This window comes from Labrenzia sp. THAF82 (genome assembly GCF_009363435.1).
GTDB classification, from domain to species: Bacteria; Pseudomonadota; Alphaproteobacteria; order Rhizobiales; family Stappiaceae; genus Roseibium; species Roseibium porphyridii.
The window spans coordinates 2,581,962-2,637,991 of the sequence record NZ_CP045354.1 but is presented as its reverse complement, the minus strand read 5'-3'; the positions used below and the strand labels follow the sequence as shown (position 1 = coordinate 2,637,991).

At 55.2% G+C, this 56,030-nt stretch carries 58 protein-coding genes (2 of these 58 cut by a window edge); 31 read left to right on the top strand and 27 right to left on the bottom strand.

Annotated features, from left to right (window positions below; translation table 11 throughout):
• From FIV00_RS12385 to FIV00_RS12360, 7 genes are all read right to left on the bottom strand, one after another.
• Positions 1-351: the 5' end (the start) of a DMT family transporter gene (locus tag FIV00_RS12385; protein ID WP_209006912.1), read on the bottom strand. Its footprint begins 543 nt before the window's first position; 351 of the gene's 894 nt are visible here — the first part of the coding sequence; it begins with the start codon at positions 349-351; the stop codon falls past the left edge of the window.
• 2 nt (positions 352-353) lie between these two features.
• Positions 354-920: an ABC transporter permease gene (locus tag FIV00_RS30080; RefSeq protein ID WP_209006911.1), complete on the bottom strand. Its 567-nt coding sequence runs from the start codon at positions 918-920 to the stop codon at positions 354-356.
• Between the two features lie 132 nt (positions 921-1,052).
• Positions 1,053-1,232: a hypothetical protein gene (locus FIV00_RS30075; protein ID WP_209006910.1), complete on the bottom strand. Its 180-nt coding sequence runs from the start codon at positions 1,230-1,232 to the stop codon at positions 1,053-1,055.
• On the bottom strand, positions 1,229-2,236 hold the full coding sequence (locus tag FIV00_RS12375) for an ABC transporter permease (protein WP_152501029.1): 1,008 nt from the start codon (positions 2,234-2,236) through the stop codon (positions 1,229-1,231). Before FIV00_RS12375 ends, FIV00_RS30075 begins: the two co-directional genes overlap by 4 nt.
• Positions 2,230-3,036 (bottom strand): ABC transporter ATP-binding protein, encoded by an 807-nt coding sequence (locus tag FIV00_RS12370; RefSeq protein WP_152501028.1) that lies wholly within the window; start codon positions 3,034-3,036, stop codon positions 2,230-2,232. The genes FIV00_RS12375 and FIV00_RS12370 overlap by 7 nt, the downstream gene beginning before the upstream one ends.
• Positions 3,037-3,045: 9 nt before the next feature.
• Entirely contained in the window at positions 3,046-3,849 is an 804-nt protein-coding gene (locus tag FIV00_RS12365; RefSeq protein ID WP_209006909.1) for a dipeptide/oligopeptide/nickel ABC transporter ATP-binding protein, read from the bottom strand.
• Complete coding sequence (locus tag FIV00_RS12360) at positions 3,839-5,407, bottom strand: ABC transporter substrate-binding protein (RefSeq protein ID WP_209006908.1); 1,569 nt, start codon at positions 5,405-5,407, stop codon at positions 3,839-3,841. The genes FIV00_RS12365 and FIV00_RS12360 overlap by 11 nt, the downstream gene beginning before the upstream one ends.
• A gap of 194 nt (positions 5,408-5,601) precedes the next feature.
• Between FIV00_RS12360 and FIV00_RS12355 the strand changes: the two genes are divergently transcribed.
• On the top strand, positions 5,602-6,066 hold the full coding sequence (locus FIV00_RS12355; RefSeq protein WP_152501027.1) for a GNAT family N-acetyltransferase: 465 nt from the start codon (positions 5,602-5,604) through the stop codon (positions 6,064-6,066).
• Positions 6,067-6,230: 164 nt separating this feature from the next.
• Here the strand turns inward: FIV00_RS12355 and FIV00_RS12350 are convergent, their stop codons facing one another.
• Positions 6,231-7,241, bottom strand: a complete 1,011-nt coding sequence (locus FIV00_RS12350; protein ID WP_173005966.1) for a class 1 fructose-bisphosphatase — start codon at positions 7,239-7,241, stop codon at positions 6,231-6,233.
• Between the two features lie 249 nt (positions 7,242-7,490).
• Between FIV00_RS12350 and FIV00_RS12345 the strand changes: the two genes are divergently transcribed.
• Genes FIV00_RS12345 through FIV00_RS12335 form a run of 3 tightly spaced genes read left to right on the top strand, consistent with a single transcriptional unit; the run spans position 7,491 to position 9,537 of the window.
• Positions 7,491-8,099 (top strand): ATP-binding cassette domain-containing protein, encoded by a 609-nt coding sequence (locus FIV00_RS12345; protein ID WP_152501026.1) that lies wholly within the window; start codon positions 7,491-7,493, stop codon positions 8,097-8,099.
• Positions 8,096-8,902, top strand: coding sequence for an ABC transporter permease (locus FIV00_RS12340; RefSeq protein WP_152501025.1), 807 nt, complete (start codon positions 8,096-8,098; stop codon positions 8,900-8,902). Before FIV00_RS12345 ends, FIV00_RS12340 begins: the two co-directional genes overlap by 4 nt.
• Complete coding sequence (locus FIV00_RS12335; RefSeq protein WP_152501024.1) at positions 8,899-9,537, top strand: glutathione S-transferase family protein; 639 nt, start codon at positions 8,899-8,901, stop codon at positions 9,535-9,537. The genes FIV00_RS12340 and FIV00_RS12335 overlap by 4 nt, the downstream gene beginning before the upstream one ends.
• 54 nt (positions 9,538-9,591) lie before the next feature.
• Here FIV00_RS12335 and FIV00_RS12330 read toward each other — a convergent pair whose 3' ends face one another.
• Positions 9,592-10,293, bottom strand: a complete 702-nt coding sequence (locus FIV00_RS12330) for an aspartate/glutamate racemase family protein (RefSeq protein ID WP_152501023.1) — start codon at positions 10,291-10,293, stop codon at positions 9,592-9,594.
• Positions 10,294-10,341: 48 nt separating this feature from the next.
• Here FIV00_RS12330 and FIV00_RS12325 point away from each other — a divergent pair, with 48 nt between their 5' ends.
• On the top strand, positions 10,342-10,815 hold the full coding sequence (locus tag FIV00_RS12325) for a hypothetical protein (protein WP_209006907.1): 474 nt from the start codon (positions 10,342-10,344) through the stop codon (positions 10,813-10,815).
• On the opposite strand, the gene FIV00_RS12320 is transcribed toward FIV00_RS12325, so the two are convergent.
• Complete coding sequence (locus tag FIV00_RS12320; RefSeq protein WP_152501022.1) at positions 10,812-12,101, bottom strand: cyclic nucleotide-gated ion channel; 1,290 nt, start codon at positions 12,099-12,101, stop codon at positions 10,812-10,814. The two genes, FIV00_RS12325 and FIV00_RS12320, sit on opposite strands and share 4 nt — an antisense overlap.
• A gap of 214 nt (positions 12,102-12,315) precedes the next feature.
• Between FIV00_RS12320 and FIV00_RS30430 the strand changes: the two genes are divergently transcribed.
• Entirely contained in the window at positions 12,316-12,441 is a 126-nt protein-coding gene (locus FIV00_RS30430) for a hypothetical protein (protein ID WP_256366685.1), read from the top strand.
• Between the two features lie 86 nt (positions 12,442-12,527).
• Here the strand turns inward: FIV00_RS30430 and alaS are convergent, their stop codons facing one another.
• Both alaS and recA read right to left on the bottom strand, forming a co-directional pair.
• Positions 12,528-15,185, bottom strand: coding sequence for an alanine--tRNA ligase (alaS, locus tag FIV00_RS12315; RefSeq protein ID WP_152501021.1), 2,658 nt, complete (start codon positions 15,183-15,185; stop codon positions 12,528-12,530).
• A 318-nt stretch (positions 15,186-15,503) separates the two neighbouring features.
• Positions 15,504-16,574, bottom strand: coding sequence for a recombinase RecA (gene recA, locus FIV00_RS12310; RefSeq protein ID WP_152501020.1), 1,071 nt, complete (start codon positions 16,572-16,574; stop codon positions 15,504-15,506).
• 316 nt (positions 16,575-16,890) lie between these two features.
• Between recA and FIV00_RS12305 the strand changes: the two genes are divergently transcribed.
• Positions 16,891-17,814, top strand: a complete 924-nt coding sequence (locus FIV00_RS12305) for a PfkB family carbohydrate kinase (RefSeq protein WP_152501019.1) — start codon at positions 16,891-16,893, stop codon at positions 17,812-17,814.
• Positions 17,815-17,920: 106 nt separating this feature from the next.
• The gene (locus FIV00_RS12300; RefSeq protein WP_152501018.1) at positions 17,921-18,853 is read left to right on the top strand and encodes a pseudouridine-5'-phosphate glycosidase; all 933 of its coding nucleotides are present in this window, start codon (positions 17,921-17,923) and stop codon (positions 18,851-18,853) included.
• Positions 18,854-18,857: 4 nt separating this feature from the next.
• On the opposite strand, the gene FIV00_RS12295 is transcribed toward FIV00_RS12300, so the two are convergent.
• A complete protein-coding gene (locus FIV00_RS12295; RefSeq protein ID WP_209006906.1) occupies positions 18,858-21,368 on the bottom strand; it encodes a DUF3772 domain-containing protein in 2,511 nt (836 codons plus the stop codon).
• A 248-nt stretch (positions 21,369-21,616) separates the two neighbouring features.
• Here FIV00_RS12295 and FIV00_RS12290 point away from each other — a divergent pair, with 248 nt between their 5' ends.
• The 4 genes from FIV00_RS12290 to FIV00_RS12275 all read left to right on the top strand — a co-directional run bounded on the left by FIV00_RS12290 (position 21,617) and on the right by FIV00_RS12275 (position 25,968).
• Positions 21,617-22,822, top strand: a complete 1,206-nt coding sequence (locus FIV00_RS12290; RefSeq protein ID WP_152501017.1) for a cell surface protein — start codon at positions 21,617-21,619, stop codon at positions 22,820-22,822.
• Positions 22,823-22,881: 59 nt separating this feature from the next.
• The gene (locus FIV00_RS12285) at positions 22,882-23,808 is read left to right on the top strand and encodes a DUF6384 family protein (RefSeq protein ID WP_152501016.1); all 927 of its coding nucleotides are present in this window, start codon (positions 22,882-22,884) and stop codon (positions 23,806-23,808) included.
• A 31-nt stretch (positions 23,809-23,839) separates the two neighbouring features.
• Positions 23,840-25,291 carry a hypothetical protein gene (locus FIV00_RS12280; RefSeq protein ID WP_152501015.1) on the top strand — a complete coding sequence of 484 codons (1,452 nt, stop codon included), beginning with the start codon at positions 23,840-23,842 and terminating at the stop codon, positions 25,289-25,291.
• A 182-nt stretch (positions 25,292-25,473) separates the two neighbouring features.
• On the top strand, positions 25,474-25,968 hold the full coding sequence (locus tag FIV00_RS12275; protein WP_152501014.1) for a hypothetical protein: 495 nt from the start codon (positions 25,474-25,476) through the stop codon (positions 25,966-25,968).
• 121 nt (positions 25,969-26,089) lie between these two features.
• Here the strand turns inward: FIV00_RS12275 and FIV00_RS12270 are convergent, their stop codons facing one another.
• Positions 26,090-26,518, bottom strand: a complete 429-nt coding sequence (locus FIV00_RS12270; protein WP_152501013.1) for a VOC family protein — start codon at positions 26,516-26,518, stop codon at positions 26,090-26,092.
• Positions 26,519-26,667: 149 nt separating this feature from the next.
• Between FIV00_RS12270 and FIV00_RS12265 the strand changes: the two genes are divergently transcribed.
• The gene (locus FIV00_RS12265; RefSeq protein WP_152501012.1) at positions 26,668-27,261 is read left to right on the top strand and encodes a TetR/AcrR family transcriptional regulator; all 594 of its coding nucleotides are present in this window, start codon (positions 26,668-26,670) and stop codon (positions 27,259-27,261) included.
• Between the two features lie 186 nt (positions 27,262-27,447).
• A complete protein-coding gene (locus FIV00_RS12260) occupies positions 27,448-28,107 on the top strand; it encodes a L,D-transpeptidase (protein ID WP_152501011.1) in 660 nt (219 codons plus the stop codon).
• Positions 28,108-28,129: 22 nt separating this feature from the next.
• On the opposite strand, the gene FIV00_RS12255 is transcribed toward FIV00_RS12260, so the two are convergent.
• Complete coding sequence (locus FIV00_RS12255; protein ID WP_152501010.1) at positions 28,130-28,933, bottom strand: SDR family oxidoreductase; 804 nt, start codon at positions 28,931-28,933, stop codon at positions 28,130-28,132.
• A complete protein-coding gene (locus FIV00_RS12250; RefSeq protein WP_152501009.1) occupies positions 28,930-30,459 on the bottom strand; it encodes an AMP-binding protein in 1,530 nt (509 codons plus the stop codon). The genes FIV00_RS12255 and FIV00_RS12250 overlap by 4 nt, the downstream gene beginning before the upstream one ends.
• An 80-nt stretch (positions 30,460-30,539) precedes the next feature.
• Here FIV00_RS12250 and FIV00_RS12245 point away from each other — a divergent pair, with 80 nt between their 5' ends.
• The 4 genes from FIV00_RS12245 (at position 30,540) to FIV00_RS12230 (ending at position 34,081) form a co-directional block, all read left to right on the top strand.
• Positions 30,540-31,085, top strand: a complete 546-nt coding sequence (locus FIV00_RS12245; RefSeq protein WP_152501008.1) for a helix-turn-helix transcriptional regulator — start codon at positions 30,540-30,542, stop codon at positions 31,083-31,085.
• 130 nt (positions 31,086-31,215) lie between these two features.
• A complete protein-coding gene (locus tag FIV00_RS12240; protein WP_152501007.1) occupies positions 31,216-31,527 on the top strand; it encodes a multidrug efflux SMR transporter in 312 nt (103 codons plus the stop codon).
• A 198-nt stretch (positions 31,528-31,725) separates the two neighbouring features.
• Positions 31,726-32,991: an MFS transporter gene (locus FIV00_RS12235; RefSeq protein ID WP_152501006.1), complete on the top strand. Its 1,266-nt coding sequence runs from the start codon at positions 31,726-31,728 to the stop codon at positions 32,989-32,991.
• Positions 32,992-33,040: 49 nt separating this feature from the next.
• Positions 33,041-34,081 carry a PLP-dependent cysteine synthase family protein gene (locus FIV00_RS12230; protein ID WP_209006905.1) on the top strand — a complete coding sequence of 347 codons (1,041 nt, stop codon included), beginning with the start codon at positions 33,041-33,043 and terminating at the stop codon, positions 34,079-34,081.
• Between the two features lie 66 nt (positions 34,082-34,147).
• Here FIV00_RS12230 and FIV00_RS12225 read toward each other — a convergent pair whose 3' ends face one another.
• On the bottom strand, positions 34,148-34,522 hold the full coding sequence (locus FIV00_RS12225) for a tautomerase family protein (RefSeq protein ID WP_152501004.1): 375 nt from the start codon (positions 34,520-34,522) through the stop codon (positions 34,148-34,150).
• A 91-nt stretch (positions 34,523-34,613) separates the two neighbouring features.
• On the opposite strand from FIV00_RS12225, the gene FIV00_RS12220 reads away from it, so the two are divergent.
• Positions 34,614-35,465: a LysR family transcriptional regulator gene (locus FIV00_RS12220; protein ID WP_152501003.1), complete on the top strand. Its 852-nt coding sequence runs from the start codon at positions 34,614-34,616 to the stop codon at positions 35,463-35,465.
• Positions 35,466-35,514: 49 nt separating this feature from the next.
• Here FIV00_RS12220 and FIV00_RS12215 read toward each other — a convergent pair whose 3' ends face one another.
• A complete protein-coding gene (locus FIV00_RS12215) occupies positions 35,515-36,417 on the bottom strand; it encodes an NUDIX domain-containing protein (RefSeq protein ID WP_173005965.1) in 903 nt (300 codons plus the stop codon).
• Positions 36,418-36,837: 420 nt separating this feature from the next.
• On the opposite strand from FIV00_RS12215, the gene FIV00_RS12210 reads away from it, so the two are divergent.
• From FIV00_RS12210 to FIV00_RS12180, 7 genes are all read left to right on the top strand, one after another.
• The gene (locus FIV00_RS12210) at positions 36,838-37,233 is read left to right on the top strand and encodes a YbaN family protein (RefSeq protein WP_152501001.1); all 396 of its coding nucleotides are present in this window, start codon (positions 36,838-36,840) and stop codon (positions 37,231-37,233) included.
• A gap of 69 nt (positions 37,234-37,302) precedes the next feature.
• Positions 37,303-37,734 carry a hypothetical protein gene (locus FIV00_RS12205; protein ID WP_152501000.1) on the top strand — a complete coding sequence of 144 codons (432 nt, stop codon included), beginning with the start codon at positions 37,303-37,305 and terminating at the stop codon, positions 37,732-37,734.
• Positions 37,731-38,726: an ABC transporter substrate-binding protein gene (locus FIV00_RS12200; protein WP_152500999.1), complete on the top strand. Its 996-nt coding sequence runs from the start codon at positions 37,731-37,733 to the stop codon at positions 38,724-38,726. Before FIV00_RS12205 ends, FIV00_RS12200 begins: the two co-directional genes overlap by 4 nt.
• Positions 38,727-38,795: 69 nt before the next feature.
• Complete coding sequence (locus tag FIV00_RS12195) at positions 38,796-39,620, top strand: ABC transporter permease (protein WP_152500998.1); 825 nt, start codon at positions 38,796-38,798, stop codon at positions 39,618-39,620.
• Complete coding sequence (locus FIV00_RS12190; RefSeq protein ID WP_152500997.1) at positions 39,617-40,366, top strand: ABC transporter ATP-binding protein; 750 nt, start codon at positions 39,617-39,619, stop codon at positions 40,364-40,366. The genes FIV00_RS12195 and FIV00_RS12190 overlap by 4 nt, the downstream gene beginning before the upstream one ends.
• A complete protein-coding gene (locus FIV00_RS12185; RefSeq protein ID WP_152500996.1) occupies positions 40,363-41,586 on the top strand; it encodes an NnrS family protein in 1,224 nt (407 codons plus the stop codon). Before FIV00_RS12190 ends, FIV00_RS12185 begins: the two co-directional genes overlap by 4 nt.
• 115 nt (positions 41,587-41,701) lie before the next feature.
• Entirely contained in the window at positions 41,702-42,400 is a 699-nt protein-coding gene (locus FIV00_RS12180; protein WP_152500995.1) for a DUF1287 domain-containing protein, read from the top strand.
• A 3-nt stretch (positions 42,401-42,403) separates the two neighbouring features.
• Here FIV00_RS12180 and FIV00_RS12175 read toward each other — a convergent pair whose 3' ends face one another.
• Entirely contained in the window at positions 42,404-44,299 is a 1,896-nt protein-coding gene (locus FIV00_RS12175; RefSeq protein ID WP_209006904.1) for a S8 family peptidase, read from the bottom strand.
• A 670-nt stretch (positions 44,300-44,969) separates the two neighbouring features.
• Between FIV00_RS12175 and FIV00_RS12170 the strand changes: the two genes are divergently transcribed.
• From FIV00_RS12170 to FIV00_RS12155, 4 genes are read left to right on the top strand one after another with little or no spacing between them, the layout of a single operon-like run.
• A complete protein-coding gene (locus tag FIV00_RS12170) occupies positions 44,970-45,581 on the top strand; it encodes a CDP-alcohol phosphatidyltransferase family protein (RefSeq protein WP_152500994.1) in 612 nt (203 codons plus the stop codon).
• Positions 45,578-46,504, top strand: coding sequence for a phosphatidate cytidylyltransferase (locus FIV00_RS12165; RefSeq protein ID WP_152500993.1), 927 nt, complete (start codon positions 45,578-45,580; stop codon positions 46,502-46,504). Before FIV00_RS12170 ends, FIV00_RS12165 begins: the two co-directional genes overlap by 4 nt.
• A gap of 7 nt (positions 46,505-46,511) precedes the next feature.
• Positions 46,512-47,141 (top strand): lysophospholipid acyltransferase family protein, encoded by a 630-nt coding sequence (locus FIV00_RS12160; protein ID WP_152500992.1) that lies wholly within the window; start codon positions 46,512-46,514, stop codon positions 47,139-47,141.
• Complete coding sequence (locus FIV00_RS12155; protein WP_152500991.1) at positions 47,125-47,670, top strand: hypothetical protein; 546 nt, start codon at positions 47,125-47,127, stop codon at positions 47,668-47,670. Before FIV00_RS12160 ends, FIV00_RS12155 begins: the two co-directional genes overlap by 17 nt.
• Before the next feature lie 84 nt (positions 47,671-47,754).
• Here FIV00_RS12155 and FIV00_RS12150 read toward each other — a convergent pair whose 3' ends face one another.
• The 8 genes from FIV00_RS12150 to flgB all read right to left on the bottom strand — a co-directional run bounded on the left by FIV00_RS12150 (position 47,755) and on the right by flgB (position 54,257).
• A complete protein-coding gene (locus tag FIV00_RS12150; protein WP_152500990.1) occupies positions 47,755-48,090 on the bottom strand; it encodes a cupin domain-containing protein in 336 nt (111 codons plus the stop codon).
• Positions 48,091-48,199: 109 nt separating this feature from the next.
• Positions 48,200-50,752: a cell cycle histidine kinase CckA gene (gene cckA / locus FIV00_RS12145; RefSeq protein WP_152500989.1), complete on the bottom strand. Its 2,553-nt coding sequence runs from the start codon at positions 50,750-50,752 to the stop codon at positions 48,200-48,202.
• 150 nt (positions 50,753-50,902) lie between these two features.
• On the bottom strand, positions 50,903-51,982 hold the full coding sequence (gene flhB / locus FIV00_RS12140) for a flagellar biosynthesis protein FlhB (protein WP_152500988.1): 1,080 nt from the start codon (positions 51,980-51,982) through the stop codon (positions 50,903-50,905).
• Between the two features lie 9 nt (positions 51,983-51,991).
• Positions 51,992-52,765, bottom strand: coding sequence for a flagellar biosynthetic protein FliR (gene fliR, locus FIV00_RS12135; protein WP_152500987.1), 774 nt, complete (start codon positions 52,763-52,765; stop codon positions 51,992-51,994).
• Positions 52,766-52,778: 13 nt separating this feature from the next.
• Positions 52,779-53,045 carry a flagellar biosynthesis protein FliQ gene (gene fliQ / locus FIV00_RS12130; RefSeq protein WP_152500986.1) on the bottom strand — a complete coding sequence of 89 codons (267 nt, stop codon included), beginning with the start codon at positions 53,043-53,045 and terminating at the stop codon, positions 52,779-52,781.
• Between the two features lie 24 nt (positions 53,046-53,069).
• Entirely contained in the window at positions 53,070-53,387 is a 318-nt protein-coding gene (fliE, locus tag FIV00_RS12125) for a flagellar hook-basal body complex protein FliE (RefSeq protein WP_152500985.1), read from the bottom strand.
• 37 nt (positions 53,388-53,424) lie between these two features.
• Positions 53,425-53,835: a flagellar basal body rod protein FlgC gene (gene flgC / locus FIV00_RS12120; protein ID WP_152500984.1), complete on the bottom strand. Its 411-nt coding sequence runs from the start codon at positions 53,833-53,835 to the stop codon at positions 53,425-53,427.
• A 17-nt stretch (positions 53,836-53,852) separates the two neighbouring features.
• Positions 53,853-54,257 carry a flagellar basal body rod protein FlgB gene (gene flgB / locus FIV00_RS12115; protein ID WP_152500983.1) on the bottom strand — a complete coding sequence of 135 codons (405 nt, stop codon included), beginning with the start codon at positions 54,255-54,257 and terminating at the stop codon, positions 53,853-53,855.
• Positions 54,258-54,679: 422 nt separating this feature from the next.
• On the opposite strand from flgB, the gene FIV00_RS12110 reads away from it, so the two are divergent.
• Positions 54,680-56,030, top strand: the 5' portion of a protein-coding gene (locus tag FIV00_RS12110) for a flagellar biosynthetic protein FliO (protein ID WP_152500982.1). 209 nt of this gene lie beyond the right edge of the window; only the first 1,351 of its 1,560 coding nucleotides appear in the window; the start codon lies at positions 54,680-54,682; its stop codon lies off the right edge, out of view.

Sequence of the window (56,030 nt, the reverse complement as noted above, 5' to 3'; positions counted from 1 at the left end):
GCGAAGGAAAATTGCAGCCAGAACTACCGCGAGGACAGGTGCCAGATAGCCGATGATCGAAGCGTGGGACAAAGGCAGATATTTCAGACTGGCAAAGCTTGCGAACATCGCAAGACAGCCCAGAACGCAACGTGCGACATGGCTTCCCGGACGCCTGGTTTTAAGGCCTGACGGGAATTCCCGTGTCCACATCAAAAACAGGACCAAAGGGATCAACGCAAATGCACTGCGGAAAAAAACGACCTGACCAACCGGAACAGCGTCAGAAAGCCATTTGATGAAGAGCACCATAAGCGTGAAAAACACGGTTGCTCCAACCCGCAGGCCAATTCCCTTGAAATCCATGGTCATGGCTAGTCCGCTGCGACCCCGTTGCTGCCCAGGAGGTCACGCAACCGGTCCCCGGTTAAATTGATGGAAAGAACGGCGACGAGGATCGCAAGTCCCGGAAAGATCATCAGAAATGGAGCCGTTTGCATGTAGGCCTTGCCATCCAGCAACATTGCCCCCCATTCCGCATTCGGGGGCTGAACTCCAAATCCCAGGAAACTCAGTCCGGAAATGGACAAAATGGTTCTGGACCAGGCATTGGTCCAAAGCACCAGCAGACTTGGCCCGATATTCGGCAAGATGTGACGCCATAGAATTCGGTAGGAAGGCAGTCCGTTCAGCCTGGCCTGCACAACGAAATCTCGGTGCGCCAGATCAACACTAAGACTGCGTACCAAACGGGTAAACTTCATCCAGCCAACCAATATCAGCGCCAACACCATATTTGTGGTGCTTGGTCCCAGAACACCTGCGATCGTGACCGCTGCTATCAATTCCGGAAACGCAAAAAAACTGTCGGTGACCCGCATCAGTGTCACATCGGCAGCCCGCCCGAAATGACCCGCAACTAGACCGATTGCTGTTCCCACAATCGCGCCGACAATCGTAATGAGAAATGCCAGTCCTATCGACCAGACACCACCATAAAGCAGTCTTGTCGCAACATCTCTTCCAAGCTGATCCGTGCCTAGCCAATGGCTTGTGGACGGTGGTGACAGCCGTTACAGAAAATTGGGTTCATTCGGAGCGTAAGGCGACAGCAAGAAGCCTGCGGCAACGGCAAACAGAAAGATCAGAAGTGAAAGTCCAAGCCGGATGAGAAACCGTTTCAGATCCAGTTCCTGTTTCGACTTTAGAGTGTCCACTGCTTCCAGAAAACCCACATCCGCCTGCACCGTCATGATCGTGCCTCACCGGAAGAAACAGCCTGTTGATGGGACCAGATGGAAACTCGCGGGTCCATGATTTCTTGAAGGATTTCAATCATTGAATTGATGAAGACATAAACCAGCGCCGAAAACAGCACCAGGAACAGAACCATAGGGTAGTCGCGAGACAAAACGGATCCCGCCAGAAGCGATCCGATGCCTCCGCGCGCGAATGTCAACTCAACAATGACCGTCCCCTCAAGGAGACTGGCAATATCCAAGCCGATCATGGTGAGCGCCGGAACCGACGCGTGACGAAGAATGTGTCGCCAGAAGATTTCGGCTTCGCTGACGCCGCGCAGTCGAAGCGTTTCGATGTATGGAGCAGCTTTTGCTTCAAGAAAAAACGCACGCAGAAGCCGTGTCTGTGATGCAGTGATCCAGAATGCAAGCGTGAGAGCCGGCAGAACCAAATGCGATGGCGATCCGGTTCCGTATGCTGGAAGCCAGTTCAGATGCGCGGCAAACAGCAAGATCAACAACAGACCGAGCCAATAATTCGGCATGGCCGCGCCGATCGATGCCAAAGCAACAGATGCCCTGTCAAACATGCTGCCAGGTCGCCAGACTGCGATCGAACTCAGTGCGAACGCGAAAAACAGCCCAATAACAAGAGCTGTTGCCGTCAGCGAAAGTGTTTCAGCTGCATTGCCGACAAATATGTCCCACACCGGCGTATTTGAAGCAAAGGAGTTCCCGAAGTCCCCCTGGATAAAACGATAAAGCCATTGAAAGAACTGGACAAAAAAAGGTTCGTTCAGCGAGAATTCTTCGCGGATTCCATCCAGAATTTCTGGCGGAAACCCTTGCACATCCGGGTAGCGAGCATGTGCAATCGCTGAGGCTTTATCACCGGGCGCAAAATACGTCATGGTAAAAGTGATGAGGCTGACGCCAAACAGAACACACAGCAGCCCTGCAAGACGACGGCCCAGCGCAAGAATGAAGGCGACTACCTTCGATCTGGTATTCAGCATGATATTGCGGCCTTTGATCCAGACACTTTCGCAACGGTTTCCGGCAAACCTCCCAATTCGTGGGCAGCCGCAATCAATTCTCGGCAATAGTCGCTTTCGGGAGCTTGGAAAAACATCTCGGCAGACTGATTGGCCTCAACCTTGCCGCCACGCAAAACAAGCATGTGATCTGCATAAGCTGCAGCGAACCCGAGATCGTGAGTCACAATCACAAAGGTGATGTCAAACCGTGTCTGTATCCGCTTCATTGTCGCGGCGATCTGCTTTTGTACAATGGCATCAAGCGCGCTCAGTGGTTCATCGAAAAAAATCAGGTCCGGGCGAGCAATCAGCGCGCGTGCGAGACACGCCCGCTGTGCCTGACCCATGGAAACCTGTGCAGGACGTCGCTTTGCCATTTCCGCAGGCAGTTCAACATCGGCAAGTGCCGCCGATATGGCCGCCTTGAGTTCCAGGGGCTTCAGCTTTTGAGCAAAAACGCTCTCGCCGATCGAGAGGCCAAGCGGCAACTTCGGATTAAGGGCGGAGAGCGGGTCCTGCATCACCCACCGACTGCCGGGCAATCCCACACGCCCCTTCCAATATTCCTTAAGCGAAATGGCAGGACCATTTTTCGGCCGGAACATAAGGCTGTCGAACGTCGCAGGCATCAGTCCGTTCACGGCACGCAGTAGGCTGCTCTTTCCTGAGCCGCTTTCGCCGACAATACAAAGTGTTTGTCCCCGCGGCAGATCGAAGGAGACTTCCTCCAAAATCGATTTACCGTGCAGTTGCAATTGCAGTTTTTCGACACGAAGCATTTGACTAAATTATTCGGCGGCGACGGAATCTGCCGCTTTTTGGTGTACGGAAAAGTTCCAGTCGCGATGATTTACCAGCAATTGCCCATACGTTGTTTCTGGTGCGCGTAGCAATTCTCGGGTTTCACCGAATTCCACAACCTGACCAGACGTCATGATCGCTGTGCGGTTTGCATGTTGCGCTGCCAACGCCAGATCATGTGTGACAATCAAAAGCGCAACTTCATGCTTGTGGGCATAAGCCATGACTGACCTCAGAACCTGGGCGGCAATCAATGGATCCAATGCCGAAGTAGGCTCATCGAGGATCAGCAAACTCGGTTCACCGAGAAGTGCCATTCCCACCAGCAGACGCTGCTGCATGCCACGGCTCCATTGATGAGGAAACCGGCCATGGAAGGAGCCAAGTCCAAGTTCTCTCAGGAGCTCTTGTTGCAAGGCGGAAAATTCCTTGCTTCCGGTAACGGCACGGGCAGTCTGGCGCCATTGCCACTGGAGGCGTTTGAGCGGGTCAAAACCATGGTCCGGGTTCTGAGGGACATAGGCGATGCCCTTCGGCTTTCCGGTGCGGCCTGCGGATCCGAATTCCCTCGTCACTCCATCAAAGGTCAAAAACCCACCAACTGGTTCCGCCGGGCGTCGCAACCCCATCAGGCAACGCAAAAGTGTTGATTTACCGGCTCCCGAACCTCCGACAATTGCGACGCATTCGCCCTTTTCGACATCGAAACTCACATCATCAAGCACCACCTGCCGACCGATATGGGCCGACAGGTTCTGCACTTTCAGAAGGTTTTTTGCTTCAGTCTGCAAGTGTGAGATCCGGAGTAACGAGGTAAGTCTCGGCTGGGTGGATCTTGTGTCCTTCCACTTTTCCGTTTCCGACCGAAACCTGAGTTTTATGAAACACCGGGATCAACGGCAGGTCTTCGTTGATGATTTCCTGAATGCGGTCGTAATACCCTTTGCGCACTTCGTCGTCGAAGCTCTCCCGGCCCTTTTTTAGAAGCTCATCAAGCTCTGAGTTGGAGTAGCCGGAAAAATTGTATCCAACCCCTGATTCAACAAGCGTACTTGGGAAATAGTTAGGATCGCCGAGCGGTGCGGTCCCCCAGGCTTGAAGGTGCATTTGAATTTCACCTGCCTTGAGTGCCTCGTTGTTGGCGTCATATTCAGCCATGGAAATCTCGGACTTGATCCCGATCTGCTGTAACAGGGCCTGGGCAATTTCCAGCGTCGGACGCAGGGCAGCACGGCCCTCGTAGGAGCGAATTTTCAGGGAAATCTCGGCACCATCCAATTCGCGGTTTCCGTCGCCATTGGTATCCTTGATGCCAGCTTCGTCCAGCAGGGCCGCAGCTTCTTCAGGGGCATAGGGCAGTGAAAGATTGGTGTTTGCCCAAGATGCCATGGACGCAGGAAAAATACTGTTGGCCACTTCTCCACCGACACCGCTCAACGAAGCTGCAACGATCGTATCGCGGTCGAGACCAAGTGAAATCGCCTTGCGAAGGGCATCATTGGAAAGTGGACCATCGGCGGTCCGGACCTGAAAGAAGAACAGCCGGGTGGTCGGGTTGGAAAATAGCTGCCCCTCCCCCTTCTCCTTCAATTTGGCAAAGTCAGGCTCAGGGTAATTGGTTACAAGATCCACGTCTCCGGCTTGCAGGGCGAGTGCTGCAACAGAGGGATCAGACAGAGCGTCCATAACAATGGTGTCGAGCTTAGGCTCTCCGCCCCAATAGTCTGTAAATTTCCTGGTCTGATAGGATTTTTCCGTTTCGGCAGAAACAAAAACAAATGGACCGGTGCCAATCAACGGCAACTCATCAGTGCCTTCTTTCATCACGGCAGCTGAAGGTTCAGTCAGCGACCACAGGAATGCGGAATTTGGAGACTTGGTCTTGAACACCAATGTGTTCTCGTTCTCCACCGTAATGGTTTCCAGCCCAAGCAACTTTGACAAGCGCGGATTGTGGCCCGGGTGACCCTCCACATCCATTTTTTCAAACGACGCTTTGACATCGCTTGCTGTCATAGGCGTGCCATCGTGAAACTTCACGTCGGTTCGAAGTGTCAGTTTCCACTCTGTTGGGGAAACGTTTTCGAAGCTCTCGGCAAGCCTTGGCTGCATGGTCATGTCATGCGCCAGGCCAATCAGCGTTTCGGAAACACCAGCGCGATTGCTGAGCCATCCGTTTTGACGGGCTCTGGGGTCCGGCACGGTGCTCTTTGGGCCGAAAGGCACAGCAATACGCAGGTTTTTGTCGGCCGCAAGAGCTGTTTGAGCAGGTGTTGCAACGGCCATCGCTGCGACGGCTCCCATGCCCACAAAGGCTGCAATTGCAAGTTTGTTTTTCCGCTTTGGCAAGATCGACTCCAGAATAAAACATGACTGACGGATGCCACAATGCGTATCCGTTATAACATTACATTGCAAAGAAAAATTTCGGGAAATTTTGATCTCTTCGGGTTATCAAAAGTACGAGCATTCTAGCCGTGCATCTCGGCCCGGAACCAGTTCCTCCAAATGAACAGAACACCATTCGCGAGAGATCACGCACAATGACAAAACCATCGATCAGCTCAACCACAAAAGACGACGTTCCGGCGCTGCAATTGGTGCTGGACCAGACCGAGCTGTTTCCAAGTGAAATGCTCCCGGAGATGCTTGGCCCTTCACTGGCGGGAGACACAGAAGCCTTTTGGCTCACATGTCACCTTGACGGAAAGCCTGTGGGTTTTTGCTTCACGGTTCCAGAAGAACTGGCAGTTGGAACCTGGAACATGCTGGCACTCGCTGTTCGTCCGGACCTGCAGGGCAAGGGATTGGGAACAGCCCTTGTCAGGGCCGCTGAAAATCATCTCAAAGACAAAGGTCAACGCATCCTGGTGGTCGAAACGTCAGGGACAGATGACTTCGCAGCCACCCGGAAATTTTATGTTCAAAATGGCTACGACGAAGAAGCACGCATCCGCGACTTCTGGGCACCGGGAGACGACAAGGTGGTATTCAGGAAAGCGCTCTGACACAGGCTGGCCGTTTCGTCACACACTTCTTAGAGGGCTTTTGGCGTTCCCTCTGCCGAAGGTGCATGATCCAGAGGCGTTATCACTTGCCAAAGCCATGTGACGCCGAACTTGAAGCAACTGCCTTGGTTGTCTTCAGTTCGGACGCCAGCTTGGAACAGGCCTCAGGTCTGTTCCGCGTAGTAGCTTTCAATCAATTCGACTTCGTTTCGACAGCCCATGATCACCGAAATGCGCTGATGATGGGATTGAGGCTGAACACCCAGAATACGTTCTCTGCCGGTAGATGCGCGTCCCCCGGCCTGCTCGACAATGAAACTCATGGGATTGGCTTCATACAATAGCCTGAGCTTGCCGCCTGTTTGTTCATTTTCAGCGTCAACGGGATAAAGAAAGACTCCGCCCCGGGTAAGAATCCTGTGGATCTCAGCCACCATCGAGGCTGTCCAACGCATGTTGAACGACTTTTGTCTCGGGCCTTTTTCACCCTTGATACATTCCTCGACATATCGCCGGATTGTCTCGTCCCAATAACGCCAACGGGATGCATTGATGGCAAATTCCTCGGTCGAGTCTGGCAGACACATATCCGGGAAGGTCAAGAGGAACTCACCCGTGCCCATCTTGTGCGTGAAGCCCTGGACACCCTTGCCGGTCGAAAACACGAGCGATGTGGAAGGGCCGTAGAGCGAGTATCCGGCAAAGACCTGTTTTGTACCCTTCAGCAGAACCACTTCGTTCGTCAGCGTTTCTATGTCCTGCTCAAGCTCGACAACCGAAAATATGGAACCGACGGAGAGGTTCACATTCAGGTTCGAGGAACCGTCAAGCGGGTCGAAATAAACCAGATAGTCTCCGGCCTTGGGAGTTTCCTTCAGCCAGATTACATCGTCCATTTCTTCTGACACGAGGGCCGCAACACGCTGACAATTCGAGCAATGACTGAGGAACACGTCATTTGCGATGACATCCAGCTGTTTCTGGGTTTCGCCTTGAATGTTGGATGTTTCGGTTGCGCCCAGGATGTCGAGAAACGGACCATTGCGGATTTGGTGCGAAATTATCCGGCACGACGTTGCAATATCCTCGACAAGTAGCGTCAGGTCCTGATCGAGCCCATGTTCCTTCTGCATTTGAAGAAGATATTTGCGAAGTGTCGTGTGTTCCAATGTCATGGACTGCCCAGTTCTGAACTGCAATTTTCATCGAACGGCCACCATTTGAAAGGGCGGTCCGGTCCTCTCGGGCGGAGCATAGCAGCAGCGTCCCTTCGCACCAGCCGGAATTGCTTCAAACAACGGTCGCCAATCTCAGGATCAACAGGTCTCCCACACCTGCCTTGAAGATCTGTCAAAACGCAACGTGTCCGATTGCTCCTGCCCACCACCCGGGATAGGCTGCGCGCTCGAGAGAGGACGTAGCTGGTGCTAATCATTGACGAGCTGAAGACATCTCTGATTGGCCCAATCAACCTCGTGCTGGAAGATGGGAGCTGCACCGCCATTTCCGGTCCTTCCGGTGCCGGAAAGTCTCTGTTTTTGAGGGCACTGGCCGATCTGGATGAAAGCAGCGGAACAATCACGCTGAATGGCAGAGATCGTGAACGCTTCTCTGCACCCGATTGGCGACGCAAAGTGGCGTATGTACCCGCGGAGAGCGGCTGGTGGTCGGAACGCGTAGCAGATCATTTTCAACCCACCCCAGATCTTGTCAAACAACTTGCTTCCGTCGGCCTGGAAGAAGCTTCAGGCTGGGAGGTCTCCAGGCTGTCGACGGGTGAACGTCAACGTCTGGCACTCGTTCGCGCCTTGCAGATTGACCCGGAAATCCTCCTGCTTGACGAACCAACATCCGCCCTCGATCCGCCGTCGGTTGCCAAGGTGGAACTGCTCCTAAAAGAGAGGGTCGCAGCTGGACGCACCATCTTGCTCGTCACGCACGACCCCGAGCAATCGATCCGTCTAAAGGCTGACTGCGTTCATATGGAGGGCGGAAGAGTGTTGAAACGTGACCTCCACGAGGAGGCCTCATGAACACTTATCAGGTTCTATCCTATTGGGATCTCGTGGCCGCCTCGGTGTTCCTGCTGCTGAATGCCATCCTTTCCATACTCCTCGACCTGGGTCTGACCCGGACCCTGCTGGTCTCGGCGCTGCGCATGACCGTTCAGCTGATTCTGGTCGGGCTGGTATTGAAGCTGATCTTCTTTGCCGGGTCGTTGTACTGGACAATGCTGGTGGCGGCTGTCATGGGCGTCTTTGCAGGGCGCGAGATATGGGTCCGTCAGGATCGTCGCCTCAAGGGTCTTTGGGGCCCAGGCCTTGGGGCCGGTGCAATGCTGATATCCGGAGCACTTGTTACACTTTACGGTCTTGCCGGGCAGATCCGTCCTGACCCCGTCTGGCAACCCCAATATGCGCTCCCTCTTTTCGGAATGATCCTCGGAAACACGATGACAGGCGTCAGCCTTGGTCTTGATACGCTTCATACAGCACTGGCCAAAGGCAAGCGTGAAGTTGAGGCGCAGCTTCTCCTCGGTCGCAGCCGCTGGGAAGCGACACGCCCTTTCGCCAGGCAGGCACTTCGGTCAGGTTTCACGCCGATTATCAACGCCATGGCGGCGACGGGCGTTGTGTCCCTTCCCGGAATGATGACAGGTCAGATCCTTTCGGGTGTCGATCCGCAAGAAGCGGTAAAGTACCAGCTCCTGATCATGTTCTTGTTGGGAGGGGCAACCGGTCTCGGCGTACTCGGGGCTACATATGGCAGTATTTGGCGGCTGACCGACACACGGCACAGGCTTAGGCTCGACCGACTAAGCGGAGGAACATCATGATTGAACTCTTCGGAGCAGACTATTCCGTTTATGTCCGTTCTGCACGGTTGGCGCTGGAGGAAAAGGGCCTGTCCTACGACCTGACACCCATCGATATCTTTGCCTCCGAGGGGCCATCGTCGGAGTATCAGTCACTGCACCCGTTCGGTAAAATCCCGTTGTTGAAGGACGGTGATTTTCATCTCTATGAGACAACGGCCATCCTGCGTTATGTGGACGAGGCTTTCGATGGCCCTACCCTTCAGCCTGCGACCCCGAAGCTCCGCGCCAGGATGACACAGATCCTGTCTATCCTGGATGCATATGCTTATCGGACGCTGGTCTGGGACATTTACGTGGAACGGGTGGTCAAGACACGCGATGGAGCCCCTGCCGACGAGGTCAAAATCGCGTCGGCGCTTGGTCCGGCCAGAACCGTGCTGGCCGCCCTTGAAACGCTTATTGAGGGCGAACCGTTCCTTCTTGGTGAGCTCCCCAGTCTCGCCGATTGTCATGCAGCGCCAATGCTATCCCTGTTCGAGATCGCAGAAGAAGGAGACTTGCTGCTCAAAAGCACTCCTCGACTGGCGGCCTGGCTATCCTTCTTCAAATCCAGAGCGAGTTTTCAGGCAACAGCTCCTGTTCGGACAGATTGACCAAGGCGGTTGCAAGCACTGTTCCCGGTCTTTCTGCTGCCCGAACCATTGATCTCAAGTCGATTGAGACAGAGCGAAATCAAGGGCGGCCCTGACATGAAGCACGGTCGTATCAAAGGCCGGAATGGAGAAGTCTTCTGGTCTTACGAGTAGTCCGATTTCCGTGCAGCCGAATATGACCGCGTCAGCTCCGCCGCCGACCTCCTTTTCAACAATATCCAAAAAGGTTTGTTTGGAATCGGCCCAGACTTCTCCCCGGCAAAGTTCCTCATAGATAATACGGTGAACCTCGGCCCTGTCGTTCGGTTCGGGAATGCGCACCTCGATGCCGTGGCGCTCTCGCAGATGGCCCTTGTAAAAGTCTTGTTCCATCGTGTAACCGGTTGCCAGTAGAAGCGGTGTCCGGCACTCCGCTTCAGTTATGGCCGGGGCTGTTGCATCTGCAATGTGAATAAGCGGCACAGCGCTCGCGGCCTGAACATCATCAGCCATTTTGTGCATTGTGTTGGTGCAGATCACCAGGCACTCCGCGCCACCTCTTTCAAGCCGTTCCGCCGCCGCGATCATCATTTGTGTCGCCAGCTGCCAATCGCCCCTCGCTTGTGCGGCTTCAATCTCTGCAAAATCGAACGACCACAGCAGGCACTCCGCAGAATGCAGGCCACCCAGCCGTTCTCGCGTCAGGCGATTGAGCAACTGATAATAGATGGATGTGCTTTCCCAGCTCATTCCACCGAGCAAACCGATGGTTTTCATGGTAGCGTCTCGCCTGCTTTCTAATCTTCTGGATAGACGGAGACTGCCGTGCTTGAATCAATTTCTCAAGAAATCTCTTTTTTCAAACTAAAGCAATTGGTTACGAAGACTTCTGCAAGTCTTGTTCTTCTCGTTTGCCTTGGTATCCAAGCAGGAGCCCAGTCCGTCTATGAGCCTGCCCGGGGCACTCCGGAACGCGGCGATATTCTCAATGCGGTACGCCCGATGCTGGAGGCCCGGGTCGGGCCACCTGTCGAGTTTGTGGTCGACTGGATGCGCGCCGGCAACGGATGGGCATTTGTCCAGGTCAGCCCGCAAAGACCGGGTGGAGGCACCATTGATCTGAGAAGCACCACATATGCGCAGCAGGCCGAATATATGGACGGGCTTGCCACATTCGCGCTACTCCGTTTTCAGTACAATCGTTGGAATCTGATTGACTTTGTCGTCGGCCCAACTGACGTGTTCTGGCACGGCGATCCACTCTATGGCCGCCTCCCCCAAGGGCTGGTTCCCTACTAAGCAGGATCCTTGTCCTGCCCGGCTTCATCTTTTGAAAAAAGCTCAGGCTCCGGTTCTGTACGCGCGTCCTTGCCTGCCGCAAAGACGCCTGCTTGCTGGAGCTCTTCTTCGGCAAGTTCTCCCAGAACCTTTTTGCCCGCCAGTGCCCGTTCCCGCGCTTCGTCCATGATCTTCTTGGCAAGCGCTTCATCCCGGTCCATGAGCTGCCTCAGCGCTTCAGCTTCCAGTACAAGAAGCTGACAGTCGCTGTAGGCTGATACCGTTGCCGTCCGCCGGGTCTGATTGATAAGAGCGAGTTCGCCGAAGAAGCTGCCTTCACCGAGGTAAACCGTATCGTGGGGCAGCTTGATTTCAACCTCTCCATCAGAAATGAAATACATCCTGTCGGCAACGTCGCCCCGATCAGCAATTGTCATGCCCTTGCGCACGCTTTGTGCCTGAAGAAGCTTGGAAACTTCCGCAATTTCCGTCGCCTTGAGGTCTTCAAACAGGGGCACACGCGCCACCATGGACCAGGTGACGACGAAATCCCGGCTGTGTATTTCCCTCGCAAATGCTGAGGCGATGATGCCCACCGGCAAGGCAATGAGACCATAACCAAGCAGCATGACGAAGCTGCCAACCATCTTTCCAAGATTGCTGACAGGCACAACATCGCCATAGCCAACCGTGGTGACGGTGGTGATGGCCCAATACATTCCATGAAGGATGCTGCGAAACTTCTCTGGCTGATCATCGTGTTCGATTAGGTACATGGTGGTCGCCGCAAGCAGGATAACCCCCATGATGATCATGGTCGAACCAAGCAAAGCACGACGCTCATTGGCCACAGCAGAGATTAGCGATCTGAGTGCGGGCGAATAGCGGGCCAGTTTCAGGAACCGGAGCAGGCGCAAAATGATGACAACCACCACCGCCTGGTTGGGCAAGAACAGCACAAACAAAAGCGGCAGTGCACCAATCAGATCAACCAGCGCATCGGGGTGAACCGCATAGCGAAGGCGCGCACGGATTGGCCCGTAACGGCGCAGCGGCGGATGCAGATCGGCAACATAGAGACGCAAGATATATTCGACCAGGAAGATAAAGCCGCTTCCGAGTTGGAGAAACCGCAGATGTTCCCCGAAACCGAGCCTTACCTGCGGCACGGTTTCGAACACGGCCAAGACGATATTGAAGATGATCAGAAAAACGAGAAAATGGCGCAAGAAACGAGCCGCAAGCTTTCGTTTGCCTGTGTCTTCAAGCACTTCATAGAGCGCTCGCTTGAATTCTTGGCGCGTCACCCGCGTACTCCGGTGTCTTTTGCGATCCTGAAAAAGGAATAGCCGAAGAATGGTTTCAGACAAAGCGCTCTTGCTTGCGCAGCTGTTTGCTCACCGACCACTTCACGAAGACTACGCGAAGCCGTGAGCCAAAATGGTATCAACGTGATTGGGCAAATTTGTCGCAGCCCCCATCTTTAGAAGGGTAAGCAAAACACTCAATAAGGAGACGAACATGACTATCGAAACTGACAAGGCTAGAGCTGCGGAGACTTCGCCGCACCATGTCGTACTGAAAATGCTTTTGGTATCCACCTTGCTGGCAGCCGCCTCTCTTGCAGCTGTTGCAATGGTTCACTGACTAAAACCCATCACAAGACTTTTTCTCATGAAAAAAGCGTGCCCATTGGCACGCTTTTTCATTTTCAGCAGTCGTTCCGGCAAGACCTACAAAGCCGACAAATGGCTTTCAATCGCACCAATTGCGCTTTCCGCCTTGGAACCATCCGGCCCACCGGCCTGTGCCATGTCGGGCCGTCCGCCGCCTCCGCGTCCGCCAAGGGCTTCTGATCCGAGCCTCACCAGATCAACAGCACTGACCTTGTCGGTCAGGTCTTTTGTAACCGCTGTGACAATTGCAGCCTTGCCATCGTCGGCCACATTGATCAGAACAACGACCCCCGAACCCAGCTGAGCCTTGGCATCATCAGCCATGCCCTTCAGATCCTTGGGGTTGATGCCTTCGACCGTGCGCGCCATCAGTTTGTAGGCACCGGCGTCCTTGACCGGCGTGCCTTCCGAGCCACCACCACCCATGGCAAGTTTCTTCTTGGCATCGGCCAGTTCTTTTTCCAGGCGCCGACGCTCTTCCACCAGCTGCGCTACGCGGCCGGGCACGTCATCGGCAGACGTCTTCAGGATACCGGCAACCTCGCGCATGCGCTTGTCCTGTGCATCCAGGTAGGTTCTTGCCTCAGCACCGGTCAGTGCCTCTATCCGACGCACGCCTGCCGCAACCGCTCCTTCGGAGACGAGCGTGACCAGCCCGATATCACCAGTACGTTTCACATGGGTGCCACCGCACAATTCAAGCGAATAGGGTTTGCCTTCCTTGGCACCGTGCAGCGCTGTCCCCATCGAAACAACGCGCACTTCTTCGCCGTATTTCTCACCAAACAGGGCCATGGCGCCGGCCTCGATCGCATCGTCGACTGCCATCAGCCTCGTGTCGACCGACGCGTTTTGAAGCACGATTTCGTTGGCATAGGTCTCAACAGTCGACAGTTCCTCATCACTCATGGGCTTAGGATGAGAAAAATCAAACCGAAGCCGCTCCGGTGTGACCAGCGAACCTTTCTGTGCAACGTGATTTCCCAGGACTTCGCGCAGTGCTTCATGGACAAGGTGCGTTGCCGAGTGGTTGGCGCGGATCCCCGTGCGCCGGCCGTGATCCACCTTCAGCTCAAGCGCAAGACCGGGTACCAACGTCCCCTCTTCCACCGTAACGGAGTGAACGAACAGGCCGTCGGCTTTTTTCTGGGTGTTCGTGACGGTTGCTCTGACACCATTTGTCAGAACCACGCCGGTGTCGCCGACCTGTCCACCGCTTTCGCCGTAGAACGGCGTCTGGTTCAGCACCATGAAACCATTCTGGCCAGCTGTCAGTTCAGCCACCTCAGCGTCCTCAGACGCAAGGCCCGCAACGACCCCTTCGGCAATCTCGGTCTCGTAGCCCAAGAAGTCGGTCGCGCCGTATTTTTCCTTCATGGCGAACCAGATCGTCTCTGTCGCCGCACCGCCGGCACCGGACCATGCAGCACGCGCTTCTGCTTTTTGGCGCTCCATGGCTGTGTCAAACCCGTCCGTGTCGACGGAAATTTCTCTTGCGCGCAGAGCGTCTTGGGTCAGATCAAGCGGGAAACCATAAGTGTCATAGAGCTTGAATGCCGTTTCCCCATCGAGCTCACCCCCAGCTGAGAGGTCCTGCGTAGCGCTGTCGAGCAAGCCAAGGCCCCGCTCAAGTGTTTTACGGAAGCGCGTTTCTTCCAGCTTCAGTGTTTCAGTGATCAGGTCTTCTGCCCGGCCAAGTTCCGGGTAGGCCCGACCCATTTCTCGTACAAGAGCTGGCACCAGCTTGTGCATCAGCGGTTCGCTTGCTCCCAGAAGATGGGCATGGCGCATTCCACGGCGCATGATCCGGCGCAGCACATATCCGCGGCCTTCGTTGGATGGCAAAACACCATCGGCAATCAGGAAGCTGGTCGAGCGCAGATGATCGGCAATTACCCTGTGACTGCCCAGCGCATCCCCTTCCGCATCAACACCGGTCGCGTTTTCGGAGGCAGCAATCAATGCCCTGAAAAGATCGATGTCATAGTTGTTGTGAACGCCTTGCATGACCGCTGCAATACGCTCGATTCCCATTCCGGTGTCGATTGAAGGGCTCGGCAGGTTGAGACGTTTTTCAGGCGTTTGTTCATACTGCATGAAGACCAGATTCCAGATCTCGATGAACCTGTCGCCATCTTCCTCTGGTGTTCCTGGAGGACCGCCCCAGACATGGTCGCCATGGTCGTAAAAGATTTCCGAGCACGGACCACACGGGCCGGTGTCGCCCATGGACCAGAAATTGTCAGAGGTCGGAATGCGGATGATCTTGTCGTCGCCAAGACCGGCAATCTTCTTCCAAAGATCAAACGCCTGATCGTCTTCGGCATAAACCGTCACCAACAGCTTGTCCGCCGGTAGACCATACTCCTTGGTGATCAGGTTCCACGCCAGCTCAATAGCCCGATCCTTGAAATAGTCACCAAAGGAGAAGTTTCCGAGCATTTCGAAAAACGTATGATGGCGTGCGGTATACCCGACATTGTCGAGGTCGTTATGCTTTCCGCCTGCGCGCACACACTTTTGCGATGTCGCTGCACGCTGATAATCCCGTTTTTCCAAACCTGTGAAAACGTTTTTGAACTGGTTCATTCCCGCGTTCGCAAACATCAATGTCGGATCGTTCCGCGGTACCAGCGGACCGGAGGCGACCACCTCGTGATCGTTCTTCTTGAAGTAGTCCAGGAAGGCGGTGCGAATTTCGTTTACGCCGGTCATACGGGTCTCACATCGGTCTGAGCCCGGGCATGCGGGCCAGTTAATTGGCTTTCAAAAATTGCAGGCCCCCTGATTGGGGTACCGGCCGGAACAGCCTTTTAACTTTGACCTACAAACCTGTCCAGCAGTTGCGAGGACGCACGCTCTGAGAACCGGCGGATTTGCACGTCGCGACCGGAAATCTCCTGACCGTGCTGCTGGCAAATGCAACGACGAAACAACAAAACCCCTCCTTGTTCGGCAAGGAGGGGTTCCACATTTTGCTTATCAGACATAGTCCCGACTGCGAAAGGCTTCAGGGAGCAGAGGAAAGGAAACTCAATCCTCGTCTTCTTCTGCACCGCCTTCCGGGTCGATGATTGCTTCTGCGATAAGTCCCGCATTCTGGCGAATTGCCAATTCAATCTCGTCAGCAATCTCCGGATTATCCTTCAGAAACTGTTTGGCATTTTCACGGCCCTGGCCAAGCCGCTGACTGTTATAGGAGAACCAGGCCCCGGACTTTTCGACAATATTGCCTTTAACACCAAGGTCGATCAGTTCACCGGTTTTGGAAACACCTTCACCATAAACGATATCGAACTCAACCTGCCGGAAAGGAGGCGCAAGCTTGTTCTTGACCACCTTGACGCGCGTTTGGTTTCCGACCACCTCGTCCCGATCCTTGATTGCGCCGATGCGACGGATATCAAGACGAACCGAGGAATAGAATTTCAATGCATTACCGCCCGTCGTTGTCTCGGGCGAGCCGAACATGACACCGATCTTCATCCGGATCTGGTTGATGAAGATAACCATGCAGTTCGACTTGGAAATCGATGCTGTCAGCTTGCGAAGCGCCTGGCTCATCAGGCGCGCTTGCATGCCCGGAAGACTGTCACCCATTTCCCCTTCCAGCTCTGCCTTGGGGGTCAGAGCTGCAACGGAGTCGATGACCAGAACATCAATTGCCCCGGAACGGACAAGCGTATCGCAGATCTCAAGCGCCTGTTCACCTGCGTCTGGCTGGGAGATCAAAAGGTTGTCGATATCGACACCGAGCTTGCGGGCATAAACAGGATCCAGCGCGTGCTCCGCATCAACGAAGGCACAAATGCCGCCGTTCTTCTGGGCTTCGGCAACTGTGTGAAGTGCAAGCGTGGTCTTACCGGACGATTCCGGACCATAGATCTCAACGATACGTCCACGCGGCAGCCCGCCAATACCCAGCGCGATATCCAAACCGAGCGACCCGGTTGAGACAGACTGAATCTCGACAGCTTGCCTCTGACCCATACGCATGATGGAGCCTTTACCAAAGGCTCTTTCGATCTGGCTCAGCGCTGCATCCAGCGCTTTTGTCTTATCCATCTGGCTGCTTTCTACGAGACGAAGTGTACTTTGTGACATGGTTCACGCTCCTTATTCCACGATGGACGTGCCGTTTCAATGAGAGCTTTGTACACTTTTTGTTCTCATTTGACAAGTCGGCGAAACCGATTGGTATTAAAACGGAAATGCATGTTTGTTTCCAATATGTTCTCATGATGGTCTTCAAAACTAACGTTACGTAACTATTTCAGTTCCCGCTGCTGTGAGCCCTTGAGCCTGGAGAATCAATTGATCCTGCGGCCAGGAGTTGCCGCATCAGGTTCGATCTGTTAGCCCGCTTGTCCAGTGTCTCATCACCCGCCATCCCGGCCGATCTCTGGAGAAGTAATCCGGCGTGTCCTCGTCCTCCGAAAGCACTGTTATTGCACTTGGTGCAATTCACTACGATACAATTGCGCACGGAGCTGAAGCGATCCGGCCCGAAACGTCCACCCCGGCCCGCTTTCACGCAAAGCCCGGCGGAGTGGCAACCAATGTCGCCCGTAATCTTGCAAAACTGGGTGTTCAGACCAAGCTTATCGGAACTGTCGGCGACGACGCTCCCGCCCAACTCCTCAAGGCGCAATTGAGTGACGAAGGGATCAAACTCTTCACCGTCGACAGATCGGGATTTTCAACCGGGCAGTATCTGGCACTCCATGATCCGGACGGTTCGCTGAAGGCCGCCTGTGTTGATGACCGTATCCTCTCCGAAGCTCCGGTCGATCTCTTCGCCGACATCGTTGATCGCCTGGCGGCAATTTCAGACAACCGGACAATCTGGTTTCTCGACGCGAACCTGCCCACACAAATGCTTGAGGCCCTGGCCTCGCAAATCCAGACCGGCATGCTGATGGCCAATGCGGTTTCGAATGCCAAGTCCCAGCGACTGACAGCCCTGCTCTCTCGCCTTGATTGTCTGTTCCTCAATCGTGGAGAAGCCGCTGCGTTGACTGGATTGCCAATCTCGACAGATCCGGATGAAACTTCATCCGCCCTCGCTGAGGCCGGTTTGAAATCCTTCGTCCTGACAGACGGACCTGCCAGCATCACGGTTTCAAACAAGGGTTTGATTACCAGACTTGCACCGGCAAAAACGGATGTCACCGATGTAACTGGCGCAGGCGATGCGCTGACGGCCGCCAGCCTGGCCGCAATTTCCAAGGGACATGCTCTTGAAGAGGCAGTGACGTTTGGCCTGAAGGCAGCCACCTTGACCCTTGCAAGCACTGGCGCGTTTGCTGAATCGCTTTCCTGGGAAACACTGGTAGATTTTTGACCAAATGGACAAACCACCCACTTGGCGCGCAATCGGTGCGGGCCTATAAGAGCGGCGAACAACAAAAAGGGCTCTGCGCCCGCGAAAACAGCAAGAGGCCACTTCCGTGACACGCCCAGACGTTAACACCTCAGTCAAAGACCTGCTTGTCTACAGCGCGGAGGTCCGGGATGCCCTTGCCAGCAACAAACCGATCGTTGCTCTGGAATCCACGATTATCACGCACGGGATGCCCTTTCCCAAAAATGTCGAAACGGCTCGGTTGGTAGAAGCCGACATTCGTGCCGAAGGCGCAGTCCCGGCTACCATCGCACTGATGGACGGCAAGATCATGATCGGCCTGTCCGACAGCGACCTGGATCGCCTGGCGCAAGCCAAAGACGTGATGAAGTGTTCGCGCGCAGATCTCACATTTGCACTCAGCACCGGCCTCTATGGCGCGACGACCGTTGCTGCGACGATGATGGCAGCGCATGTTGCCGGTCTGAAAGTATTCGCGACCGGCGGTATTGGTGGTGTTCACAAGGGTGCGGAAACAACCTTCGACGTGTCGGCGGATCTCGATGAGCTTGGACGCACACCCGTATGTGTTGTCTCAGCAGGTGCAAAGGCTCTTCTGGACATTCCAAAGACGCTGGAAGTGCTGGAGACCAAAGGCGTCCCGGTTATCGCTTATGGCACCGAGGAATTGCCGGCATTCTGGTCCAGAACCAGTGGTCTTCAAGCACCCTATACGCTCAACTCTGCCGCTGACATCGGACAACTCCTGAAGATGCGGCAAAACTTTCCAGACCATGGCGGTGTCCTGATCGCCAATCCTGTACCGGAAACAGATGAAATTCCCGGATCGGAGATGGCCGGCTTTATTGACGAGGCTATCCGGCAGGCAGAGGCCCGGAATGTAACTGGAAAGGACGTCACACCGTTCGTCTTGGGCGCAATACTCGACCTGACTGATGGACGCAGCCTCGACACCAATATTGCCCTTGTGCGCAACAACGCCCGGTTGGCGGCCCGCATCGCGGCCGAACTCGTCTAGACGATCAGGATGCCGGGGATGGATCGGTTTTTGCCTTTCCATCCAGGGCATTCAACACCTTGTCGATATCCTTGATGTGCAGATCGCGCTGCGGGATCGGAATTTCGATCCCTGATTTGCCGAGTTCATTATAGATGGCGAAGTAGAGATCCGATTGCGTCGTCAGTATGTTGTTGACGTCTTTGAGATAGCATCTCAATTCGAAGTTCAATGCGTTCTCGCCAACTCCCATGAAGAGGACAAACGGCACCGGATAGCGCGCAACGGTGTAGTGACCCCTGGCCGCTTCGATCAAAATGGCCTTCACCCGCTCCAGGTCACTGCCGAAAGCAACCCTGATTGGAAGCATCAATCGGCCAGACTTGTTGCTCAAGGTCATGTTTTTGACCGTGCCGGCAATCAGGTCCGAATTCGGAATGATGACATCATGCCGATCAAAAGTTTCTATCCTGGTTGAGCGAACGGAGATGTCGCGCACGTAGCCCATATGGCCAGAAACCTCGATCCAGTCGCCTTCCTTGATCGGCCGCTCTATCAGCAAAATGATGCCTGAGACGAAATTCGAGACAATGGTTTGCAAACCGAACCCGATGCCAACCGAGAGCGCACCCGCCACGACGGCAAGGCTGGAGAGGTTCAATCCCGCGGTCGAAACCGCCACCAGAATCGCGAGCGTCAAACCGACGTATCCGGTCCCGGTTACGATCGCGGTCTGCGCGCCGACATCCATGCGCGTTTGCGGCAGAACCGATGTCCTCAGCAGATTTTTCAACCAGCGTGTGATCAACACGCCAATTGCGAAAATAACCCCGAGAACGATCAGAGAATCCAGTGACAGACGGATGTCTCCGAACTGAACGCCTCCGATCAGCAATCGCCAGGCATCGGCGATATCCGTTGCCCTGGCACCCCAGGTCAGCGCAATTAGCGGCGTAAAGATCGCCACCAGCGGAACAATCAGTCCGATTGTCACCAAAATGGGCGTTGGGGCCGCGTCATCCCGGTCCGTCGCAGTTTTCACCAAAAGCTGCGCAAGGTGATAGAGCATGAAGCCTAGTCCCAACTGGGCGACCGTCATGATCATGGGAATAATGGCAGCCCTTGCCAGTTCAACATAACCGACAAGGGTCACGCTGACTGCCAGCAAAGCAGACGCTTTCATCAAAAGGGAGAGGAACAACAGAAATCCGGATTCTTGCGGTTTGACCGAAGCTTCTTCGGCTTCCTCGTCTTCATCCGGTTCCTCGGCCTCCTCAGTCTCGTCGGGAACTTCCGCACCCTTGTTTCTGAGGATCCCCGCCAATGCCCATAACAATATCGCAGCGGTTACAATGAGCGGTACGGACAAGACCGAGATCGCGCTGTCGCCAAAGGCATTGTCAAGCTGCAGCGTTTCCAGTGCAACCTCGACCATCATGAAGGCTCCGAGCCCCTGGCAAAGTCGCAAGCCCAGCTTTGCCTCGCGTTCCTCAAGCTCCAACAGGCGCCAACGGGTCTGACCCGGCGCAAACAGCGTGTGACCCAGCCAATTGGCGATAATCATGAAAAGCGCCACAATCGGAGCTGCTGTGAGCGCAATTCGAGCGCTGTTGGGGTAGATGTCCAGGACCGGTATGACGAGGAGGATCGACAAGGCGCCGATTGCCGGCAAAACCAGGAAACTGAGATTATAGACCACCGCAAGCGCAAGCGCGCGCCCGCCACGTTCCTGACGCACGCTCAGTTTCAACAGGAAGCGATGGATGGGCATGCGCCCAACGACAAGGAAGAATATTCCAAAGGCAACAAGTGCCAGTGACGTCGGCACAGTCTGTCCAAGCGCTTTCGAAACGCTGGGGCGTTCAAGTTCCCCTTGAATATCGCGATGCAACCGCCGCCAGAATTGGTTGATTTCCTGGAAACCGCTGGTCCATGTTGCCGGAACAAGCGGCGAAGGATAATTGGTCAACAGGCTGTCGATCTTCATCGACCTGATTTGCCGGTCGACCTCGCGAATAAGCACATTGGCAAGGTTTGTGATTTCCCTTGCTTCGCGGATCGGGGCATTGGCCTCAGCCAGCGCATTCGTCAGTTCCTTGCGCCTCTCGGCAATCTCCTCAGCTTCATCCTGTCCATCCGAAGGAGGTGATCCCAGAGCCCGCAACTGGGCGGCAAGTGTTTGCGCGTCGATGCTGCCATGTTCGACAATGCGTGAGTTTTTATCACGCACCTCGACGAGCTGTTGCCGTAAGAGCTCAAGTGTTGCGGTCGAGACCGTACCTTGCTCCAAGGCATTCGAGGCACGCTCGAAGAGATCGAGCACCGAAGGTTCAGCAGGAACCGGGTCGCTGCCCGCTTCCTGGGCATAACTGGAAAAGACCGATAATTGCAGTGCCAAAAGCAAGGCAAACAGGAGCGAGAAACCAATAGTCTTTATCTGTTTCATCACTTTGCCATGCCAACGCGTACCTGTTCCGTTCAAGACCGAAAGTCTTTCCTGACCACTTGTTACCGCATTCTTCTGTGGCAAAGCCATGAGCACAAGGTCAAGAAGGGCACAGCGTGAAAATGCAGGAACTCTGATCCACGAAACATACTTGTCGCAAAAGCAGCCTATGGAAAGGATCAAACGGGTCTGGCTCGGCGAGCAAACTTGGCCAGTTTCCACCGCCAAACCGTTGACAGAGCGGCGTAAGCCTGCCCTAACATGCCCCTTTACGACGTAAACAGGACGAAGCGGCGCTGGACCAGAAAAATCGACGCCGTCCTTCGAGGAGGTCAAAAATGACAGACGCGGCAGCACCTGAAACTCCGGAAAATGCAGCGGCGCCGGCCGGCGGGTTTTCCCCCCTTCAATATCTGGATCGCGCTCTTTCAACGTTGCGCGATATCGGTATCTCACCGGAAACGGAACGCGATGCGCCGATCAATGCACTGCTTGAGCAGATCTCCGACCTGTCGCCCGACAAGGTCTTGATCATTTCCCGCACCCTCGGTCAGGCCTCCAACTTCAACGAGGTGGTCCGCAACCAGGTGCAACAGATGGATATCGGTGAGCGGTATGAGGAAATCACCGAGGCCTTCAACTCGATCCGCGACGATGCCAAGACACTGGTTGACCAGCTTGCGGACGGCAAGATTTCCTTCACTGAAAATCTTTCCAACAAATGGCGCGACATGCGCCGCGGCACCATTTCAGACCGGTTCACCGATATTCGCGGAACCTACAAGGATGTGGCCAGCGCAACCAAAGACCAGATCGAACGTGAACAGGTTATCCTGGAGGCCTACCGCGATTTCCGCGGGGCACTGAAGCAGGCAGAGGTAACGGCGCTTGAGTTGCTCAACATGGCAACTGAAAAGTTGTCGGTCGCCAAATCCGCACTTGAGGGGTCTTCCAGCGAAGTGGAGGCCTATACCGGTGACGACCCGGCTCAGAAAGCCCGGCTGGAACTTGCGCGTGACGAAAAACTGCGCGAGATGCAGGACGAAGAAAAGAGATACCAGATTGCCAAGGATCTCTCCGACAATCTGACGATTGGTTACAATACGTCCGAAGTCATCATGGCTCGATTGGTGCAGACCACAAACGCGAAGGAACGCGTTTATGCCCAGTCGGTCAGCTTCTTTTCGACCAACGAATCCGTCCTGACAGCTCTCAACGCCTCCTTTACCGGTCTTCAAGGCCTGCATGAATCCACCGAAACGCTGAATGCCATGAAGGACGGCATCAACAAGAGCCTTGAGACTCTGGCGGAAATTGGCGATGCGGTTCAAAAGGAAGCCCTGAAAGCCGGTTATGGCCCGACCGTAGCTGCCGCCTCGGTCAAAAAGCTGGTGGATTCGGTTGTGAACTTCCAGGTTCAGTCCCGTGAAATCATTACGGAAATGCGCGACATGTCGACCAAGAACTCCGAAGAAATCCGCAATGCGGTCGAGGACGGAAAACGGCGGCTGGCCAAACTGACGGCCCAGGGCCAGGGACTTTAACACGCTAGGCATCGGCAGGCCGGTCAAACGGCCTGCCCAACGCAAGAAGAACCAATCGTATGGCAGGCAAATCCGAGGCTCCGCTCGACGATCTGATGATGGCGATGGACGTGGTGGACACGCTTCGGCATGAAGAAGGTCAGGTGGCCCGTGAACTGAAAGCGGATGAACGCGACACCGCAATGATCGACCGTTTGCGCAAGGTCTATGCAGCTCAGGGGATCGAAGTTCCAGACCATATCCTCAAAAAAGGTGTCGAGGACCTCAAACGCGATCGCTTTGTCTATTCACCTCCGGCTGCTGGGTTTTCGCGCACCCTGGCGATGATTTATATTTCCCGCAGTACCTGGTCGAAATGGATGGTCGGGGTCTTTGCAGTCCTGGTCGTTGCCATTGCAGCTTGGTATTTCCTGGTCAAATTGCCTGAACAACGCGCAGAAGCGGATCTGTTGGCTCGCATTGATGCGCTTCCCCAAACCTATTCGGAACTGGTTGGACGCGTTGATGCCTTGACCGAAAATGCCGACATCGAGGCAGAAGCGGCGCGTCTAGCTGAGGATGGTCGACTGGCCCTGTCGGATGGCAAAAACGATGCCGCCTTCAAGGCCGAAAGCGACTTGCGTCAACTGGCTGCCAATCTGCAGGAAGTCTTTGAAGTCCGCATCATTTCGCGTCAGGGCGTACCGACCGGCATCACCCGTATTCCGGAAACCAATCCGGAGACCGAAAACTACTACATTGTCGTTGAAGCGATCGATCCGGACGGAAACATCATCAATCGCAGCATCGTTTCTGAAGAAAACAGCGAAGCGGTTTCAGTCGACAAATGGGGACAGCGGGTATCGCAGAATATTTATGATGCCGTGCGGCAGGACAAGCTGGAAGACGGCATCGTTCAAAACGGCAAGCTTGGCGAGAAACGCCGCGGTGAACTGAATATCAAGTGGCGCAGCGGCGTACAGGACGGAGCAATCACCCAATGGTAGCGGTCAATCGGAACTTGATGGGGATACGCATATGCTGACAGGACGTCAGACCCTGGGGACGATCGAGCAATCGCTTGCTGACTTGCGCCGTGAAGAAGCTGAACTCACCAAGCGGATCGAACGCGCGACCCGCGCCATGACAGACCTGCAAGAACGTCAGAGCGAGGCCTATCGCGACCTGGCGCGTTTTCGGATGGACACAGATGCAGCAGGCGCGCTGAACACCCGCCTCGACAGTGCTGCCCGCGAAGCCCGCCGCCTTCTGGACAAACGAAACTCTGACTACAAGGTGCTGACTGATCAGTTGCGCAGCTGCGAGGCGGAGCGTGGACAGCTTCAAAAGGAACGGTCGGATCTGGACGAAGCCCGGGATGCGGCAGAAAGCCAGATGGACGAACTGATGGAAGCCATCGACGGCCGCCTGGAAAACGACAAGGCGTATCTTGCCCAGCGCGAAAGAGCAGAAACCGCAGAGGCGACCGCGGAAGCTGCGGCCTCAAAGGCCGAGACTTCCAACGCGGACCGTGAGCAAAAGGGCAAGGCCTATGAAGACGATCCGTTGTTTATCTACCTCTGGCAGCGCGGCTATGGAACTCCAGACTATACCCACCGGGGTCTTGTGCGCTCACTGGACCGGTGGGTCGCCGGGCTGATCAAGTTTGACGGCGCGCGCGCCAATTACGCAATGTTGACCGGCATACCTGAACGCATGGCCCGCCATGCGGAACACTGCGCCGATATAGCCGTAGAAGAGCAGGCCAAGCTTGCCGAAATGAGCCGCAACGCCATGACGGATGCGGCTGGAACCGATCTGGTCGGGGCGATTGAGACCCAAAGTGAGGACATTGACCGGATCGACGCTCAACTCGACAAACTGGATCGTCAGATCGAAACACTGTCCGCTGCACTGACCGAGTTTTCCAGCGGTGAAGACGCGGATTTTCAAAAGGCCGAAGAACACTTGTCTGTCTCACTTCAGGCCGACGATTTGAATGACCTCTGGCGGGCAGCAATTGCAACACCTTCGCCTGAGGATGAAAAAATTGTTCAACGTATTGAGGATCTGAAGGACAGGATTGAGCAGGTTGCCCGAGAAATCCGGCAGGACCGTGAGCTGCAACGCGACATCAGCCGCCGCCGGGCTGAGCTCTCCGACGTCATCAAACGATTCCGCTCGAAAGGTTATGGAAGCTGGGAATCCACTTTTTCCGACGATAAGCTGACGACAGTTCTGCTCGGTGAGCTGGTCAAAGGCGCGATAACCGGCGCTGATTACTGGGCGAGAGCCGAGCGCTCACACAAGCGCCGCAAACCGCGAGGCCGCCGCGTTGCCTTTCCAGGTGGGTCCGGACTTCCAAAATCCATGGGAGGCTTCGGTGGTGACTTTGGCCGCCGCACGAAACGCAGAGATCCCTTCAAGGGAAGTTTCAAGACCGGCAAAAGCTTTGGCAGCGGAGGATTTAAAACCGGTGACAGTTTCTAATTTTCAAAAGACTGCCATTTTTGCCCATGTCCGGCCACAAGGCTTCGTTAGGAGTGTTGTGACACAGTGTTGAAACAAGAATGCCGTTGCTCACACGCAGTTTTATTGTGTTCAGCGATGACTTGATTTAGGTGATGACGAAGCCGGGACCATCGGCTGCTCTATTGAATGCAGGACTGAACATGCGACATCTTCTTTTAGCCAGCCTATGCGCGCTTAGTCTTGCCGCATGCCAGTCAGGATCCTCGCAGCGTGCGAGTTTGCCTGACCAACCGCAGCTTAGCGTTCCGGCCGGCGCACAAAGCGTAACGATTGCCGCCGACCCACCCACCGTGCGAAATGCTCTGGTCTCCAGCGCACAGCAACGGGGTACGGTCGTGCTTCAGGATCAGCCGAACATGGTTGTTCTGGAAAGGCCAATGACCAGTCCGAACCCGGCACTCGATTCTGAATTTGGACCGTCAGACAACGGTCAGCGCGTCATTCGTATTCGGGTCCGCTTTACCGGTACGCCCTGCCAGACACTCGCCGTTCAGGATCTTGCAGTCATAAACAACGTGCGTACAGCGCTTGAACAAAGTTTCGTTTTGCCCGGTGACCCGAACACGATGCAAAGCCTCCAGGGCTTGAAGTCACGCGCCGAGCAGAACAGCTCCTGTCCTGCCGTTTCGTCCTGACGGCCAAGGGAAATTTAATCAAAGCGGCGTGACCGATCCCCGGTCACGCCGCTTTCTTGTCACCAGGCTTTGGTTCAAAACCAATGCGATTGACCGGTAACTCCGGTTTGTGCCGTATCGGTCATGAAGGCACAGCTTCAGGTGCAAACTGCTTCAGGAATTCGGGGCTGGGCGGTATGGGCTTGATAACGTCAATCAGAACACCGTTCGGGTCACGGGTAATGAAGTGGCGCTGACCGAAGTCTTCGTCGCGTAGGACCTGCAGGATGGGCAAACCATTTTCCTTGGCTTTTTCATAAACAGCATCAACGTCTTCCACTTCAAAATTTATCAGCATTCCAGCCGCTCCTTTGCCCCTTCCTTCCTTCGGAATTGTCTCGTGGTCCTGATTGAGAACCGCAAGATTGACCTTTTCGTCTTCCTCGGATTGCAGATGGACATACCAGTCGGCTTCGAACGCCGCCTTGAATTTGAAGTTGTCCTGATAGAACCGCGCAGTTTCTGCAACATTCGATGTCATCAGAACCGGGTAATACTGTGTGCACTTCATCTTCCGATCTCCTTGCCTGGTATCCGCTGCCAATCTGACCAATGCGCCGTCACGTCGACGAAAACACGATCATTGGAGTGGCCTTTTCAACATCAATAAAAAGACATACAGTTTGTATGTAAAATTCAATTAACATACAGGCTGCATGTATGCAAGAAGCAAAATCACGGCGAACTCAAGCCGAACGCCGGGCCGAAACGCGCAACGCACTTCTCAGGGCTGCCCGTGCTCTGATCGTCGAAAAAGGGTATGCTGAAACCGGAACACCGGAAATCGTGAAGGCTGCGGACGTCACCAGAGGCGCGCTTTATCATCACTTTGCGGACAAGGCGGATCTCATGCGGGCCCTCGTCCATCACGAGGCGGCCGCCATCGCGGCCGAAATCGATGCCGAGACCGATACCGGACAATCCCCACTCGACGCTTTCATGTCCGGTGCAAGTGCTTATTTTTCCGCAATGTCCGTTCCTGGTCGCGCCAAAATCATGTTGCTGGAAGGGCCCGCCGTTCTCGGCGTGGCGGAAATGGCGGAAATCGACAAGGAGACCGGCGGTGCGACGCTTTTAGAAGGCCTGCAGCACAGCGCAAAGCACGGACACTTGAAAGGCATCGAGCTCGAGCCGCTAGCCGATCTCCTTTCCTCAGCCTTCGACCGTGCGGCACTCGCCATTGCAGCAGGTGAGGACAGAACCGCCTATGAGACCGCCACGCGCAAGCTTCTGGCCGGAATTTTGGCGGACTGAATAGCGTTTTTGTGATTTTGGAACAGCCTCTTAGGACTCGACGTTAATCGGTCATTTACCATAATTGTGTTGCTTTCGAGGACCGTTTCAGTATTCCGTTTATCCAGATTGCGGACCGCAAAGCTGTTTTAAGGTGACAACAACCGATATCCGCTACGAGGCGGCCCCCCGGGAAAGGACGCGAGCATGGCGATAAAATTGAGCCGACGGAGTTTTGTTGCTGGAATTCCGCTGCTGCTGGCCGCCTGCCAAAGTAAACAGGGCGCTACAGTTCAAGCGGGCCTGACGCCGCTCTCCGACGGAACGCCTGATTATGCGACCGCTTATGCGCCTGTACGCGACGGTGGCTTTTCACTGCCCGGCATCAAATATCAGAATTTCGATCCGAAATATCTGCGCCAATCGGTGTTTTATCCGTCCCAATACCCATCTGGCACAATCGTTGTCGACCCGAACAGGAAGTTCCTTTACCTCATCCAGCCTGGTGGCCGTGCCATCCGCTATGGCATTGGCGTCGGTCGTGCCGGATTTGCCTGGAATGGCGAGGCCGTGATCCGTTTCAAACGCAAATGGCCGAAATGGTTTCCGCCCGACGAAATGATCGAGCGCGAACCGCGCCTGGCGAAATACAAGGACGGGCAGGAAGGTGGCCCGAGCAACCCGATCGGTGCACGGGGTCTCTATCTTTGGCAGGGCAATAAAGACACTCTTTATCGCATCCACAGCACAAACCAGCCCAGCAGCATCGGCACCAATGCGTCCAGCGGCTGCATCCGTATGTGGCACCAGGACATCATCGATCTCTACAATCGCGTTGAGCTCGGAACCAAGGTCGTGGTTCTTTAAGTCTTTCGCTACGCTGATCAGCCTATTGCGACGTCCAACCACCGTCGACGGGGATCGTTGCACCCGTCACATTGTGAGCAATCGGGTTACAAAGCCAAAGAGCGAGCTCACCGATTTCAGAAGGGTCCGACGTGCGTCGGGTTGGTTGCTTTTCTGCCAGCAGATCTGCAATTCCCTTGTCTCGATCTCCGCCGAATTGTTCGGCACGGGCCGCCACTTGGGGCTCGATGATGGCAGTTTCCGTCCAACCGGGCGCAATGCAGTTGATGGTGACGCCGCCAGTCGCCTTCTGGCCCGCCGTCGCGTATTCAAGAGCGGCGACCTTGCTCATTCCCACCAGACCGAATTTCGACGCTACATATGGTGCCTTGTTGACGGAAGCGACCAGGCCGTGAACCGATGCGATGTTGATTACCCGGCCGTACCCTTTGGCTGCCATTGCAGGTAAAGCCAGACGCATGGTGTGGAAAGCTGCTGAAAGATTGACGCCGATGATCGCGTCCCAGATTGCCGGATCGGCCTCCGCAAGACTGGCGGTCTTTTGAATTCCTGCGTTATTGACCAGAATATCTGGACCGCCCCAATCGGTGACCTCCGCCATCATTGTTTCGATCGCGGCCACATCTTTCACATCTGCGCCAAAAAACCTTACCTCGGGAGTACCGGCTTCCAACACGGCGTCGACGGTTGATTTTGCCTGCTCGTCCGTTGCCAAGCCGTGCACGCCAACGCGGGCCCCTGCCCGCCCAAGTACCTTGGCAATGGCCAACCCGATCCCTTGCACCGATCCCGTGACGAGCGCAGTTTTCCCGGTCAGTTCGCTCATGTCCGTACCTCCTTGTTCACTCTGTCCCGCAGCTCCGTCTTCAGGACCTTTCCATAATTGTTCTTCGGCAGTTCAGAAACGAACAGATACTCTTTTGGCCGTTTGAACCGTGCAATCTGATCTAGACAATGTAAATCCAGTACTTGTGTCGTGACGGTCCGGTTTTCGTCGCAAACAACGAAGGCAACCACGGTTTCACCCCATTCCAGGTCCGTCCGGCCAACAACCGCGACTTCACGCACGGCATCATGGCTCAGCAGCACCTCTTCCACTTCACGTGGGTAGATATTGGCTCCCCCGGAAATGATAACGTCCTTGGACCGATCCTGTAGGGTCACATAACCGGCGTCATCCATGCGCCCGAGATCTCCCGTCCACAGCCAGCCGTCTCGAAGTGTCTTTGAGGTTGCATCCGGGTTTTTCCAATATCCCTTCATGACAGTGGGTCCCTTGACCACAATTTCCCCCACCTCGCCGCGTGGACGTTCGTTGCCCGCCTCGTCGACAATCGCAACAAGGACAGCGGACTGCGCAGTGCCGACTGAATTCAAACGATCTCGCCAACGCGGATGGTCACGATCGGAAACCTCTTCACGTGGCAGCGCCGAAATGCCCATAGGGCATTCTCCCTGACCGTAAATTTGAACGAAGCGAGGCCCCATTTGATCGACAGCTTCCAGAATGTCCGCCTCGTACATCGGTCCACCGGCATAAACGACGGTCCTGAGCCCTCTTCCGGACAGGTCCTTTGCCTTGGCTTCATCGACAAGCCTTCGGACCATCGTCGGGGCCGCGAACATCGAAACAGAACCGATCAAAGGAGCAATTGTCAGAACTTCCGCGGCATCGAAACCACCGCTTTCAGGCACAACATGCCGCGCACCTTTCAGAACATGCATGAAATTGTAGAGGCCAGCCCCATGGCTCATCGGAGCTGCATATAGGATGGCATCCTGTGTTTTGACTTCATCCACGTCCGAAAAGTAAGTCAGCGTCATGGAGAGGATATTTCCGCAAGTAATCATGACGCCCTTGGGCTTGCCGGTCGTTCCGGATGTATAAAACAGCCAGGCAAGCTCATCCTTTTGCATTGCAACCGGGACAGTGTCCGATTGGGTGCCGCGCATTGCGCCAAATGCGTCACCAGTAAGACTGACTACACGCACGCCTGCATCGACGAGAGGTGAGAGATGCATGACGGATTTATCATCCGAAAAAACAAGAGCCGTGCCGGAGTTTTCAATCATCCAGGCAGCTTCCTTGACATGCAATTTCGCGTTTATCGGTACAACCGATGCCCCGATCCACCATGTGCCATAGAGTGCTTCCAGATACTCGGTCCGGTTGGCGCAATAAAACGCTACGCGATCCCCCTTGCCAACGCCTTCATCGGACAAGGCCAAGGCGATGGAGCCCGCTCGATTGGCGAACTCGCCATAGCTGGCCGTGCATGTGGTGCCACTATGGAGAGCAGGAGCATCGGGCATTTTCGCCGCGCTTCTATAAAGCCACTCTGCCGGGTTCATTCTTGCCTCCAAATTCGTCCTCTCAGATACTATTGCCAGGTCTTTCGGGGAATTACGTTATTTTACCTAACGGGATAAAAATGGAAGACAGCGAGACAATCGCCTTTGAACACGCACCAGTCGGGCTGATTTACTCAGAGAACCGATGCATAAAGAAGTGCAACACCCTTTTTGCCGAAATGTTTGGCTATTCCCGCGTCGAACTGACAGACGCCTCCTTGTCGATCCTTTACCCCTCTTCCGAGGAATTTGCCCGCATCGGCCAGATTGGTGCCCAGAAAATGTTGGGAACCGGTCGGTACCGGGACGAGCGCATTATGCGCAGACAAGATGGTCTGTTGTTCTGGTGCCGTGTTCGCGGCCAATCGCTGGACCCCTCGGCACCTTTCGCGCGAGCAGTCTGGTCCTTTGCCGATATTTCCGAAGACAGGCCGATAACCGATATGAGCTTGCGGGAGCGGCAGGTAGCAACTCTCATGGTTGAAGGAAAGACATCCAAGGAAATTGCCCGTGTTCTGGAGATTTCGCCGCGGACGGTCGATATTCACAGAGCCCGGCTGATGAAAAAACTCGGCGTCAGAAACAGTCTTGAACTTGTGGCACATATCAGCGGCATTCCGCTTTAACGCCTTAAAGTGCTTTTCAACATGAAGGAAATTTCATTTGAACCGGCAAGCCGGCACCCCATCTGATCAGCCGGAGGACGACCTCCAACTTTCATCAAATCAACGGGACGGCCCGGCTGGGAGAAAATCCATGGCTTGGTTTTTTTTGCTCGCCGCAGGCTTCCTTGAAATTGTCTGGGCGTTCGCGATGAAGGAATCGCAGGGGTTCACGCGTCTGACACCAACACTGATCATGCTTGGTGCCATGGTCGCCTCGTTCGGTCTTCTTTCGCTTTCGATGCGCAGCCTTCCGCTTGGGACCAGCTACATGATCTGGACCGGGATTGGTGCCGTTGGCGCCTTTGTGGTCGGAATCTGGTTTCTTGGCGAAACAGTAACCGCTCAGCGCTTGATTGCTGCACTTCTGATTGTCGCGGGCATCGTAACAATGAAGCTCGCCTGAGATTGAGAAAAAAGGACCTGACCGGAGGCACAACCTTTGTTGCAGCCCTGGTTGATCCACGGCAAACGTGTCAAAAAGGGTTTCATGTGGTCTGCGCTTATGCGAGCCTTTGATGCAAATTCGCCTTTCAGCCGTGTCTCCCAACACGGCTAAAATCGTCCGAACCGATCTGCACTCCAAAGGCATTTGCGCGCAACAATGACCACTACAAAAGCAAAACTGCCACCGCGTTCCATCTTCGCCGCGGCAAGCGGCAATGTTTTGGAATGGTATGATTTCACGGTCTACGGCTTTCTGGCGCCGACGCTTGCGACCCTGTTTTTTCCCTCCGAAGACAAGTTCGCATCCCTGTTGTCCGCCTTTGCGGTTCTTGCAGTCGGATACGCTGCCCGGCCAATCGGCAGCGTGATATTCGGACATATCGGCGACAGGATCGGGCGCAAGACAGCCTTGATGATTTCGGTTCTTTTGATGGGCGCCGGCTCGCTCGCAATTGCGCTTTTGCCGACCTACGAAGAAATCGGCGTCACGGCTGCGGTTCTGCTGGTTCTTATCCGTGTCGTCCAGGGTATTTCCGTTGCAGGTGAATACACGGCCTCCGGTGTATTGCTGGTGGAGCAGGCCCAACCCGGGCGAAAGGCTCTCACCGGAGCCTGGGTTGCCTTCGCCATGATGTGGGGCTGTGTCCTGGGCTCTGCCGTGCCTGCAGCAGTCAGCTCTACCCTGTCTCCGGAAGACATGCAGTCTTGGGGATGGCGGGTCCCATTCGCCCTTGGCGCAATGGTTGCACTCTTCAGCGCTGTCTTGCGGCGAAGCCTGACTGAAAGCGCGCCGAGCGATGCGCAGACAAACGAAGTCTCTCCCATCATTGAAAGTCTGCGTCACCACTGGCGACTGCTGATACAGATGGTGCTGCTGCTGATCCCGAGTGCGGTCATCTACTTCGTCATCTTTGTCTATGCGGTCTCCTACCTGACGTCGCAGATGCACTTCACCTCCGCCGCCGCGCTCGACATCACCACCGTCAACTTGATTGTCATGGCACTGCTTGTGCCGGTTTGTGGCCTGGCCGCGGACAGGTTTGGTCAAAGATCGGTTTTTCTGGTCGGTGCAGTCGGCACGCTACTGGTGGCCATCCCAAGCTGGTGGCTGATGCACCGACCCGACATCGGCATTGTGTTCCTCGGTCAGTTCGGCCTGACGATAACCAGCACCGTAGGGTGGGCATTGTCCGTCTCGGCCTTGACGTTGATGGCACCGGATCATTTGCGCTGCAGTGTCGTTGCACTGGGCTACAACACCTGCATGGCGATCTTTGGCGGCACAACGCCGATGATTGCAACCTACCTGGTCAACCGAACCGGCGACGATTTCGCGCCTGTCTACTATGTGATCGTCGCTGTCCTTGTTTCATTGCCGGTTATCTGGCGGCTTCCAAAATTGATCGGAGACAACCGATCCTAAAGAGCGCATCAAGTTGAATTTGCACAGTGCGTGATGGGAAAGGCGGATTATGAGCACTTGGGTAAAAGAGGCAATCAACAGGATCAATGCGGACGCACATCGTTCAGCCGATACGCATCTGTTCAAACTGCCCCTGCCCTCGCTGGAAGGCGTCGACATCTATCTGAAGGACGAAAGCACACATCCGACCGGCAGCTTGAAACACCGCCTTGCGAGATCCCTTTTTCTGTATGCACTTTGCAACGGCAAGATCCGGGAAGACACACCGGTCATTGAAGCATCTTCAGGCAGCACTGCTGTGTCGGAAGCCTATTTTGCAAACATGATCGGCGCCAGGTTCATCGCAGTTGTGCCCAGAAGCACTGCGCACAGCAAAATCGAACAGATCCGCCTTCACGGGGGCGAAACACATTTTGTTGGATCCGCACCGGAAATGCACGGCGCAGCAGTGGAGCTGGCCGCCTCCATCGACGGTTACTTCATGGATCAGTTCACGTATGCGGAACGGGCAACCGACTGGCGTGGCAACAACAACATCGCCGAAAGCATCTTCCGGCAATTGGAATGGGAACCGCATTCGACGCCGAAAAGACTGGTCATGAGCGCCGGCACCGGCGGCACGTCCGCGACCCTCGGCAGATATATCCGCTACAAGGGATATGACACCAAACTCACTGTCGTCGATCCGGAAAATTCGGTCTTCTATGATGCCTACCAAAGCGGGGATCGTACCCTCACTTCAGGAAAATCCAGCCGGATAGAAGGGATTGGCCGCCCAAAGGTCGAGCATTCCTTTTTACCGGATGTGATCGACGACATGATCAAGGTTCCTGACGCTGCAAGCGTCGCAACCATTTTCTGGCTTGAAAAACTGATCGGCCGGAAGGCCGGCGCTTCGACAGGCACCAATCTCTGGGGCTCTCTTCAAATTGCCAGAAAGATGATGGACCAGGGCGAAGTTGGCTCGATCGTCACGCTGATGTGCGACAGCGGACAACGGTATCTGGACACCTATTATAATCCGGACTGGGTCAAGGAGCACTTTGGTGACCTGTCAAGCTATTCGGCAAAGCTCCAGACCTGGGGCTGAACGTTCGCTCCACTGAGCAACGGCCCAAAAAAGCCGGGACACAACTGGTCTCTTGCTCTTGAAACCTCAGGCAAATGGACGCCCATAACCGACCGACCAGTTTTCTTTCGGCAGATCATGCACCGTCACGAACAGATCTTCCGGGCGGATACCCGGATTTTCGGTCAGCACTTCCGCGATCCGCTGAAAGAGAGCTGCTTTCTGCTGCGCGGTGCGCGTGTTGAAAACCGAAATCGTGATGTAAAGAACATTTATGCTGCGTTCGACCCCGAACGCCGAACCGAAGCGAAAATTTTCAGGCGCGTGCTCGGTGATTGTCATGAAACGATCATCTTCGGGAACCTTCAAGGCGTCACGCAAGGCAAGATACAAGCCATCCAGAACGGCTGCGCGATAGGTCTTCGATTGACCGGCGCACATCGACACATGAACGATTGGCATTTGGTTCTCCCGAAAGGCTTGAACTCACTGACTTGCGCAATCTATCATTACAAATTGAAATGACATGTCATTACAGAGATAAACATTCATAATGATGAATCGCGCCCTGGATATTGATTGTGTCCGTGCCTTCGTCCGGATCGCCGAGCTTGGCAGTTTTACCCGCGCTGCAGACATGGCCCGGATGACCCAATCGGCGATGTCATTGAAACTGAAGCGCTTGGAAGAAAGGCTGGACTGTAAACTCGTTCAGCGAACGCCAAGACACGTTGAACTGACGGCGCGCGGCGCTGCGTTCCTGGTGCACGCGCGAGAACTGCTTGAGGTCCATGACCGCGCCTTCACGACACTTACCGAGCCGCGACAGAAACTGACCATCGGTCTTAGCGATCATGTTGCCGGACCGGAACTGCCGGCGCTGGTCGCGCGCATGAATGCGCAAGATCCCCAACTCACCATCGAGATCCGGATAGGGTCTTCACTGGATCTTTTGAAAGACTACGATCTCAGGCTTCTGGACGCCGCAATCGTTCGGTTTGACAAGGGAAGAGACGGCGGCCAGACCATCGCGAATGAAAAATTCTCCTGGTTCGCATCCCAGAATTGGCGGCCTAGCGAAGGTGAGCCTTTGCCGATCGCAACCATGCCGGAACCATGCGGTGTCAGGAGCTTGGCTGGAGAGCTGCTTGATCGTGCAGGAATTGAATGGCGGGAGGTCTTCGTTGGCGGTGGCGTGACAGCTGTGTCCGCGGCCGTTGTCGCCGGCATGGGTGTGTCTGCACTGTCTCGGCGCATGCTTCCTCTTGGTGTCGTAGATGTTGGTCCTCGGCTCGGACTGCCCGCGTTGCCGACCTTGCCGGTAATCTTGCACACACGCATCAAGAACGGTCGTCATTCAAACACGCTCAACGCGCTCACCTCGGCCTTCAAATCCGCGATCTGATAAACTGAAACTCCGAACTCCGTCGTGATCTCTGAGCTTCGATCTACCCTCAAAGGCCAGTGGAAATTTCAATTGCGAATCCACGAATCAAGCTGCCGATTGCCGATTGCACCATGCGATTGGCGGCCTCCTCGGGACCAACCCATTGTCGTTGACGGTGGTTCTCCTCCCAGTCAGCGTCCGGGATCAGAGTTTCTACCTCCAACGCATAGACAACGACATGGCATTGCGCGCCCCATTTCTCGTAGTGGTAAGTGCCAATCGGTACGTCGTCGACATTCCCCACAACGCCCGCTTCCTCGCGTGCCTCAATCACCGCAGAAGCACCGGGATCAAGGCCGGGTTCAACAATTCCCTTCGGCACCACCCAATGACGACCACTGCTGGAGCCGACAATCAGGATCTGAACCCCGTCTCGTGTCCTCCTATAAGGCACAACTGCAGACTGGGTGTAGTAGTAAGATGGTCGCTCTCGGCGCTCGGGTCCATCCGGCCCCGGAAACGGAAAAAGCTCGGGAAGGTCTCGCGGGTCAATCCGTGACAGCACCCGCCACACTCCTTCAGTCAAGCAAAGACGGAGAAGAACCCCTGGAGCCAAACCCGGCTCCATATCCAACTGCAAGCCTGAAATGAGTTGACGCACGGACGATACTTGCGCAACCAGCATAGACAAACCGTTGCCTTGAAGCCGAGGCAGTCTGCCATCGCCAACGGCTCGCGAAACTTCGATGTTTCGGCTTGTCCAACCACCGGCCTTCAATGCCTTTTGGGCACTGACCAAAGCGCGTTCACACGGCGCTGCAAACACGAAATCCGGGGCAAGGCCACGTTTTCCCATCCACGCTCCGACTTTCTGTGCCTGTCGTTTGCCTTTTGTGCGCAGCGGCCGCTTCGAGCTTTCCCCTTCCCAGGATTTCCGGCCCGAACCGGCACAAAGGAGCAGCACTTCCATGTCTGCCTCCGGACAAGAGCAAATGGTTGCCTGGTTCAAACCAACTCGCACCAAACCTATCACCGCTTGGTAAGCGTGTCCCGGCAAGGTGTCATGGCAAGGTGTCATGGCAAGGTGTCATGGCATTGTCAGGAACCAAGGAGGTCCACAGACTGATGTTCTGGCAATCTTTGCAACTGATAACGAAAAAGCCTGCACTTTTCGCGTCACTTCGCTCTGTAAGGCAACCATGAAAAGGCAGGTGAAACTAGGGTTTTCGCCTGCCTTTTCTCCGGAAAATCTCTCCAGGCCGGGCCACCTCAGATGAGCCCACCTTCCCTCTTTTCTCTCGAAACCCACGTGTCTTGATAAAAATCAAGTGCAGCCGGTGACTGGTCAGATAAAACCTGAATTTTAAACTCCAGTTAAAGAGAGTCCGCTTTGAAAAGCATTCTCAAAAATCTTGCACCGGCAGCCAAACGGGCTGTGTGGATAGGCATCGGTGCCGTATCGCTTCTGATAGGTGCAATTGGAGCTTTCTTGCCGGTTTTACCAACCACACCTTTTGTCATCCTGGCTGCTTTTGCCTTCGGAAAAAGCTCTCCATATCTGCAGGACATACTTGAGACCAACGTAGTGTTTGGGCCAATCATCCAGGATTGGCGTCGAAACGGTGCAATAGCGCTTCGATACAAAGTCGTATCAATCGGCATGATGGCAAGTCTTCTTGCGCTCAGTGTTATCTTGAACGCCTCTCCGACAGTTCTCGTGATCCAGGCAGTCGCCATTGCTGCTGCTTCACTCTTCATTCTCAGCAGACCAGGAACTGCTGTTTGACGTCCTTAGCCAGCCTCTCGCAAGCCAGAAACAAATCCGCTCTCGAAGCGAAATAGAAAGGGAAATCTCATGAGATTGCTTCTGACTTCGTTGCTGCTTGCATCGCTTTCCATGACGGCAGCCGCCGAAACAACTCTGATAGCAACTGAAAAACTTCCATCCAAGGAGGTCTATGACGTTGCACAGCTGACACCGCTCGCTGTTACGTCAGAAGGTACCCCTGCCGTCGTTCTTCTGGATCTGGACAAAGGAGATGTCGTGCCCCCGCACGCGGCCAAGAGTGGGCTACGGCTATTGACCGTTCTTTCAGGTGAGTTGTCCTGGGGTGATGGAAGCGCGATCGATGTGGAAAAAGAAACCGTTTATCCCGCTGGCAGCCTGCTGACGATCCCTTCAGGAGTGGATCATTGGCTCGCCGCCCGCAGTGGTGCGCTTCGTGTCCAGCTTGTTGTCCTTGATGACGAAAAACCCGTCCCTGCAATTCTGGAGCAGATGAAATGAGCAAAATCCATGATTTGACGCGGCGATCCGCGCTCTCTCTTCTGGCAGGCGGAGCTGCAACACCGTTGCTTCCATCCCTGACACTGGCAGACAAAATTGACACTCTGGCCCTTTTTGGGCCTCCGGCAGGGCCTTCCGTAACTCTCGCCCATGCGGTCGCGAGTGGAGGTTTCAGCGCACTAGCCGCAAATGCAACTTTCACGGCCTGGCGCAACCCGGACGAACTTCGCGCTGGGCTGACGTCGGGCAGCATTGGATTGTCGGTTGTCCCGGTACAGGCTGCCGCAAATCTCTACAATCGTGGCTTTCCGATCCGACTTGCAAATATTATGACTGATGGGTTGCTCTACATCATCAGCGAAGCTCCCGAAATTAAGTCGATCTCAGACCTCAAGGGAAGAAGTATTGCCGTACCGTTTCGCGGTGACACGCCGGAAATCATCTTTGGCCAGCTTGTATCGCATGCAGGGCTAAACGCTGAAGAAGACCTGCAAATCACATATGCCGGGTCGCCAATAGAAGCCATGCAATTGCTATTGGCAGGTAAGGTCGAAGCGGCCCTGACTGCAGAGCCGTCAACAACCGCCGGCATCCTGCGCGGCCGCAAGGCAGGCAAGAAAATCGCACGGGTCATCAATATCCAGGACGCCTGGGGCGAGATGACGGATGCTGCGCCTGTTCTGCCCCAAGCAGGTCTTGCAGTGACGGGAGCATTTATGGAGACGGGATCGGAAATGATTCCAGACATTCTCAAAGTGCTCAGAACCGCCACCAGCGAAGTCCTAGAAGATCCGGGTAAGGCTGCTGAACAGGCGACCGGAGCACTCGGATTGCCGGCAGCTTTGCTTGCCGCATCGGTTCCGCACTGCAATCTCGTTGCACGAAACGCTGTCGAGGCTCGCGCGGACATAGAACGCATGTTGAAAGCAATGGCAGGCAAGGACATGGCCCGCATTGGCGGCAAGCTTCCCGACAACAAGTTCTACACATGACCTACAGGGCTGCCGGATGGCCTCACACGTTCGGCAGGTCTGCGACAGGCAATACAACAGGGCATGAATATGCTACGCAATCTCGCAATGCGATTGCTCGACCGGGTTGGGCGCGTACTGGATTTCTTGTGGTCTGGTTGGGCCGGTCTTGCAGCTCTGTGCCTGTTGGCTGCAGCCTGGCAAATCGGACATGAGGCCTATGGTCCATTTATTCTCACCTCACCTTTGGAAACACTCCAGGCAATCGGGAAACTGGCGCAGGATCCTGACGCCTGGGGCATCGCATTGCTCACACTTCAGCGCGCATTAACCGGGTTCGTCCTGGTCGCTCTGACAGGCTGTCTTCTGGGGATTTCTGCCGGCTATTCACCGGCAACAATGCGAATTGCTTCGCCTTTGATCACCGTCATTCTCGGGGTACCTCCCATCGCCTGGATCGTCCTTGCCATGATCTGGTTCGGCGGCTCCGATGCGACTGTTCGCGTTGTAATTCTTGTGGCTGCCTTGCCCGTGGTCTTCTTGGGTGCGGCAAGCGGCATTTCAACACGTGATCGCGGGTTGGACCGGATGGCCAAAGCCTTTGGGGCAGGACCAATAAGACGGTTTTTGTCCGTCGGCCTGCGCCAGACCACGACAACGCTCTTTCCCGCCCTCGCGCTTGCGCTCGGGACCTCCTTCAAAGTCGCCGTGATGGCCGAACTGTTGGCCAATGCCGGTGGCATTGGCGGCGCATTGGCAGATGCACGGATCAATCTTGATATTGCAACGGCTCTTGCCTGGGTGGTTGTTGCGGTGGGACTGTTGATCGTCGTAGAATACTCATTGATCCACCCGGTTAAGGGCGAGATCGACCGTTGGCGCCGGGCAGCGCAACCGTGGGGTATCAAACGATGAGTGCCTTGAGCCTTCAAGATATCGGACACGCATATCTGGGTCGGACCGTTCTTGAAAATATCCATCTCGAAATTGAGGAGCGAGAAATAGTCGCTCTGGTTGGACCTTCCGGTTGCGGAAAATCGACGCTCGCACACATCGCTGCAGATCTTGTCGAACCCCGGGCAGGGAAAATTGATCGGCGCTATCGCCGCCATTCAATGATCTTTCAGGAACCGTCGTTGTTGCCTTGGGCAACAGCTGCTCAAAACATCGCTTATTCCCTACAAATTGCCGGTGTGAAACGCGGAGAACGCAGAGAAAAAGTTGCCGTCGCCGCAGAACGCGTCGCACTGTTTTCTGAGGACCTGAGCAAGTATCCGGTTGAGCTGTCAGGCGGGATGAAACAGCGCGTCGCCATCGCACGGGCGTTGGCAACAAACCCCGATTTCATCTATTTCGACGAACCGTTTACGGCGCTCGACGTCGCGCTGCGCAGGCGCATGCAGGACTTGGTGATCAACACCTGCGCGGGCGGTCAACTCTCAGGATTATTCATCACGCACGATCTGCAGGAGGCCGCTCGCCTGGCGGACCGAATTGCGGTCCTGGATAGCCATGGACACGGAGTTCTGGGCATCCGTTCATTTCCCTTGCCACCACAAGAACGCGACGACGTCACTATCTTCAAATGGGTGCAATCTGCTTTGAAAGAAGACCCGCTGTTCCGGCACATTCATGATGTTGACGAAAGGCAGATTGCATGAGCTGCGGCCCTGCTGTCCAGAATCGAAACCAGAGCAGGAGTATTCGTTGGTGGGACGCCCTGTCGGACGAAGGGTTTCGGCTGTTTTTTCCGCTTGGGGCAGCCTATGCAGCTCTTTGGCCACTGCTCTGGGTGCTGGCTTTCGAGTTCGATCTGCCACTTGCAGAAACTGTTCCACCTTCCCTTTGGCACGCCCACGAAATGCTCATAGGTGCATTCGGCGCAGCCTTGATCGGCTTTCTGACAACGGCAGCCCCTGAATGGACAGACAGCGAGCCCCTACGAGGCTGGCACCTATGGGCACTCGCTGGTCTGTGGTTCATCGGCAGGGTTGTGGGTCTGTTGGGGTGGGACGGATTGGGTCTGATCGGTGCAATCGCCGATGTCAGTTGGCTTTCGATACTGCTCGCCTACATCTTGCAATTATCCTGGCGGCAAAGAACAGACAGATTGCTGTCTTTCGCATTCTGGCAGCTGGTCCTTTTGGCCTGTGCCGCGATGGCCCGTCTTGGCTTTCTGACTGGTCAGCTGGATCTTGCAACCAAATCCATTCACATGGTTGGATTTGCGTTTCTCGGACTGCTGGGCCTCGCCCTTGGCCGGATCACCGTTCCTGTCACAAACCTCATCCTGGACCCGTCCGAAGCCACCTCCCCTTTCCGGCCACATCCTGGCCGACTGCACCTTGCGCCCGGTCTTGTATTCGTTGCACTTGCCGAAGAAATCTTTGGTCTGAGCCAGGCGGTAACCGGATTTCTGATACTGGCCGCCGGCGCAGCTTTCATGGATAGGGTCGCTGAAGCCTTTATCGGTCGGGCGACATTTCATTCCGAAATATTGATGCTGGGCGGGTCCTCAGCACTTGCTGGTGTGGGCCTGATACTTGCCGGCTGCGCGAGGCTTGGTGCGCCCTGGAGTGATGTCACCGGACTTCACCTTGCATTTCTGGGCGGTCTGGGTCTCGGAGTTTACGCGGTCTATTGCATCGCAGGTAAGCTTCATACAGGGCATCCATTGGGCCAAAGCTGGCTGGTCAAAACAGGTGCTGTTTTCTTATGCCTATCCGCATTGCTGAGAATTGCACCAGACTTTGGATACGACTCGCCTGGCCCTTTTCATGGACTTGCAACGGTGTCCTGGTCATTCGCATTTTTATGCTGGCTGGTGGGCTTTGGCCCGCTCATGGGAAGACTGGGCTCGCAAGTCCCAAAGACCTCATAGGCAATAGATCTTTCAGATTTGAGTTTCCACATAGAGTTGTTGCCCTGCGAGGTTCGCCGCATTGCTGACTCACTCTGCGATTACGGAAAAATAGAACAGACAAGAGGGAGCACTCATGAAACGGCGGAGTTTTCTGGTTGGTGGTTTGGTGCTTGCAGGTGGCGGTCTGTTGGCGGCCTCTCGCGTTCCGGCACAAAAACTCGGCACGGACGGCGCATCTGGTTCAGTGAAACTGGACACATTGAGCGGCGATCAGTCTTCCACGGACATCATCTGGAAAAATCCCGATTCTTGGGCGGAAGAGCTGATAACCGCGGCAGAAGACCAGATCGGTGTCACCGTACTCTACGACCCCGGCTATGTCGGGTTGACCTTCCCCAACGGAGACATTCCGCGGGAACGTGGTGTCTGCACGGACGTTATCGTCCGCGCCTACCGCGATGCGTTTGACTTTGATCTTCAACGTGAAGTCAACGCGGACATGAAGAACCATTTCAGCGCCTATCCGCAAAACTGGGGTCTGAAACGGCCGGACAAAAACATCGACCATCGCCGTGTTCCCAACCTGCAGACCTTTTTCACCCGAAAAGGCGCCGGGCTTCCTGTTAGCGACGACCCGAGAGACTATCTGCCCGGCGATATCGTGTCGCAATTGCTACCGGGCAATCTACCGCACATGGCAATTGTCACGCACCGCAAATCGCCCGACGGTCAACGGCCAATGCTCGTTCACAACATCGGCTCAGGAACCAAGCTGGAAGATCGGCTTTTTTCGTACCGGATTACCGGCCGCTACCGCTTCCAGCCTGCCTGAGACTTAAACAGCCATGTATCGCAACAAGTTCTCATCAAAGGCGAACCTTGTGTTGACGCCCTGAATTTCGGCCACAAGATCGTATTTGTCGCTCCCGGTCGATGAATGTCCTTCATCGATATAAAGCTGCCCAAGGCCATCTGCTGCGATACGGCCCCAGTAGCGGTAACGGCCGCCACCGACTGGTCCTGCAATTTCAATCGCTTGACCGGCCAAAGCTGAAACTCGGAACATGATCGCCATTTTAGCCAGAATTCCATCACCATCTGCTGTCACCGGCTGAGCCGACACCAGAGCCTGCTGCAGCACGGAAGTTGTGTGTGCCGCCGTGAGTTGAGGGCTGATATCTATGAGGGCCCGCACTTCAAGTGGGCGCCATTGTTCAACCACCCGCCGGAAGGCAGCCGGGCGCAAATTACCACCACTCCCGCCGAAGAGAGCACCGGCAAGCGCCGGCAAGTCCGGACGGTTTCCGATACGTTGGGTTGCAGGTCTGCCGGGAGCATCTTGTTGAGGCGATCCTGTCGTGCGCAAAGCATCTCTCAGATCGACCGGCGAAAAGACAGGTCGTCCTCGCGCCTGCGCCATGCCTTGGAGACATGCGATTGCGCCAGTCACAATAGGTGATGCACTGGACGTTCCCGAGAAGCGGTCTGTGTACCAAAGGTCTTCATCGGCACCCCCTTGAAGATCGCCATAACCGCATGTCGTGACTTCGCGGCCCCAACCTTGCGCATCGACAATCGATCCATAGTTGGAAAACCCAAGACGGGACCGGTCCGGTCCATGGTTGCGGCCATGGGTTCCAGGAGGCGGCGCGCCCGCTCCAACAACAATTGCACCTGAATCCCGGTTCGACCGGCGGAAGGGATTGCTCCAGCTGGCCGGGAACCCGAAGCCCGGTGTCTCGTAAAGGACGTCATCGAGGTCCTCCGCACCGTTGCCGGCGGCCTCAACCACGATGATCCCGCGCCGGGAAGCGTTTAGGATTGCGGCAAAATCATCGGGCCACCATTCGACTGCGATGTAACCTCTCTGGTCCGGCCGCAGACGGAAGTTATGCCGGGGGCCGGGACGGTGCATTTCAAGAAGCAGCACATCCCCTGCACTCAGGCGTGCAGCCGCATGGTTGATGGCGCCAGCCGATCCCAGCGACCCGTGGGAAACAGCCGTGCAGATCGCCTCCGGAGAAATGCCAGTGACACCGAAACCATTGATGTCCCCGCCATATTCGCCAAGAACGGCTGTGCCGTGGTTGCGCCAGCTGACATCGTTGTATTCCGTTCCTCCAACAACGCCGCCCTGCCGCTCGACAAGGTCTTCATGTGTAAAGCGCCAACCGCCCTCAATATCGGTTATGTGGACACCCGTGCCGCGACCACCGGCCTGAGTCCAGGCCCAGCGCGCGTTGATGCCAGCCGGAGCCGGGTCGAGATTGATCTGCCTTGCGACAAAGTTCGGTGAAGCTGGAGGCGGCACGTCCGGCGCGGCCACCATCTCGTTCACGCCTTCAACCACTGCTTCCTCGGGAAGTTCGACAGCCGGTTTCAGATAAACAGCTTCAAACAGGTCGTTTTCCAGAAGATCCTTTTGCAGACTCTCAAGATCGGGCACGGGAGCCTTCAATCGATAAAACTCCGTCAGACTTGCCAGTGGAGCCATTGCAGCTTCCGACAATGCTCCGACCGATGCCGCAACCCTTTCCTCCGTCGGACCGAAAAGCGGTATGGCGGTGCCACCATATTTCTTGAGTGTCTTTTCAAGCTTCGTGGTTGGCGCACCAGCAAGCGAGATTATTTCCAGGCCGCCTGTGCGCAGTCCGGCATCTGCCTTGGAAATAGCAATCAATTCCGGCTCTGGGGCCGGGCCCGCACTGACTTTCTTGGACTTCCTGGCCATGACATCCTCCCTGGCAATGTGGGACGGACCGGCCGGCTTCAGGGAAGCTCTAAACCCGCTTTGACATAGACGGATAAAACACCGTCGAGGTCCTTGATCTTCTCTGTGAATTTACCAGCCTGTTCGTCCAGAAAAAAACTTAGAAAAAAGCTGTCAGACGACTCCGGATCAGGGGTCGCAAGGTCATGATTGAAAACCGCGCTGAATTGATTGCATGCACTTTCAAGTGCTACGGCAGAAGCCGCTTGCGGCTTGCCACTGCGAAGCTCAGTCAATAGCGAGGCGGATATCAGGACAACGACTTCAGTCAAACCAACAACTTTCGCGAACTATCAAGGCAGAGGTCATCAACACCACTGCCAAATCCGATGGACGAACAGCAACAATATCAACCTGTTACGACCACCAACTTTCGGCCCACGAATTTTCAGCAATGCAAGCCCGCACAAATCAAAGCGGGCGATTTTGAAGAACCGTTATCCGGAAATACCACCAATAAGCGTATAACGGGTTGTATTAAGATTTACCAATCAAGAGTAGCGTCGAACGCACGGATTGGCAAGCTGTTGATGGAGGGTCTGTCTTTCTGCAAGGTGACCTCTGTCATTCGTTGTGTGCAATTCGGTCGTCCATGCTTATATGAAACAGACACATTCAATCGGTTTTAAGAATGCCCACCGTTTATCAGCTGAAATCACGTTTCCAGGATCTTCTCCGCCCTCTTTGCAAGAAACTGGCAACAGCCGGAATAACTGCAAATCAAGTGACACTTGCCGCCCTAGTCCTGTCGATTATGGAAGGCGCAGCTCTTTGGTATTTTCCAGGATCAGCCTTGCCGTTCCTGCTTCTGCCTCTGATCCTGTTTTTTCGCATGGGGTTAAACGCCATTGACGGCATGCTTGCCCGCGAGCACGACCAGAAGTCGGATCTCGGCGCGATCTTGAATGAATTGGGCGACGTTCTGGCCGATGCAGCGCTTTATCTCCCGTTTGCCGCTCTGGCTTTTGTATCGGGCGAACTTGTTGTCGGACTGGTGGTGCTCGGCATTATCGGCGAAATGACCGGCGTCATAGGTGTGCAGATCGGCGCAAGCCGGCGATATGATGGTCCGTTTGGCAAGAGCGACCGGGCGGTACTCTTCGGTTTGTGCGGATTTTTGATTGGGCTGGGCGTTCAGTCCAGCATTCTGTTCCTGGTGCTGTTTGCAGCAGGTCTCCTGCTTTCCGCGTTGACAATCTGGAACCGCGCCAAAGCGGCATTGAAGGAGCGGGCCTCCGCATGACACTTGATACAATTCATTGGGTTATCATTGGCATCTGGGGCATTCTGGGGCTGGCGAGCGTCATTGTTTTTGCCCTTGCAAAGCGCTCGAACAAGGACATGAGCGAACTTGTTCAGCGGACCCAGAGCTGGTGGGTCATGGTGGCGATTTTCACGCTCGCCTTCCTGGTCAGTAAAACGATTTCGATCATTGTTTTTGCACTCATCAGCTTCCTTGCACTGAAGGAATATTTTTCGATGATCCCGACCAGGCGCACCGACCGGCGCGTCCTTTTCTGGGCATACCTCTCGATTCCCGTGCAGTATTTCTGGGTCTATGACAGCTATTACGGCATGTTTGCGGTGTTTATTCCTGTCTACATGTTCCTGTTTTTGCCGTTCGCCAGCCTGTTGTCACAGCAGACGGACGGGTTCCTGAAATCTGTCGGAACCCTGAACTGGGGCCTGATGCTGTGCGTCTTTTCGATCAGCCATGCCGCATTTCTTTTGATCCTTCCACCCACACCAGAAAACATGTCCGGCGGTGCCGGACTGCTCCTCTTCCTGATCTTTTTGACCCAGTTCAACGACGTTGCCCAATACACCTGGGGCAAACTCTTCGGTCGGCACAAAATTATTCCAGGTGTCAGCCCGAACAAAACCTGGGAAGGATTTCTGGGAGGGGTTGCAACGACTTTCGTTCTGGCCCTGGTGACCGCTCCCCTGGTGACCCCTTTCGGTATGCTTCATGCGGCAGCTGCAGGTCTTCTCATTCCCGTTGCCGGGTTTGTGGGGGATGTCACCGTGTCAGCCTTGAAACGAGATCTGGGGGTCAAGGATACGGGCAGCCTGATCCCCGGCCATGGCGGCATTCTCGACCGCATTGACAGCCTGACTTTCACAGCCCCCCTGTTCTTCCATTTCACCCGCTATTTCTACTATTGAGCCCGCTATGCTCCAGAAGGCCTTTTACTTAGTCATCAAGATTGCGGTGCTATTTCTGCTCGGACTAAATGTCCGGCGCAAGGAGCTCCTGCCTTCGACAGGCCCCGCGATAGTGGTGGCCAACCACAACAGCCATTTGGATACGATGGTGTTGATGGCGCTGATGCCCTTGTCGAGGCTCCAGGACATCAAACCGGTCGCAGCGGCAGACTATTTCTTTTCCTCTCCCCTCAAAGCATGGCTGTCTGAAAACATATTGGGCATCATCCCCGTTGAGCGAGGCGGCACCAACAAATCGAGCGATCCGCTCCAGGGTTGCTACGACGCACTGTCCGAAGGCAAAGTGCTCGTCCTCTTTCCAGAAGGTTCGCGCGGCGAACCGGAACAGATGACGGACCTGAAAAAGGGCGTCTCCTATCTGGCGGCACGCTTTCCGGATGCGCCGACCGTTCCAGTTTTCACGCATGGCCTCGGCAAGGCACTGCCGAAGGGATCCTTTCTTCTGGTTCCCTTCTTCTGTGATATTTTCGTTGGAGAACCAATCACTTGGACCGGAGACCGGATTCAATTTATGACGACGTTGAAAGACCGGTTTAATGAACTTTCATCTGAAAAGAACTTTGCGCCCTGGGAGTAGAACCTACGCGGCCATCTGGGGTTTTACCGAAGCAACTTTGTTCTTCATTGTTCCGGATGTGCTTCTGTCCAGCCTTGCCCTGACATCGCTCAAAAAGGCTCTTCTCGCCTGTATATGGGCTTCACTTGCAGCAGCTTTGGGCGGCATAACGATCTGGTTGATGATCAGTAACTATCCGCAGGAAACAAAGGCCCTACTCTTATGGGTGCCCGGCATCTCGCAAACCACCTTCAACAAAGTGGGCCAACTCTTATCGAACGGCACCTATTCCGGGATGGTGGTCGGCGCCTTCACGGGTGTACCATACAAGATTTTTGCTGCTGAAGCCGGAAGCACAAACCTCAACCCAGTGCTCTTCCTGCTGCTGTCGCCGCTCGCAAGATTGCCGCGATTTGCCGTAATTGTTCTTGTCACCTGGAGCCTAAGCCGATTGACCCGCGGGCATATGTCCAACGCCGCAATGCTTGCGCTTTGTCTGACGCTCTGGATTTTGTTTTATGTGTTCTACTTCGCGATGGTCGGATGGTAGCGCATCGTTAGCTGATGGCCAGCGCTGCTTCCAAGGAGCGCAAAACGAAAACCGTTACGGGTCGAAACCCCGACGACAGAACGATCAGGTCCTAAAGGGATACCTGTCTGGCTCTTCAAACACGTCAATTACCTTGGTTCCCGCCTTGATCACCGCGCCATGTTCTGCCCCGCTCGGGATGTCATAAATCGCACCCGGTCCAAGTGTCTTGGTTTCACCGGCAATCGTAAATTCGATTTCACCGCTGAGCACGGTTCCCCACTGTGCAAGGTGAGAATGTGGCGGCAGCACCATGTCTTTTACGAAGTCGAAGAAGACCACCAACCCGGCATCCGAGCGAATGGCATGAGACGTCACCACATCATCGGAAAAAGGGATATCCAGCGCCGGAAATTTCTTTATAAATTCAGGTAATTCCATTGCGCTTGCCACTCCCAAAGCTGAATTGTAGGCGACAAGATTTGCATGTTGCGGCAACGCGGAGCAAGCCTATTCGCAACGGATCATTGTTTCTCTGGACGTGTGCCCGCTAACCGTTCAGGACATCCTTCACGGTGGTTGCAAGCTGCTTGAGCGTGAACGGTTTTGGCAGGAAGAAGAACTTTTCACCTGGCGGCAGGTTTTCTTCAAACGCATCTTCAGCATAGCCGGAGACAAAAATGATCTTCAGATCCGGCCGGGTCTTGCGCAATTCCACGAGAAGTGTTGGCCCGTCCATTTCCGGCATGACGACATCAGAGACCACAAGATCGATCTCACCGTCCGTCTCTTCCATGACCTCGAGCGCTTCATTGCCCGACCCGGCTTCGTAGACAGTATACCCGCGCGACGCCAGCGCCCGTGCGCCGAAGGCTCGGACCGCTTCCTCATCTTCAACCAGCAGAATGGACGCGGATCCAGTGAGGTCTGCGACCTTTTCCGGCTCGCTTTCCTTCGGTTCCGGCTTTTTCTCTTCCACGACCTGCGGAATGTGGCGCGGCAGGAACAGGCGGAACGTTGTTCCGGCATCCACTTCGGAAGTGCAGAAGATAAAGCCACCGGTCTGTTTGACGATACCGTAAACCGTTGAAAGACCGAGCCCGGTACCCTTGCCGACTTCCTTGGTGGAAAAGAACGGATCGAAGATCTTTTCCATGACATCGGGCGGCATGCCGTGTCCGGTGTCATCCACTTCAACCAGCGTATATTCGCCAGGGGGCATACCGCGCGTGTTCTCGAACTGAGTACTTTCCGCCTCTTCCACGTTGCGAGTGCGGATGGTCAGGCGGCCACCGTCGGCCATTGCGTCACCGGCATTCACGGCCAGATTGACAATCACCTGTTCCAGCTGGTTCAGGTCAGCCATAACCGGCCACAGGTCGCGGCCGTGGATCACCTTCAACTCAACCTTCTCGCCAAGAAGGCGATCGAGCAGGATCGACAGATCCGCCAGAACGTCGTTGAGTTCAAGTTGCTGGGGCCTCAGCGTTTGACGCCGGGAGAAGGCCAGGAGCTGACGAACCAGGCCGGCAGCTCTGTTGGCATTCTGCTTGATGTTCATGATGTCCTGGAAGGACGGATCGGTTGGCCTGTGGCTGGCCAGCAGAAGATCGGAGAACCCGATTATGGCGGTCAGAACGTTGTTGAAATCGTGGGCGACACCACCTGCCAACTGGCCAATCGCCTGCATCTTCTGGCTCTGGGCGAACTGAGCTTCCAGCGCACGTTGTTGCGTCGTTTCGAGCGCATAGATAATCGCCGCTTCGCCGTCCCCTTCACCTTCCTGGACGGCCGAAACATAAAAGGTTGCCGAGCGAGGGTCATTGCCTTCGACAAGCGCAATATCGACGGGTGCTATTTCACCAATCCCATGGGCTGCAGCGGACAGGGCTTTGGAAAGGTCTTCCCGGCCACTGTCGGCAACGTAGGCTTCCAGCTTGGGAGCTTCGTCTCCTGTATCGACTGCACCGAACAGCTTGAGGAAGGGAGCGTTGGTGCGCAGTACACGGCCTTCCTTGTCGAGCGAGGCAATCGCCATCGGCGTGTTGTTGAAGAACCTTGCAAACCTCACTTCAGCCGCTCGCAGTGCCTCGGAGACTTCCTCTCCGCGCGAACGATTGAGCACCAGCGTACGGCTGTCGCCGGGCTGTCCATTCTCACCGAACGGGACCCGGTGCAGCAAGCGAACCGGCAGCCCGCGTCCGTTTCGGGTCACGAAGTCGAGGTCAAAGGTTTCACTCTTGACCTCACCCGCCTGCCCCTTGATGGAACGGATCAGTTCGGTACCGTCTCCGCGCACGATGCTAGACAGGTCCAGATCGCCGGCATCGAACTGGGCAAGATCATAGCCGAGCCAATCGGCCAGTGTCGCATTCAGGTAGACGATGCGACCGTTGGCATCGCAAGAAAAGAACCCTGCCGGTGCATGGTCCAGAAAATTGATTACCCGTTGAAGTTCCTGGAAGGAGTTTTCCTGCTCTGCCCTGTCTCGCGTGATGTCGGCAATCTGCCAGACCGCCATCGGCTTGCCACCGCCACGATCCTTGGAAACCTGCAACGGACGTATCGAAACCCTGTACCAGCGGGCTGTTCCCTCAGCACGGCCGAGAGGAAACGGCATGCGGATCTCTTCTTGGGCTTTGCGCTCATCACGCATGGCCTGCGACAGACGGAAAATCGCATCGGCTGCATCCGGGTCGGAGGAGAAAACACGCTCCACGACCTTGATATCGGCGGACGTCTCCGCACCGGTCAGATCCGCATAGGACTTGTTGGCATAAACGAGCCGGCCCTCGACATCCGTGATCAAGGCCCCGTCTTCAAGCGTATCGACAAAGGCAGACGCAAGTGGATTGGATTCGCCGGGCCGCGCGGATAGGCGCAGAAAGCCGATAGCCCCTGCAAAGAGGCAGAAGACACCGACAACAGCAAGAATACCAAGCAGTGCGAGGATGAACGGCTGCGCCACTTCACGGTCCATGACCGCAAAGGCTGCCGCCGCTCCGACGAGCAAAAGGGCCAGCCCTATAAGCAGGCCGATATTCCCGGATCGCTCGGGCCGGCTGATCATGGGCCCGCTTGGCGCTCCGTCCATGTCACTCATCCATTGTGTCTCCCAGGCCCGATTCGCTTCTAAAAAGGGCCGCGCTTAAGCATTCTGTGCTTACTAGCTAATTTCAACTGATATGAAGCCTGTACCTGTTGAAATTCACCTGTTTGCGCACTCTTTGACAGATGATCTTCAAACGAAGGCTTAATTTGCGCGCCAAGACGCACGTTTGCGCATGCGGAAAACGAAGCCGATGACTTCCGCCACGGCCTTGTAGTGTTCCTCAGGCACTTCCTGATCGATGTCCACAGTCGCGTAAAGCGCCCTGGCCAGAGGTGGGTTCTCAACCACCGGAACCTCGTTCTCCTTGGCAATTTCCCGCATCTTGAGTGCAACTGCATCCGTGCCTTTGGCCAGACAAAGCGGCGCGCCCATACCATCTTCATATTTGAGCGCAACGGCAAAGTGGGTCGGGTTCGTGACCACGACTGTGGCCTGCGGAACCGCAGCCATCATGCGTTTGCGCGAGCGCTCCATGCGCAGCTGACGGATCTTGCCTTTGACCTGCGGGTCACCTTCCGTCTGCTTGAACTCTTCCTTGACCTCGCGCAGCGACATCTTCTGTTTGTTGAACCATTTGTTCTTCTGGTACGCAAAATCGGCCGCAGCAACGACTGTCATCAGGGCAAGAATCGCAGCCAGCAGCTGCAAGACCAGCACCCTCACCTCGGGCAAGATGATGGACGTTTCAGCAAATATGATGATGTCCGCCTCATCCCGGTGCGGCCATAACACCACCACCATGATCGCCCCGACAAGGCAGATCTTCGCCATGCCCTTGGCGAAGTTCACAAGGCTGTCCAGCGAAAACAGGCGTTTAAATCCGGAAATTGGCGAGATTTTCGACAGTTTCGGCTTGATGGTCTCCACCGTGAACAAGGGCTGGTGCTGCACCAGATTTCCGGCAACAGCCATCAGAACGAGCGCAATCAGAGGCAAACCGACAATCAAGGCAACCGACTGTCCGGTGTCCCGCCAAAGGACCTTCAGCGCGTACCCGTCCATAGGAATCTGGTGAGCGTGTTCGATGTAACCTTTGAGCAATTCTCCGAGCGAAACTGCGGTTCCCGGTGCAAATATCGCAATCATCAGCGTCGCCCCGGCCAGCGTGAACCAGGTGCTTACTTCCTGCGATTTCGGTACGTCCCCCTTTTGATGCGCATCCCTCAAGCGCTTTTGCGTGGGGTCCTCAGTTTTCTCCGAGTCGTCGGTATTGTCAGCCATCTGAAGGCACTACCCCACGATGAACTTGCCGAGCGATTCCTGAAAATGCTCCAGATAGAACATCATCAGCGTCGCAATCAGCGCCATGAGAAGAAACATGCCAATCGCGATATTCACGGGCATGGCGATAAAGAAGATCTGCATTTGCGGCATCAGCTTGTTCAAAAGTCCGAGGCCGAAATAAAACACCAGACCCACAACCAGAAACGGCGCACTCATCCGTGCGGCAATGGAAAAGACATGCGCCACGGTTTCCGTGGCATTTGCTGCAAAGTCGCCAACAGGCGGCGCAATTCCAGGCGGAAAGACGGAAAAACTGTCATGAAGGGCCGCGATCACCAGATAGTGGGTGTCGGTCACGAACACCATTGTGATGCCGAGCAGCGACATGAAGTTTCCATAAAGCGCACCTTGCTGCCCATCATTGGCAAGATCGGACCCAAGGGCGAAGGCCAGCCCTGACTGGTTGGCGATGATGACACCTGCGGTCTGAAGCGCCGACGTAATCAGTTTGGCACAAAGGCCGATGCCGAACCCGATCGCGAGCTCACCGCCAAGAAGCGTCAGCAATTGCGGGGCATTCGCCGTCAGGTTGGCCGGATAGAGCGGGGCTCCTATCGGATAAAGGACCATGGTGAGCGCCAGAGCGATCGTCAGACGAAAGCGTGTTGGTATTGTCGTCTCCCCAAGCGCGGGAAGCAGCATGACCATCGTCCCGAGTCGCGCAAACATAAGCATGAATGCGGCGGCCATGTCGGGTAGAAAATCAAGCTGTATCGTCATTGACCCTGGTGTCCTAGCCGGTGTTCAGGATCATCTCGGTGACGCGGCTCATGAAGGCTTGAAGCAACTGGCTCATAAAAGGCAAGGTGACAAGGATCGTTACAAAAATCGCCAGGATCTTTGGAACGAACACCAAGGTCATTTCCTGGATCTGAGTGAGAGCCTGGAAAAGCGCGATCACCACACCGACAAGCAGCCCAATGACCATGGCCGGGGCTGCCACCAGAATCATCGTCCACACACCTTCCCGGGCAATATCGAGAACTTCACCTCCGGTCATGGCGCATCCTTTGCGAAAATTCGGTCAGATCGGCATCCTCATGATTTCTTCGTAGGCTGAAATGACACGATCACGAACGGCGACCATTGTTTCCAGGGCAACTTCGGTTTCGGCAACAGCCGTCACCACATCGACCACATCAGCCTTGCCCTCAATCATGTTGAGCGCCTGACTGTCGGCTGCCTGCCCCTTGTCAACGACGGTATCAACCGCCTCTTTCACCATCTGGCCGAAATCGACCATGTCGGTCTGCTGAGGCGCCGTGTCCTCGACTGCGCGTGCCTGCTGCTGCAGCTTAGCAGCCATCTGATAGGCGTTGTTGGCAATTGACGCGGTAGACATGTGACGGGTCCCTTCCCCTTGTCAGCCCCTGAAACCGTTAGGCTTTCAGAATATCGATGGTCCGTTGCAGCATTTTGCGGGTGGTGTCGATCACGTTGAGGTTGGCCTCGTAGGACCGTTGTGCCTCGCGCATATCGGTCGTCTCGATCAATGTGTTTACGTTCGGCTGGAGCACATACCCGTTCTGGTCAGCTGCCGGGTGCCCTGGCATGAAGGTCGATCTGAAGTCAGACGTATCCTCCTCCACCTTGCCAAGCTCAACAGTTTTTGCCCCCAGTTCCTTGTCGAACTGGCTTTTGAAGGTCGGAACCTTGCGCCGGTAAGGCTCTTCATCCGGCGTTCGCGCAGTGGAATTTGCGTTGGCAATATTTTCCGAAATGATCCGCATGCGTCCGCTTTGGGCTTTAAGCCCGCTGGCGGAAACGAACAGGGATTTGATCAGGTCCATCTCAACGGTCCTCTAGTTCAAACGCTTTTCGACAGCGCGGTACGGATCAGACCGAGGCTCTTGGTGTAGAGCGTTGTCGCCGCCTGGTAGTCCATCTGGTTTTCAGTGAGCTTCATCATTTGCTCTTCCAGATTGACGTTGTTGCCGCTCGGAGTGACTTCAAAACCGTCGTCTTTCACGATTTTGGCGGACCCGACCCCGGATATACTTGTCGATATGTGCCCGACTTTCGTCGTTGAGGTCGCCAGCCCGAATGTCTCTCGGCCGATGTGATCCGAAAACGAGAAGGCTTTGACGTCACTGGCACCAAAACCAGGCGTATCCGCATTCGCGATGTTTTCCGCCAGAACTCCCTGTCGGGTCTGGTGCCATCGCATCTTTGATTTGATCGCCTGAAACAGCGGCAGATCCGTCATCGTCATGGCATTCACCAATCGTTAACCAAGTAGGCAATGATTGCCTTTCAATTGGTTAATGAAAAGTTAACAGACCCTTACCCCGACAGCCTGAAACCCTTCAAAAACCAGTGGAAGAGCTCAATTTCCTTTGCATTTCGCGAAATCAAAGCCGCCTCCAGCAGGCAAAAATTGCCTGCTTCTGTTAACTTTGATTCCTAGGGAGATTCGCGAGAGATCAGCAACCGGATACGAGGAATTGCAGGTGGCAAACACGAACAACCGGTCACTCGAAACCTTAGAAAACTAAGTGACTTGATGCGACGGCCAAGTCCGAATGCCGGAAACTGAATTACTGGGGATAAGAACCAATTTTCCTCAATTGAGACAGCAACACCAACTATCCGGAAATCGCAATCATCCCGCTGGCGGGGCGGCACGAGGGTAAAATGTACAATTGGATTGAATCGACTTTCAACGTGAGCGGAGGCGTTACGCAGGCAATTGCCGTCGTGCTCGCTCTCGCAGTCGTTTTGCTGCTGTTCAGTCTCTTTATTTTCATCTTGAAACGACTGATGGGTGCACGAGCCCCACAGAACCGGAGCAGGCAACCTCGGATCGCGGTCATGGACAGCGCAAGCGTCGATGCACGCCGTCGCTTGATCCTCATCCGCAGAGACAATATCGAACACCTGATATTGGTCGGTGGTCCAAGCGATGTCGTAGTAGAACAGAATATCGTCCGCAACAGTCCGCTTCCGAGCGGCCGATCCGCCGGATATCCTGCCCATGGCGGAAACGGTCAGGTCAAGGGACCAAGCGCACCGGGGCCAGACATACCGGCAAGACCCGACGAACTGATGCCTGACATGGAGCCGGTTCCTGCAGCACCGCCTCAGGCGCGAGCCCCTCTTCCAACACCGGCAGTCTCGCCTCCGATATCCAAACCGGCCAGCGTCAATGAAGGCAAGGCCCCAGCAGCATCCTTGGAAAGCAAGACGACGACCGCGTCGCCAACGCCATCGCTTTCGGCTCAACGAAACCCTTCTGCGCCTAACCCAGCACCCAGATCAGAAACCGTATCAGGCCAGAACCGCGCGGCCGACCTGCTCAAGGCGGCGACGCAAAACGGTTTTTCCCGGTCGCAGCCCCCTGGAAGCGAAGCAGCAGCGACGGAACCAACGGCTCCGGCAGCCCCCACTCAAGCGCCAGAAGTTAAACCTGAGACCTCGAAACAAGCCGCACCTTCCGCCGGAAAGACCCCGACAACTTTCAAGACACTGGCGCGCCCGTTTTCGCCAAAGGACAGGCCATCCTACGGCACCCAGTCGATTACACCGCCTGCATCTGGTCCGGCTGCACGAGCAAAAACAGCGTTGGTCAAACCGGTAGAGCCGCAAGTAAAGACCGACGTAACAAACGAAGCGTCGGAGATGCCCGAAATCGAAGTCAAATTAGATGAACCGGGAAACACTGCTCCTTCGATCACCGTAATCGAACAGAGTTCAGAAGATACACCTGAAGTTTCTGTGTCGACCGATGACGGCAGCCAGGTCACGGAAACGGCACTCCTCGCAGAGCTTGTTGAGAACAACACCGAAGCAGCTGATGAGATGTCATCGCATGAAGTTCAAAACAATGATCAGGAATCCGCTGAGAAGACCGATGCGTCTGAGACGGTGACTGCGCAAGCATCGGATAATGAGCTTTCGACAGACGTGCCACCTGTTGAAACCCCCGGTGAAGCGGCACAGACGCATGACATCAAACTGGAAATGGATGACCTGATTGAACCGGTCG

Excerpts from the sequence above, each read along its gene's own strand:
- FIV00_RS12375 (WP_152501029.1), bottom strand. The coding sequence starts at position 2,236 with ATGCTGAATACCAGATCGAAGGTAGTCGCCTTCATTCTTGCGCTGGGC.
- flgC (WP_152500984.1), bottom strand. The coding sequence starts at position 53,835 with ATGGACCTGATCAAATCCCTGTTCGTTTCCGCCAGCGGGCTTAAAGCC.
- FIV00_RS12240 (WP_152501007.1), top strand. The coding sequence starts at position 31,216 with ATGGCTTGGTTTTTTTTGCTCGCCGCAGGCTTCCTTGAAATTGTCTGG.
- FIV00_RS12215 (WP_173005965.1), bottom strand. The coding sequence starts at position 36,417 with ATGGAAGTGCTGCTCCTTTGTGCCGGTTCGGGCCGGAAATCCTGGGAA.
- FIV00_RS12205 (WP_152501000.1), top strand. The coding sequence starts at position 37,303 with ATGAGATTGCTTCTGACTTCGTTGCTGCTTGCATCGCTTTCCATGACG.
- recA (WP_152501020.1), bottom strand. The coding sequence starts at position 16,574 with ATGTCACAAAGTACACTTCGTCTCGTAGAAAGCAGCCAGATGGATAAG.
- FIV00_RS12260 (WP_152501011.1), top strand. The coding sequence starts at position 27,448 with ATGGCGATAAAATTGAGCCGACGGAGTTTTGTTGCTGGAATTCCGCTG.
- FIV00_RS30075 (WP_209006910.1), bottom strand. The coding sequence starts at position 1,232 with ATGACGGTGCAGGCGGATGTGGGTTTTCTGGAAGCAGTGGACACTCTA.
- FIV00_RS12180 (WP_152500995.1), top strand. The coding sequence starts at position 41,702 with ATGAAACGGCGGAGTTTTCTGGTTGGTGGTTTGGTGCTTGCAGGTGGC.
- flgB (WP_152500983.1), bottom strand. The coding sequence starts at position 54,257 with ATGACGATGACGGATCTGCCGCTGTTTCAGGCGATCAAATCAAAGATG.
- fliQ (WP_152500986.1), bottom strand. The coding sequence starts at position 53,045 with ATGACCGGAGGTGAAGTTCTCGATATTGCCCGGGAAGGTGTGTGGACG.
- FIV00_RS12165 (WP_152500993.1), top strand. The coding sequence starts at position 45,578 with ATGACACTTGATACAATTCATTGGGTTATCATTGGCATCTGGGGCATT.
- FIV00_RS12255 (WP_152501010.1), bottom strand. The coding sequence starts at position 28,933 with ATGAGCGAACTGACCGGGAAAACTGCGCTCGTCACGGGATCGGTGCAA.
- flhB (WP_152500988.1), bottom strand. The coding sequence starts at position 51,982 with ATGGCTGACAATACCGACGACTCGGAGAAAACTGAGGACCCCACGCAA.
- FIV00_RS12335 (WP_152501024.1), top strand. The coding sequence starts at position 8,899 with ATGATTGAACTCTTCGGAGCAGACTATTCCGTTTATGTCCGTTCTGCA.
- FIV00_RS12235 (WP_152501006.1), top strand. The coding sequence starts at position 31,726 with ATGACCACTACAAAAGCAAAACTGCCACCGCGTTCCATCTTCGCCGCG.
- FIV00_RS12295 (WP_209006906.1), bottom strand. The coding sequence starts at position 21,368 with ATGGCTTTGCCACAGAAGAATGCGGTAACAAGTGGTCAGGAAAGACTT.
- FIV00_RS12275 (WP_152501014.1), top strand. The coding sequence starts at position 25,474 with ATGCGACATCTTCTTTTAGCCAGCCTATGCGCGCTTAGTCTTGCCGCA.
- fliE (WP_152500985.1), bottom strand. The coding sequence starts at position 53,387 with ATGTCTACCGCGTCAATTGCCAACAACGCCTATCAGATGGCTGCTAAG.
- FIV00_RS12285 (WP_152501016.1), top strand. The coding sequence starts at position 22,882 with ATGGCAGGCAAATCCGAGGCTCCGCTCGACGATCTGATGATGGCGATG.
- cckA (WP_152500989.1), bottom strand. The coding sequence starts at position 50,752 with ATGAGTGACATGGACGGAGCGCCAAGCGGGCCCATGATCAGCCGGCCC.
- FIV00_RS12200 (WP_152500999.1), top strand. The coding sequence starts at position 37,731 with ATGAGCAAAATCCATGATTTGACGCGGCGATCCGCGCTCTCTCTTCTG.
- FIV00_RS12195 (WP_152500998.1), top strand. The coding sequence starts at position 38,796 with ATGCTACGCAATCTCGCAATGCGATTGCTCGACCGGGTTGGGCGCGTA.
- FIV00_RS12355 (WP_152501027.1), top strand. The coding sequence starts at position 5,602 with ATGACAAAACCATCGATCAGCTCAACCACAAAAGACGACGTTCCGGCG.
- FIV00_RS12280 (WP_152501015.1), top strand. The coding sequence starts at position 23,840 with ATGCTGACAGGACGTCAGACCCTGGGGACGATCGAGCAATCGCTTGCT.
- FIV00_RS12230 (WP_209006905.1), top strand. The coding sequence starts at position 33,041 with ATGAGCACTTGGGTAAAAGAGGCAATCAACAGGATCAATGCGGACGCA.
- FIV00_RS12350 (WP_173005966.1), bottom strand. The coding sequence starts at position 7,241 with ATGACATTGGAACACACGACACTTCGCAAATATCTTCTTCAAATGCAG.
- FIV00_RS12270 (WP_152501013.1), bottom strand. The coding sequence starts at position 26,518 with ATGAAGTGCACACAGTATTACCCGGTTCTGATGACATCGAATGTTGCA.
- FIV00_RS12340 (WP_152501025.1), top strand. The coding sequence starts at position 8,096 with ATGAACACTTATCAGGTTCTATCCTATTGGGATCTCGTGGCCGCCTCG.
- FIV00_RS12330 (WP_152501023.1), bottom strand. The coding sequence starts at position 10,293 with ATGAAAACCATCGGTTTGCTCGGTGGAATGAGCTGGGAAAGCACATCC.
- FIV00_RS12170 (WP_152500994.1), top strand. The coding sequence starts at position 44,970 with ATGCCCACCGTTTATCAGCTGAAATCACGTTTCCAGGATCTTCTCCGC.
- alaS (WP_152501021.1), bottom strand. The coding sequence starts at position 15,185 with ATGACCGGCGTAAACGAAATTCGCACCGCCTTCCTGGACTACTTCAAG.
- FIV00_RS12160 (WP_152500992.1), top strand. The coding sequence starts at position 46,512 with ATGCTCCAGAAGGCCTTTTACTTAGTCATCAAGATTGCGGTGCTATTT.
- FIV00_RS12245 (WP_152501008.1), top strand. The coding sequence starts at position 30,540 with ATGGAAGACAGCGAGACAATCGCCTTTGAACACGCACCAGTCGGGCTG.
- FIV00_RS12220 (WP_152501003.1), top strand. The coding sequence starts at position 34,614 with ATGATGAATCGCGCCCTGGATATTGATTGTGTCCGTGCCTTCGTCCGG.
- FIV00_RS12225 (WP_152501004.1), bottom strand. The coding sequence starts at position 34,522 with ATGCCAATCGTTCATGTGTCGATGTGCGCCGGTCAATCGAAGACCTAT.
- FIV00_RS12290 (WP_152501017.1), top strand. The coding sequence starts at position 21,617 with ATGACAGACGCGGCAGCACCTGAAACTCCGGAAAATGCAGCGGCGCCG.
- fliR (WP_152500987.1), bottom strand. The coding sequence starts at position 52,765 with ATGACGATACAGCTTGATTTTCTACCCGACATGGCCGCCGCATTCATG.
- FIV00_RS12265 (WP_152501012.1), top strand. The coding sequence starts at position 26,668 with ATGCAAGAAGCAAAATCACGGCGAACTCAAGCCGAACGCCGGGCCGAA.
- FIV00_RS12175 (WP_209006904.1), bottom strand. The coding sequence starts at position 44,299 with ATGGCCAGGAAGTCCAAGAAAGTCAGTGCGGGCCCGGCCCCAGAGCCG.
- FIV00_RS12190 (WP_152500997.1), top strand. The coding sequence starts at position 39,617 with ATGAGTGCCTTGAGCCTTCAAGATATCGGACACGCATATCTGGGTCGG.
- FIV00_RS12150 (WP_152500990.1), bottom strand. The coding sequence starts at position 48,090 with ATGGAATTACCTGAATTTATAAAGAAATTTCCGGCGCTGGATATCCCT.
- FIV00_RS12185 (WP_152500996.1), top strand. The coding sequence starts at position 40,363 with ATGAGCTGCGGCCCTGCTGTCCAGAATCGAAACCAGAGCAGGAGTATT.
- FIV00_RS12250 (WP_152501009.1), bottom strand. The coding sequence starts at position 30,459 with ATGAACCCGGCAGAGTGGCTTTATAGAAGCGCGGCGAAAATGCCCGAT.
- FIV00_RS12370 (WP_152501028.1), bottom strand. The coding sequence starts at position 3,036 with ATGCTTCGTGTCGAAAAACTGCAATTGCAACTGCACGGTAAATCGATT.
- FIV00_RS30430 (WP_256366685.1), top strand. The coding sequence starts at position 12,316 with ATGACTATCGAAACTGACAAGGCTAGAGCTGCGGAGACTTCGCCGCAC.